Annotated in this window: 46 protein-coding genes and 1 tRNA gene (2 of these 47 only partly in view); 30 read left to right on the top strand and 17 right to left on the bottom strand. The window is 62.0% G+C overall.

The window, feature by feature from the left end:
* Nucleotides 1–191, bottom strand: partial view of a glycosyltransferase family 2 protein gene (locus EKH55_RS01360; RefSeq protein WP_069459466.1) — the beginning only. The gene continues 802 nt to the left of window position 1, outside the view; 191 of the gene's 993 nt are visible here — the first part of the coding sequence; it begins with the start codon at nucleotides 189–191; its stop codon lies beyond the left edge, outside the window.
* A 370-nt stretch (nucleotides 192–561) separates the two neighbouring features.
* Here EKH55_RS01360 and folD point away from each other — a divergent pair, with 370 nt between their 5' ends.
* Complete coding sequence (folD, locus tag EKH55_RS01365; RefSeq protein WP_151610838.1) at nucleotides 562–1461, top strand: bifunctional methylenetetrahydrofolate dehydrogenase/methenyltetrahydrofolate cyclohydrolase FolD; 900 nt, start codon at nucleotides 562–564, stop codon at nucleotides 1459–1461.
* Nucleotides 1462–1598: 137 nt separating this feature from the next.
* Here folD and EKH55_RS01370 read toward each other — a convergent pair whose 3' ends face one another.
* Nucleotides 1599–2630, bottom strand: a complete 1032-nt coding sequence (locus EKH55_RS01370; RefSeq protein ID WP_069459985.1) for a substrate-binding domain-containing protein — start codon at nucleotides 2628–2630, stop codon at nucleotides 1599–1601.
* A gap of 282 nt (nucleotides 2631–2912) precedes the next feature.
* Between EKH55_RS01370 and EKH55_RS01375 the strand changes: the two genes are divergently transcribed.
* The 6 genes from EKH55_RS01375 (at nucleotide 2913) to EKH55_RS01400 (ending at nucleotide 10114) form a co-directional block, all read left to right on the top strand.
* Nucleotides 2913–4271: an ABC transporter substrate-binding protein gene (locus tag EKH55_RS01375; protein WP_151610839.1), complete on the top strand. Its 1359-nt coding sequence runs from the start codon at nucleotides 2913–2915 to the stop codon at nucleotides 4269–4271.
* A 258-nt stretch (nucleotides 4272–4529) separates the two neighbouring features.
* Complete coding sequence (locus EKH55_RS01380) at nucleotides 4530–5537, top strand: carbohydrate ABC transporter permease (protein WP_069459464.1); 1008 nt, start codon at nucleotides 4530–4532, stop codon at nucleotides 5535–5537.
* A gap of 1 nt (nucleotide 5538) precedes the next feature.
* Complete coding sequence (locus EKH55_RS01385; protein WP_151610840.1) at nucleotides 5539–6684, top strand: ABC transporter permease subunit; 1146 nt, start codon at nucleotides 5539–5541, stop codon at nucleotides 6682–6684.
* Nucleotides 6685–6711: 27 nt separating this feature from the next.
* Nucleotides 6712–8367 (top strand): beta-galactosidase BglA, encoded by a 1656-nt coding sequence (gene bglA, locus EKH55_RS01390; RefSeq protein ID WP_069459462.1) that lies wholly within the window; start codon nucleotides 6712–6714, stop codon nucleotides 8365–8367.
* A 20-nt stretch (nucleotides 8368–8387) separates the two neighbouring features.
* Nucleotides 8388–9476 (top strand): ABC transporter ATP-binding protein, encoded by a 1089-nt coding sequence (locus EKH55_RS01395; RefSeq protein ID WP_069459461.1) that lies wholly within the window; start codon nucleotides 8388–8390, stop codon nucleotides 9474–9476.
* A 227-nt stretch (nucleotides 9477–9703) separates the two neighbouring features.
* Entirely contained in the window at nucleotides 9704–10114 is a 411-nt protein-coding gene (locus tag EKH55_RS01400; RefSeq protein ID WP_069459983.1) for a hypothetical protein, read from the top strand.
* Nucleotides 10115–10257: 143 nt separating this feature from the next.
* On the opposite strand, the gene edd is transcribed toward EKH55_RS01400, so the two are convergent.
* The 5 genes from edd to EKH55_RS01425 all read right to left on the bottom strand — a co-directional run bounded on the left by edd (nucleotide 10258) and on the right by EKH55_RS01425 (nucleotide 17330).
* Complete coding sequence (gene edd / locus EKH55_RS01405; RefSeq protein ID WP_069459460.1) at nucleotides 10258–12078, bottom strand: phosphogluconate dehydratase; 1821 nt, start codon at nucleotides 12076–12078, stop codon at nucleotides 10258–10260.
* 187 nt (nucleotides 12079–12265) lie between these two features.
* The gene (gene pgl, locus EKH55_RS01410; protein WP_069459459.1) at nucleotides 12266–12964 is read right to left on the bottom strand and encodes a 6-phosphogluconolactonase; all 699 of its coding nucleotides are present in this window, start codon (nucleotides 12962–12964) and stop codon (nucleotides 12266–12268) included.
* 9 nt (nucleotides 12965–12973) lie between these two features.
* On the bottom strand, nucleotides 12974–14449 hold the full coding sequence (gene zwf / locus EKH55_RS01415; RefSeq protein ID WP_069459458.1) for a glucose-6-phosphate dehydrogenase: 1476 nt from the start codon (nucleotides 14447–14449) through the stop codon (nucleotides 12974–12976).
* Between the two features lie 141 nt (nucleotides 14450–14590).
* The gene (locus tag EKH55_RS01420; RefSeq protein ID WP_151610841.1) at nucleotides 14591–15877 is read right to left on the bottom strand and encodes an NAD(P)/FAD-dependent oxidoreductase; all 1287 of its coding nucleotides are present in this window, start codon (nucleotides 15875–15877) and stop codon (nucleotides 14591–14593) included.
* A gap of 16 nt (nucleotides 15878–15893) precedes the next feature.
* The gene (locus tag EKH55_RS01425) at nucleotides 15894–17330 is read right to left on the bottom strand and encodes a glutamine synthetase family protein (RefSeq protein ID WP_069459456.1); all 1437 of its coding nucleotides are present in this window, start codon (nucleotides 17328–17330) and stop codon (nucleotides 15894–15896) included.
* 214 nt (nucleotides 17331–17544) lie between these two features.
* Between EKH55_RS01425 and EKH55_RS01430 the strand changes: the two genes are divergently transcribed.
* The 3 genes from EKH55_RS01430 to EKH55_RS01435 all read left to right on the top strand — a co-directional run bounded on the left by EKH55_RS01430 (nucleotide 17545) and on the right by EKH55_RS01435 (nucleotide 21920).
* Nucleotides 17545–18729: a BaiN/RdsA family NAD(P)/FAD-dependent oxidoreductase gene (locus tag EKH55_RS01430; RefSeq protein ID WP_069459982.1), complete on the top strand. Its 1185-nt coding sequence runs from the start codon at nucleotides 17545–17547 to the stop codon at nucleotides 18727–18729.
* Between the two features lie 192 nt (nucleotides 18730–18921).
* A complete protein-coding gene (locus tag EKH55_RS29275; RefSeq protein ID WP_165614727.1) occupies nucleotides 18922–19062 on the top strand; it encodes a hypothetical protein in 141 nt (46 codons plus the stop codon).
* Nucleotides 19063–19394: 332 nt separating this feature from the next.
* Nucleotides 19395–21920, top strand: coding sequence for a methyl-accepting chemotaxis protein (locus EKH55_RS01435; RefSeq protein ID WP_151610842.1), 2526 nt, complete (start codon nucleotides 19395–19397; stop codon nucleotides 21918–21920).
* Nucleotides 21921–22019: 99 nt separating this feature from the next.
* On the opposite strand, the gene EKH55_RS01440 is transcribed toward EKH55_RS01435, so the two are convergent.
* On the bottom strand, nucleotides 22020–22262 hold the full coding sequence (locus EKH55_RS01440) for a hypothetical protein (RefSeq protein ID WP_151610843.1): 243 nt from the start codon (nucleotides 22260–22262) through the stop codon (nucleotides 22020–22022).
* 88 nt (nucleotides 22263–22350) lie between these two features.
* Between EKH55_RS01440 and EKH55_RS01445 the strand changes: the two genes are divergently transcribed.
* Nucleotides 22351–23226 carry a LysR family transcriptional regulator gene (locus EKH55_RS01445; RefSeq protein ID WP_151610844.1) on the top strand — a complete coding sequence of 292 codons (876 nt, stop codon included), beginning with the start codon at nucleotides 22351–22353 and terminating at the stop codon, nucleotides 23224–23226.
* A 187-nt stretch (nucleotides 23227–23413) separates the two neighbouring features.
* Here the strand turns inward: EKH55_RS01445 and EKH55_RS01450 are convergent, their stop codons facing one another.
* On the bottom strand, nucleotides 23414–23653 hold the full coding sequence (locus tag EKH55_RS01450; RefSeq protein WP_069459452.1) for an SMc00767 family acetate metabolism repressor: 240 nt from the start codon (nucleotides 23651–23653) through the stop codon (nucleotides 23414–23416).
* 120 nt (nucleotides 23654–23773) lie between these two features.
* Nucleotides 23774–25063: an isocitrate lyase gene (gene aceA, locus EKH55_RS01455; RefSeq protein ID WP_151610845.1), complete on the bottom strand. Its 1290-nt coding sequence runs from the start codon at nucleotides 25061–25063 to the stop codon at nucleotides 23774–23776.
* 228 nt (nucleotides 25064–25291) lie between these two features.
* On the opposite strand from aceA, the gene EKH55_RS01460 reads away from it, so the two are divergent.
* The 5 genes from EKH55_RS01460 to EKH55_RS01480 all read left to right on the top strand — a co-directional run bounded on the left by EKH55_RS01460 (nucleotide 25292) and on the right by EKH55_RS01480 (nucleotide 31093).
* Nucleotides 25292–26701: a helix-turn-helix domain-containing protein gene (locus EKH55_RS01460; protein WP_151610846.1), complete on the top strand. Its 1410-nt coding sequence runs from the start codon at nucleotides 25292–25294 to the stop codon at nucleotides 26699–26701.
* 275 nt (nucleotides 26702–26976) lie between these two features.
* Complete coding sequence (locus EKH55_RS01465; protein WP_069459449.1) at nucleotides 26977–28071, top strand: polyamine ABC transporter substrate-binding protein; 1095 nt, start codon at nucleotides 26977–26979, stop codon at nucleotides 28069–28071.
* Between the two features lie 138 nt (nucleotides 28072–28209).
* Nucleotides 28210–29352, top strand: coding sequence for an ABC transporter ATP-binding protein (locus EKH55_RS01470; protein WP_069459448.1), 1143 nt, complete (start codon nucleotides 28210–28212; stop codon nucleotides 29350–29352).
* A gap of 4 nt (nucleotides 29353–29356) precedes the next feature.
* Nucleotides 29357–30268, top strand: a complete 912-nt coding sequence (locus EKH55_RS01475; protein WP_069459447.1) for an ABC transporter permease subunit — start codon at nucleotides 29357–29359, stop codon at nucleotides 30266–30268.
* Nucleotides 30269–30271: 3 nt separating this feature from the next.
* Nucleotides 30272–31093 carry an ABC transporter permease subunit gene (locus tag EKH55_RS01480; protein ID WP_151610847.1) on the top strand — a complete coding sequence of 274 codons (822 nt, stop codon included), beginning with the start codon at nucleotides 30272–30274 and terminating at the stop codon, nucleotides 31091–31093.
* Between the two features lie 10 nt (nucleotides 31094–31103).
* Here EKH55_RS01480 and EKH55_RS01485 read toward each other — a convergent pair whose 3' ends face one another.
* Nucleotides 31104–32927 (bottom strand): AsmA family protein, encoded by a 1824-nt coding sequence (locus tag EKH55_RS01485; RefSeq protein WP_192803731.1) that lies wholly within the window; start codon nucleotides 32925–32927, stop codon nucleotides 31104–31106.
* A gap of 173 nt (nucleotides 32928–33100) precedes the next feature.
* Here EKH55_RS01485 and EKH55_RS01490 point away from each other — a divergent pair, with 173 nt between their 5' ends.
* A complete protein-coding gene (locus tag EKH55_RS01490) occupies nucleotides 33101–35053 on the top strand; it encodes an acetoacetate--CoA ligase (protein WP_151610849.1) in 1953 nt (650 codons plus the stop codon).
* Nucleotides 35054–35552: 499 nt separating this feature from the next.
* Here EKH55_RS01490 and EKH55_RS01495 read toward each other — a convergent pair whose 3' ends face one another.
* Together EKH55_RS01495 and EKH55_RS01500 are read right to left on the bottom strand one after the other, a co-directional pair.
* A complete protein-coding gene (locus tag EKH55_RS01495; RefSeq protein ID WP_151611925.1) occupies nucleotides 35553–37235 on the bottom strand; it encodes an ABC transporter permease in 1683 nt (560 codons plus the stop codon).
* Between the two features lie 201 nt (nucleotides 37236–37436).
* Nucleotides 37437–40778, bottom strand: a complete 3342-nt coding sequence (locus EKH55_RS01500) for a PAS domain S-box protein (protein ID WP_151610850.1) — start codon at nucleotides 40776–40778, stop codon at nucleotides 37437–37439.
* Between the two features lie 209 nt (nucleotides 40779–40987).
* Between EKH55_RS01500 and EKH55_RS01505 the strand changes: the two genes are divergently transcribed.
* Nucleotides 40988–41437 carry a phasin gene (locus tag EKH55_RS01505; RefSeq protein WP_069459442.1) on the top strand — a complete coding sequence of 150 codons (450 nt, stop codon included), beginning with the start codon at nucleotides 40988–40990 and terminating at the stop codon, nucleotides 41435–41437.
* A 150-nt stretch (nucleotides 41438–41587) separates the two neighbouring features.
* Nucleotides 41588–41664: transfer RNA gene (locus EKH55_RS01510), tRNA-His, on the top strand.
* Between the two features lie 14 nt (nucleotides 41665–41678).
* On the opposite strand, the gene EKH55_RS01515 is transcribed toward EKH55_RS01510, so the two are convergent.
* A complete protein-coding gene (locus EKH55_RS01515; protein WP_151610851.1) occupies nucleotides 41679–42560 on the bottom strand; it encodes a LysR family transcriptional regulator in 882 nt (293 codons plus the stop codon).
* Nucleotides 42561–42673: 113 nt separating this feature from the next.
* On the opposite strand from EKH55_RS01515, the gene EKH55_RS01520 reads away from it, so the two are divergent.
* From EKH55_RS01520 to EKH55_RS01530, 3 genes are all read left to right on the top strand, one after another.
* A complete protein-coding gene (locus EKH55_RS01520) occupies nucleotides 42674–44170 on the top strand; it encodes a CoA-acylating methylmalonate-semialdehyde dehydrogenase (protein ID WP_069459440.1) in 1497 nt (498 codons plus the stop codon).
* Between the two features lie 227 nt (nucleotides 44171–44397).
* Nucleotides 44398–45516 (top strand): YjgN family protein, encoded by a 1119-nt coding sequence (locus EKH55_RS01525; protein WP_151610852.1) that lies wholly within the window; start codon nucleotides 44398–44400, stop codon nucleotides 45514–45516.
* The gene (locus EKH55_RS01530; RefSeq protein WP_069459438.1) at nucleotides 45506–46558 is read left to right on the top strand and encodes a M48 family metallopeptidase; all 1053 of its coding nucleotides are present in this window, start codon (nucleotides 45506–45508) and stop codon (nucleotides 46556–46558) included. Before EKH55_RS01525 ends, EKH55_RS01530 begins: the two co-directional genes overlap by 11 nt.
* Nucleotides 46559–46808: 250 nt before the next feature.
* On the opposite strand, the gene EKH55_RS01535 is transcribed toward EKH55_RS01530, so the two are convergent.
* Together EKH55_RS01535 and EKH55_RS01540 are read right to left on the bottom strand one after the other, a co-directional pair.
* Nucleotides 46809–47282: an acyl-CoA thioesterase gene (locus EKH55_RS01535; protein ID WP_069459437.1), complete on the bottom strand. Its 474-nt coding sequence runs from the start codon at nucleotides 47280–47282 to the stop codon at nucleotides 46809–46811.
* A 351-nt stretch (nucleotides 47283–47633) separates the two neighbouring features.
* Nucleotides 47634–48677, bottom strand: a complete 1044-nt coding sequence (locus EKH55_RS01540; protein ID WP_069459436.1) for a Fe(3+) ABC transporter substrate-binding protein — start codon at nucleotides 48675–48677, stop codon at nucleotides 47634–47636.
* A 187-nt stretch (nucleotides 48678–48864) separates the two neighbouring features.
* Between EKH55_RS01540 and rirA the strand changes: the two genes are divergently transcribed.
* From rirA to EKH55_RS01580, 8 genes are all read left to right on the top strand, one after another.
* Nucleotides 48865–49329 carry an iron-responsive transcriptional regulator RirA gene (gene rirA, locus EKH55_RS01545; protein WP_069459435.1) on the top strand — a complete coding sequence of 155 codons (465 nt, stop codon included), beginning with the start codon at nucleotides 48865–48867 and terminating at the stop codon, nucleotides 49327–49329.
* A gap of 366 nt (nucleotides 49330–49695) precedes the next feature.
* Nucleotides 49696–51291 carry an ABC transporter substrate-binding protein gene (locus EKH55_RS01550; protein ID WP_069459980.1) on the top strand — a complete coding sequence of 532 codons (1596 nt, stop codon included), beginning with the start codon at nucleotides 49696–49698 and terminating at the stop codon, nucleotides 51289–51291.
* 109 nt (nucleotides 51292–51400) lie between these two features.
* On the top strand, nucleotides 51401–52405 hold the full coding sequence (locus EKH55_RS01555; protein WP_069459434.1) for an ABC transporter permease subunit: 1005 nt from the start codon (nucleotides 51401–51403) through the stop codon (nucleotides 52403–52405).
* Nucleotides 52406–52415: 10 nt separating this feature from the next.
* Complete coding sequence (locus tag EKH55_RS01560) at nucleotides 52416–53324, top strand: ABC transporter permease subunit (protein ID WP_069459433.1); 909 nt, start codon at nucleotides 52416–52418, stop codon at nucleotides 53322–53324.
* A 1-nt stretch (nucleotide 53325) separates the two neighbouring features.
* Nucleotides 53326–54180, top strand: a complete 855-nt coding sequence (locus EKH55_RS01565) for an ABC transporter ATP-binding protein (protein ID WP_083265366.1) — start codon at nucleotides 53326–53328, stop codon at nucleotides 54178–54180.
* Nucleotides 54177–55004 (top strand): dipeptide ABC transporter ATP-binding protein, encoded by an 828-nt coding sequence (locus EKH55_RS01570; RefSeq protein WP_151610853.1) that lies wholly within the window; start codon nucleotides 54177–54179, stop codon nucleotides 55002–55004. Before EKH55_RS01565 ends, EKH55_RS01570 begins: the two co-directional genes overlap by 4 nt.
* Before the next feature lie 253 nt (nucleotides 55005–55257).
* Nucleotides 55258–55602: a RidA family protein gene (locus EKH55_RS01575; RefSeq protein WP_069459431.1), complete on the top strand. Its 345-nt coding sequence runs from the start codon at nucleotides 55258–55260 to the stop codon at nucleotides 55600–55602.
* A gap of 390 nt (nucleotides 55603–55992) precedes the next feature.
* Nucleotides 55993–57135, top strand: coding sequence for an AI-2E family transporter (locus tag EKH55_RS01580; protein WP_425353240.1), 1143 nt, complete (start codon nucleotides 55993–55995; stop codon nucleotides 57133–57135).
* 101 nt (nucleotides 57136–57236) lie between these two features.
* Here EKH55_RS01580 and EKH55_RS01585 read toward each other — a convergent pair whose 3' ends face one another.
* Nucleotides 57237–57671 carry the 3' portion of a response regulator gene (locus EKH55_RS01585; RefSeq protein ID WP_151610854.1) on the bottom strand. Its footprint extends 363 nt past the window's final position, so 435 of the gene's 798 nt are visible here — the last part of the coding sequence; its start codon lies beyond the right edge, outside the window; it ends in the stop codon at nucleotides 57237–57239.

The raw sequence follows: 57671 nt of genomic DNA on the forward strand, positions 1-57671 counted from the left end.
CGTTCCCCGCCCTCTTCGACGACCAGCGTCGCCAAAGGGACGTCGGGGCGCTGCGAAACGATCGTCTTCAGCGTTTTGACGAGGTGTTCGGGATTGCGGAACGTCGGGACCACCACGACGAGATCGACATCGGCCCTGTCTTCGAGCTCGCTTTGGAAATGGATAGAAATATCCTGCCCGTTCGGCGCCATTGAAAAACCCGTACGCAAACCTCAGGGGAAATATTAAAGCAGCCTTCCTAAACGCATGCTGAATAAAACAATTCTACCACCGAAGCGGTTTGCGCGTAATGCCAAGTGAGCCGTCGGCCGAGCGTTCGGCGACCACGCCACTGCTTGCTCTTCGAAGTGCTGCAGTGATCCTTCCACTTCTCGCACGCGGTTCCACTGCTCTCTTTCACGGATGCAAGGAAATGCGGGCGTCGCCGCGCGAGCAGACCGTCGTTCCCGTCTAGGCCCTTGCATTTATCCATTTGGGACAGCATAGGGCGCAGGCAGGCAATTGCGCCCCGGTGCGCTGACTAGAGTGTGCCGGCAATAGGGACTAACCGGGAGATATGCCGTGACGACTGTGATTGATGGCAAGGCCGTTGCCGCTTCGGTCATCGAAACCGTGAAATCCGCCACCAAGGCTCTCGAGGCCGAGACAGGTGTTCGGGCAGGGCTCGCGGTCGTCATCGTCGGAGACGATCCGGCAAGCCACGCCTATGTGTCTGCAAAGAGCAAGATGGCCAAGGAATGCGGCTTCCTATCGGTCCAGCATACCTTGCCGACGGAGACAACGCAGGAGGAACTCGCAGCGCTGGTCGCCGAACTCAACTCTGATCCGTCGATTCATGGCATTCTTGTACAGTTGCCGCTGCCGAAGCACCTGCATTCGGAGTCGATCATCCAGTCGATCCTTCCGGAAAAGGACGTCGACGGCCTGCATGTCGTCAATGCCGGTAAGGTCGCCACCGGCGATCTCGAAGGAGGGCTTGTCTCCTGTACGCCGGCCGGCGCCATGGTCTTCGTGCGCCGCACCCACGGAGAGGACCTCTCCGGCCTCAACGCAGTCGTCATCGGGCGCTCTAACCTGTTCGGGAAACCGATGTCGGCGCTGCTTCTCGCCGCCAATGCCACGGTCACGACCGCGCACTCGCGCACCGGGGACCTGCCGGCCGTCTGCCGCAATGCCGATATCCTGGTGGCGGCGGTCGGTCGCCCTGAAATGGTCAAGGCTAACTGGGTAAAGCCCGGCGCAATGGTCATCGATATCGGCATCAACCGCGTGCCCGCACCGGAGCGCGGCGAGGGCAAGACGAAGCTCGTCGGCGACGTGGCCTTCGACGAGTGTGCCGAGGTCGCAAGCGTGATCACGCCGGTGCCGGGTGGCGTCGGACCGATGACGATCGCCATGCTGATGGCGAATACGATCATCGCTGCGTATCGCAAGGCCGGCCGCAAACCGCCGAAATTCTGAGCGTCACCCGCCGCGAAAGCAAGCCTGCAGCCGCGCATCCGTGTCGGACGCGCGGCGCTGCAGCACTTTGATGTGCAGGTCCTATATCGACTCGATTTCGGGAGGCGTGCAATCGAAGGGGGCGGTTGTCGTGAGGGCTATCGCCCCGGCGCCGAACCCGTCGAGGCGCGTACGACCAGCTCGGCGCGCCAGAGTTCCTGCTGCGGATAATCGCCGCGATTAAGTATACCGGCGATCAGGCGCGTGGCAATGCGTGCGCCGGCGGCCCTGAGCGAAGAGCGCGTCGTCGTCAGCGGCACGCTGAAATTCTCCGGCTTCAACATCGGCAGCACGTCGTCATGGGCAATGACCGAAATGTCGCGGCCGATGACGAGGCCCGCCTGATTGATCGCCCTCACGGCACCGAGGGCCAGAACGGTACTGGAGCAGAGGACGGCCGTCGGAGGGTCCGGCCGCTGCAGGAAGGATTGCATGCTCCTGTAGCCGTACTCGTCCGTCATGACCGAATGGTGGACGAGCGCCTCGTCATGATGGAGGCCCCATTCTTCGAGCGCCAGCATCAGCCCCTTTTTACGACGGAGGGAAAAGGCGAGATACTCCGGGCCGTTGATCAATGCGATCCGATGATGGCCGAGCTGGAGCAGGAGCTTGGCCGCGTCGTAGAACGCGCGCGTATTGTCGACATCGAGAAAGGGATAGTCGCGTGGTCCGCCCATCGAACGGCCGTGCACGACGAAGGGGATGGAGAGCGATTTCAGTATCGGAATGCGCGGATCGTTCCGGCGCATATAGGCGAGGAAAACCGCGTCGACATTGCCGCTCGCGGCAAGCCGCCGAAACGTTGCTTCCTCGTCGTCGGGGGCGCTCGGGTTGAGCACGAAATGGAAATCGTGCTTCAGTGCCTCCTCGGCGAGGCCCGCCAGGAACTCCCCGAAATGAATGTCGGAATCAATGCCGGATGCAATCGGCATCACGAGGCCGATCGAATAGGCTTTTCCCGTGGCGAGCCGCTGGGCCGCCCGGTTCGGACGATAGCCGGTGGTGCGCACTGCGTCGAGCACCCGCCGGCGCGTTTCCGCATTGACTTCCGGATAGCCGTTGAGCGCCCGGCTGACCGTCGTCTGGGACAGGCCGAGTAGCTCCGCCAGCTGTTTCAGATTGACCGCCATGGTCGGACTCCTCCAAAGCGCTTTGGATACGTGTGTTATTTTTGTCGTATTCACCAGCGCTTTTTCTATGTGTACCATTCGGACCATGGCGGAAGAAAGCAGAAAATCCTTGTTTTGCATTGCAAAATTCGCGTCGCAACGCAAAACACGCTTCGTGGAGGAAATCTCTTGACTCTTTGCCGGTTGCAATGGAGTGTTGGCGAACTCAAAGCGCTTTGAATTTGGCGCGTTGACGATCCGGCCGGCGGCGAACCGTCGGGCTTTTTTCGGGAGGACTTGAACGTGAAGACATCATTGCTGATGGGAGTGGCGGCGCTCGCGCTGCTTGCGGGTGGTGCCAGTGCTGCCGACCTGAAGTTTCAGCCGGGGGAGGATTCGAAATTCAACTGGGCGAGCTTTGAGGAATTCAAGAGCGCGCATGACGTGAAGGGTCAGACGCTGACGATCTTTGGTCCCTGGCGCGGAGAGGACGAGGCGCTGTTCAAGAGCGTCTACGCCTATTTCGCCGAAGCCACCGGCGTTGAGGTCAAGTATTCGTCCTCCGAGAACTACGAACAGCAGATCGTCATCGACACCCAAGCCGGCAGCCCGCCGGATGTGGCAATCCTTCCGCAGCCGGGCCTGATTGCCGACCTTGCCTCCAAGGGCTACCTGACGCCGCTTGGCGACGAGACCAAGCAATGGCTGCTCGACAACTATTCCGCCGGCCAGTCCTGGGTTGATCTCGCGACCTATAACGGCAAGGACGGCGCGCCGGCCCTTTTCGGCTTTCCCTATAAGATCGACGTCAAGTCTCTCGTCTGGTACGTGCCGGAGAACTTCGAGGATGCCGGCTATGAAGTGCCGAAGACGATGGAGGAACTCAAGGAGCTGACCGAGAAGATCGCCGCTGATGGCGAGAAGCCCTGGTGCATCGGGCTCGGATCCGGGGGCGCGACGGGATGGCCGGCTACCGACTGGGTCGAGGACCTGATGCTGCGCACGCAGCCTCCGGAAGTCTACGACAAGTGGGTCACCAACGAAATTCCCTTTACCGATCCGGCCGTCGTCGGCGCGCTCGAAGAGTTCGGTTGGTTCGCACGCAACGACGCGTTCGTCGACGGCGGCGCCGCAGCCGTCGCGTCGACGGATTTCCGCGACAGCCCGAAAGGACTCTTTGCGTCGCCTCCGAAGTGCTACCTGCACCACCAGGCCTCGTTCATTCCGTCCTTTTTCCCGGAGGGCACGGTGGTGGGCGAGGATGCCGACTTCTTCTACATGCCTCCCTATGAGAGCAAGAAGGAACTCGGCAATCCGGTGCTCGGCGCCGGCACGCTGGCAATGATCACCAAGGACACGCCGGCCGCACGCGCTTTCATCGACTTCCTCAAGACCCCGATCGCGCACGAAGTGTGGATGGCGCAGACGAGCTTCCTGACGCCCTACAAGGGCGTCAATGTCGACGTCTATGGCAATCCGCCGCTCAAGAAGCAGGGCGAAATCCTGCTGAGCGCCACCACCTTCCGTTTCGACGGTTCCGACCTGATGCCAGGCAAGATCGGAGCAGGCGCCTTCTGGACCGGCATGGTCGACTTCGTCGGCGGCAAGTCCGCGGACGATGTTGCAGCCGACGTGCAGAAGGCCTGGGACGCCATTAAATAGGGTCGAAGCAAGCGGCGGACGACGGAGCGCGTCGTCCGCCATCCGGCCAACTCGGATTGTCCGTGGGGCGGGCAGTCGGAAACTACAGCGCCGCGCGTCATATCCGACGCACAACGGCCGCCGTAGCACCTTGAATTACCGCATGTCTTTGTCCTTAAATCGAGGGCGACCTGAGGAGACGTGCAAATTGAACGGTAGGGCCGCCAAGGTGATGTGCCGGGCGCCGGTTCCGCTCGCATGTGAGGGGAGGGATGTGTCATGCAGCTGATTGCTGCAATCGTCACGATGATAGCGGGCGTTCTGGCCTGTGCCGCCTATTTCTGGTCCACCAACTTCGTTCTCGACTGGATTTTTCCGTCAAAGGGCCTATCGGGGGCTGCCGCGTCGCGCAATCTGCGCATCACCAATGCCATCCGGCCCTGGCTGTTCCTGGCGCCGGCCCTATTCGCGCTGACGATCTATCTGATCTACCCGGTCGTTCAGTCCGTCTATCTGAGCTTTCACGGTCGCGCCGGACAGAATTTCGTCGGGCTGCGCAACTACGTCTGGATGCTCAATGACGGCGAGTTCCGCCAGTCGATCTTCAACAATTTCCTCTGGCTGCTCGTCGTGCCGGCGCTGTCGACCTTCTTTGGCCTCATCATCGCGGCCCTTACGGACCGCATCTGGTGGGGCAATATCGCCAAGACGCTGATCTTCATGCCGATGGCGATCTCCTTCGTGGGGGCCGCCGTCATCTGGAAGTTCATCTATGACTACCGGTCCGCGGGCTCCGAGCAGATCGGCCTCCTGAACGCCATCGTCGTTGCCCTCGGAGGCGAGCCGCAGGCCTGGATCACGCTGCCGTTCTGGAACAATTTCTTCCTGATGGTCATCCTCATCTGGATCCAGACCGGCTTTGCCATGGTCATCCTGTCGGCGGCACTGCGCGGTATTCCGGAGGAGACGATCGAGGCCGCGGTGATCGATGGTGCCAATGGCTGGCAGATCTTCTTCAAGATCATGGTTCCCCAGATCTGGGGGACGATCGCCGTCGTCTGGACCACCATCACCATCCTCGTTCTCAAAGTCTTCGATATCGTGCTGGCGATGACGAACGGGCAATGGCAGAGCCAGGTGCTCGCCAACCTGATGTTCGACTGGATGTTCCGCGGCGGCGGCGATTTCGGCCGCGGCGCCTCGATCGCCGTCGTCATCATGATCCTCGTCATTCCGATCATGATCTGGAACATCCGCAATGCGGCCAAGGAAACGGGAGGACACTGACATGACCGCGTCAAAACGCTCCCCGCTCACCTGGGTCGTCCATCTTTCCGTGCTGCTGCTGGTACTTCTCTGGACACTCCCGACCGCCGGCCTTCTGATCTCGTCGCTGCGCGACAAGGACCAATTGGCCGTTTCAGGCTGGTGGACGGCGCTTTCCACGTCGTCGCGCAACGATGTCGCGCGCGCACCGTCGCCCGAAAGCCAGGTCGAACGGGACGGCACCTTCGTCATTGCCGGCAATCTGCTGCAAGGCCAGGGCGGCGAGATTTCCGCCTTCGGCTTCTCCAGCCGCGAACCCACCGCATTCAAGTCGGGGGAGACGGCGGAACTCAATGACGGCGAGAGGCTGACCGTCCAGGCGGACGGCAGCTTTGAAATCGTCTCCAACACCCGTATGGAAGGGTCGCGTGGTCAGCGCATATTCTTCACCGCCTCAACGCCACCACGCTTCACGCTCGAAAACTACGGCGAAGTCCTGAGTGCGGCCGGAATCGGCAGGTCCTTCATCAATTCGCTGACGGTTGCGGTTCCCTCCACCGTCATTCCGATCCTGATCGCTGCCTTCGCGGCCTATGCGCTCGCCTGGATGACCTTTCCCGGTCGGGCGATCCTGATCGCCGTCGTCGTCGGACTTCTGGTCGTGCCGCTGCAGATGTCGCTCATTCCGCTTCTGAGGCTCTATAACGACGTCGGCGCCTTCCTCGGCCTCCCGGCCAAGACCTATATGGGCATATGGCTCGCCCATACCGGTTTCGGCCTGCCGCTTGCGATCTATCTCCTGCGCAACTACATGGCCGGCCTCCCGCGAGAGATCATGGAATCGGCGCGGGTCGATGGCGCCAGCGACTTCGACATCTTCGTCAAAATCATCCTGCCACTGTCGTTCCCAGCGCTTGCCTCCTTTGCGATTTTCCAGTTCCTCTGGACCTGGAACGATCTTCTCGTCGCCATCGTCTTCCTGGGTGCCGGCAATGACCAGCTCGTTCTGACAGGACGTCTCGTCAACCTCCTCGGGTCGCGCGGCGGCAACTGGGAAATTCTCACCGCTTCCGCCTTCATCACCATCGTCGTTCCGCTGATCGTGTTTTTCGCGCTGCAACGCTACCTCGTTCGTGGGTTGCTGGCGGGCTCGGTCAAGGGCGGCTGACTTCAAGGACAAGGACCCATAGAACGCATGAACATCAATGCAACGGCGAACTCCACCTTGCAGCCCGACAAGGACTGGTGGCGCGGCGCAGTGATCTATCAGATCTATCCGCGCTCGTTCCAGGACACAAATGGTGACGGCATCGGCGATCTCAGGGGTATCACCGCCCGGCTCCCGCATGTGGCGGCGCTTGGCGCCGACGCCATATGGATATCGCCCTTCTTCACCTCGCCGATGCGGGACTTCGGTTACGACGTCTCCAACTACACGGATGTCGATCCGCTCTTCGGCACGCTCCAGGATTTCGACGAGGTGATCGCCGAGGCGCACCGACTCGGCATCCGGGTGATGATCGACCTCGTCCTGTCGCATACGTCGGACGTGCACCCGTGGTTTATGGAGAGCCGCTCGAGCCGCACCAATGCCAAGGCTGACTGGTATGTCTGGGCGGATTCCAAGCCGGACGGAACGCCGCCCAACAACTGGCTGTCGATCTTCGGCGGCTCCGCCTGGGCCTGGGATCCGACGAGACAGCAATATTACCTGCACAATTTCCTGACCGCACAGCCTGATCTGAACCTGCACAATCCGGAGGTGCAGGAGGCGCTGCTCGCCGTCGAACGCTTCTGGCTCGAGCGTGGCGTCGACGGCTTCCGTCTCGACACAATCAACTTCTACTTTCATGACAAGGAGTTGCGCGATAATCCGGCACTGGCGCCGGCGCGCCGCAATGCCTCCACAGCGCCGGCGGTCAATCCGTACAACTATCAGGAACATATCTACGACAAGAACCGGCCGGAGAACCTGGAGTTCTTGAAGCGCTTCCGCGCGGTGATGGACGAGTTCCCGGCGATTGCCGCCGTCGGCGAGGTGGGCGACAGCCAGCGCGGTCTTGAGATCGCCGGCGAATACACATCCGGAGGCGACAAGGTGCATATGTGCTATGCCTTCGAGTTTCTGTCGCCGGATCCGCTGACGCCCGCGCGGATCGCCGAGGTGCTCGAGCAGTTCCACGAAGTGGCGCCGGAAGGGTGGGCCTGCTGGGCCTTTTCCAACCACGATGTCGTGCGTCATGTCAGCCGCTGGGGTACCAGCGTCAGAGACCACGTTGCTCATGCCAAGCTGCTTTCGAGCGTGCTCATGTCGCTGCGCGGCTCCGTCTGCATCTATCAGGGCGAGGAACTGGCTCTCTTCGAAGCGGATCTTGCCTATGAGGATCTGCGAGATCCCTACGGCATCCAGTTCTGGCCGGACTTCAAGGGGCGCGACGGCTGCCGGACGCCGATGGTCTGGGAGAGCCGCCTGGACGGGGGCTTCAGCGAAGGGAGGCCCTGGCTGCCGATTCCGGCAAACCACCTGTCGCATGCCGTCGCCATGCAGGAGGGGGATCCGGATTCGGTGCTTGAGCATTACCGCCGTTTCCTGCAGTTCAGGAAAGCGCATCCGGCCTTCGCCAAGGGCGAGATCGAAATTGTAGAGACGCGCGGGCCGCTCCTCGGCATTGTGAGGACCCATGGCGACGAGCGGCTCTTCTGCCTGTTCAACATGAGCGGAGAGGCCGTGGCCGGCCACAAGCCGGGCGGCACGTTGGAACTGCTCGAAGGTCACGGCTTCGTTTCAGATATAAAGGACAACAAGATCAATCTTCCGGCCTGGAGCGCGTTTTTCGCGCGCCTGGCCTAGAAATCCGAGGGGAGGGTGCGATGACGGGCCTGTTGTTAAAAGATATCCGCAAATCCTATGGAGCGGTCGATGTCATTCACGGCATCAATCTCGACATCAAGGAGGGCGAGTTTGTTGTTTTCGTTGGCCCTTCCGGCTGCGGAAAGTCGACATTGCTCAGAATGATCGCCGGCCTCGAGGAGATCACCGGCGGCGACATGTACATCGAAAACGAGCGCGTCAACGACGTGCCGCCCTCGAAACGTGGCATCGCCATGGTGTTCCAGTCCTATGCGCTCTATCCGCATATGACCGTCTACGACAACATGGCATTCGGCATGCGGATCGCCAAGGAATCGAAGGAGGAGATCGATCGGCGCGTCCGCAATGCTGCGGAAATCCTCCAACTCACCAACTATCTCGACCGGCTGCCGAAGGCACTCTCCGGCGGTCAGCGGCAGCGCGTGGCGATCGGTCGGGCGATCTGCCGCAACCCCAAGGTCTTCCTCTTCGACGAACCGCTCTCCAACCTCGACGCGGCGCTCCGCGTCGCGACCCGCATCGAAATCGCCAAGCTCCACGAACGCATGGCGGACACGACGATGATCTACGTCACCCACGACCAGGTGGAGGCGATGACGCTCGCGGATCGCATCGTGGTTCTTTCTCTGGGGCATATCGAGCAGGTGGGCGCTCCGCTCGAGCTCTACGAGCGGCCGGCGAACCTCTTCGTTGCCCGCTTCATCGGCTCACCGGCCATGAACGTCTTCCCCTCGACAATCAAGGCGGCAGGCGCCCAGACGACGGTGACGCTCGTGGGCGGGAAGTCCGTGACGCTCGACATCGCGACCGATGCGTCGGAGAACGGAAAGACGGCGAGCTTCGGCGTGCGCCCGGAGGACCTGCAGGTCACCGAGGGCGAGGATTTCCTGTTCGAGGGAACGGTTTCGATCGTCGAGGCGCTCGGCGAAGTGACGCTGCTCTACATCGAAGGGCTGGTCGAGAGCGAACCGATCATCGCCAAATTGCCGGGCATCCTGAAGGTCGGCCGCGGCGACAGGGTGCGCTTCACCGCCGACAAAGCCAAGCTGCATCTCTTCGACGCGAACGGGCGCAGCTACCGGGTCTAGCGCATCGCCCCGAAATATCGTGACGTAATTTCGGAAGCTTCGATGCGCAGATCCAAAGAGTTGCGGCGCCGCGGCAGGGCGGAGGAAATTGCCCTTCAGGCGAATGAGGGGCAATTCCGGGGAAGTTTTTCGCTTTTCCAGCTCTTTCCACAGCCCCATTAATGCAAACGCTCTATTAAATTTCATGGGGTAGCCTGGCCGAAAATGAAACACGAAAGGTGATTTCGATGCGCAGCGAGGCCCCTGTGGTGCACCAGCACTTCCTCAACAAGGAAGAGTCCTTCATGTATGATCGGGAAACGAACTTCCCGATGGAAGACACGCGCAACGAGGCCCGGATCGAATACACAGAGAAGGGGATGCAGCACCTGTCTTCGCGCCGTTGCGAGATCATCAAGCTGTCGAAGAGCAGCGCGGTGATCGGCATCCTCACGCAGTTCCAATTGCCCCAGAACTTCTATCTGGACATCCCGAGTGCCCGCATCCCGCTGATCGGCTGTCTCCTGAAGCGCGTCCATGCCAACAACATCATCGAAGCGCGGTTCCTGCGGCTGTTGAGCGACCGCGACCTCAATCGGATCTTCGTCTACAGCACCCATCCGAACCACCGCAACCGCACGCTCGACATCTACGGCTGACGGCTGCGGCCGGAGCAACATGCTCACATGCCACACGACGAAGGATGAGACCGCGTCGCGCCACGGAGGTCATCCAAGCTTACAGCGCCGCGCGTCTTATCAGGGCGCTGCGGTCGCTGTGAACGCCGAGCTCGTAACCCTTGTCACTGGAACAGTACGCTGGCGCCGTGGTCGGCCGTTCCGGCAATCTGGCGGAACGGAGCGAAAAGCTCGCGGCCCATGCCGTATTCGTTCTCGGACAGATCGATATGCGCCGGCACGCGCGTTTTTAGCGCGATGTCTTCGATCAGCACTTCAATCGTTCCCTTGACGGCGTCGATGCGGATGATGTCGCCCTCCTGAACGCGGGCGATGGGTCCGCCATCCTTTGCTTCCGGGGTGACATGGATCGCCGCCGGCACCTTGCCCGAGGCGCCAGACATGCGGCCGTCGGTGACGATCGCCACCTTCTGGCCGCGGTCCTGCAGGATGCCGAGCACCGTCGTCAGCTTGTGCAGTTCCGGCATGCCGTTCGCCTTCGGTCCCTGGAAGCGCACGACGGCGACGAAATCGCCCTCCAGCTTGCCTGCCTTGAAGGCTGCGTTCAGTTCCGCCTGATCGTTGAAGATCCTGGCCGGGGCCTCGATGATATGGCGCTCCGGCTTAACGGCCGAGATCTTGATGACGGCCTTGCCGAGATTGCCGGTCAGCATCTTGAGTCCGCCGGTATGCTGAAACGGCTGGTCAATGCTCGCGAGCACCCTGGGGTCGGCGCTTTCCCGGGGCGCCGGCTCGCGCCTGACGCTGCCGTTCTCGCCGAGCTTCACGTCGATTGCATAGGCCTGAAGCCCTTGGCCGTGGACGGTCCTGACATCGTCATGCAGCAGACCGTGCTTCAGCAACTGGCTGATCAGGAAGCCCATGCCGCCAGCGGCGTGGAAGTGGTTTACGTCCGCAAGGCCGTTCGGATAGACGCGGGCTAGCAGCGGCACGATATCGGAGAGCTCGGAGATGTCCTGCCAGGTGAGCACGATGCCGGCGGCGCGCGCCATGGCGACGAGATGCAGGGTATGGTTGGTCGAGCCTCCGGTCGCGTGCAGGCCGACGACGCCGTTGACGATCGACCGTTCGTCGATCATCTCGCCGGCCGGCGTGAATTCGTTGCCGAGCGCGGTGATCGCCAATGCGCGCTTCGCCGCCTCCTTGGTCAGCGCATCGCGCAGGGGCGTGCCGGGATTGATGAAGGAAGCGCCCGGCAGATGGAAGCCCATAATTTCCATCAGCATCTGGTTGGAATTGGCGGTGCCGTAGAAGGTACAGGTGCCGGGGCCGTGATAGGACTTCGACTCGGCTTCGAGCAATTCGTCGCGGCCGACCTTGCCCTCGGCAAAGAGCTGTCGGATGCGAGCCTTCTCGTCGTTCGGCAGGCCCGAAGTCATCGGTCCGGCTGGAATGAAGACAGCCGGCAGGTGACCGAAAGTCAGTGCCGCGATTACCAGGCCCGGCACGATCTTGTCGCAGACGCCGAGATAGACGGCCGCGTCGAACATGTTGTGCGACAGGCCGACGCCCGCGGCCATGGCGATGACGTCACGGGAGAAAAGCGACAGCTCCATGCCGGGCTGGCCCTGCGTGACACCGTCGCACATGGCCGGCACGCCGCCGGCAACTTGCGCTACGCCGCCGGCCTCGCGCGCGGCTTCACGGACCAGGGCCGGGTAGGTCTCGAAGGGCTGATGCGCCGAGAGCATGTCGTTGTAGGAAGTGATGATGCCGAGGTTCGGAACGCGGTCGCCGGCGAGCGCCTCCTTCTCAGCGGGGGAACAGACGGCGAAGCCATGCGCGAGGTTGCCGCAGCCGAGCACGCTGCGGTGCGGTCCGTTCGCGGCGGCGCTGCGAACGCGATCGAGATAGGGTTCGCGAGTGGCTTTGGAGCGTTCGATGACGCGGGCGGTAATGGCGGCAATGCTGGAATGGGCGGACATATCACATCCTGTTCCGGAGTCTCGGGACTCCTCTTCATCCTGTCATCGACTTTACAGCGGCAGATGCTCCTGGGACGCGCAAATGTCGCCGTAAACCCTGAAATGCCGGCCCCCTGATTCAGCAGGAATCAGGAGCCTTGCAAACTGGACGTCGCGAATCGGGGCTGCGACGCCCGCACCGAGCGCGTCAGGGCGCCCAGTAAACCTGCAGCGGCGAGGCCGCACGCCGGAGCACGGCGCGGATCGGCATCTCCGCCTCCTCGCCCGGCATTTCGGCCCGGGCAAGAACCTCTTTCTTGGCGTCACCTTCGATATGCAGCACCAAATATCCGGCGTCCTGTAGGCTGGAGAACGTAAGGGTCAGGCGGGTCTCGCCGGCGCCGTCGGCCTCCATGGTAATCACGCCGCGCGGTGTCGCGGGATCGAGCGCCTCCTCAAGGCGCGTTCCTCCGGGAAAGAACGATGCGGTATGCCCGTCCGTTCCCATCCCGAGCACGACGACATCGAAGGGAGCATTGATATCCGCAGTGGCCGCGCTTGCCTTGGCGGCCGCCTCCTCGGCGCTTGACGAATTGTGGTAGAGCGGCACGAAGCGCGCTTCGACGGCCCAGTTCTTGAGCAGGTTGGCGGCGACCAGCCCATGATTGGAGCGGTCGCTTTCCGGCGGAACGAAGCGCTCGTCGACAAGGGTGACACTCACTTTTGCCCAATCGAGTTTACGTTTCGACAGAGCCTGGAAGAATGCCTTGGGCGTAGAGCCGCCCGATACGGCGATGCTGGCGCCGCCGCGGCTATTGACGGCCGCCCCAAGCCTGGCGCCGACGGCATCCGCCAGCGCCTCTGCCAGCATTTCACCGTTGTCGTATCTGTGCAGGATAGCGCTCATCGACCGGTCCTAGATCGTATCATTCCAGGTGCGGCCGTCGCGCTCGATCAGCGCAATCGACTGGCTCGGTCCCCAGGTGCCCGCCGTGTAGCCCTGCACCTGTTGCCCCGTCGTTTCCCAGGCCTTCAGGATCGGGTCGATCCATTGCCATGCCGCCTCCACCTCGTCGCGGCGCACGAAGAGCGTCTGGTTGTTGCGGATGACGTCGAGCAGCAGCCGCTCATAGGCATCGGCGTTACGCACATCGAAGGCTTCGGCAAAGCTCATGTCGAGCGGCACGTTCCTGAGCCGCATGCCGCCGGGACCGGGATCCTTGATCATCAGCGATTGCTTTACGCCCTCGTTCGGCTGCAGACGGATCATCAACTGGTTGGCGGAGATGCGGCCAGCGCTTTGGTCGAAGATCGAGTGCGGAATCTGCTTGAATGTAATGACGATCTCCGACATGCGGCCCGCCATGCGCTTGCCGGTGCGGATGTAGAAGGGTACGCCTGCCCAGCGCCAATTGCTGATCTCGGCCTTGATCGCGACGAATGTCTCTGTGTTGGAAATGCCGCCTTCCAACTCCTCGAGATAGCCCTTCACCGGGCCGCCGGCCGATGCGCCGGCACGATATTGGCCGCGTACGGTCACCTGCTCGACACTGGCGCCGGTGATCGGCTTCAGCGCGCGCAGCACCTTCAGTTTCTCGTCGCGCACCGCCTCAGCATCCATCGAAGTGGGGACTTCCATCGCCACGAAGCAGACGAGCTGGAGAATGTGATTCTGCACCATGTCGCGCAGCGCGCCGGCCTTGTCGTAATAGCCGGCGCGATTTTCGAGGCCGACCGATTCCGAGACGGTGATCTGCACATGATCGATATGGGCCGAGTTCCACAAGGGCTCGTAGAGCGCATTGGCGAAACGCAGCGCCATCAGATTCTGCACCGTCTCCTTGCCGAGATAGTGATCGATGCGGAAGATCTGTTCCTCGCGGAAAACCTTGCCGATCGTGTCGTTCAGTTCGTTCGCCGAGGCGAGGTCGCGTCCGATCGGCTTCTCGACGACGATGCGGGTGTTCTTGGTGATCAGCTTGTGATCGCGGATTCGCTCGGAAATATCGCCAAAGATTGCGGGGCCGACGGCGAGATAGAAGGCGCGGATGCGGTCCCGGCCCTCATCGAGAATCTTCTTGAGGTCGTCCCAGCCCTGCTCCGACTTGGCATCGACCGAAACGTAGAAGATGCGGCCCGTGAACTTGGCCACTTCCACTTCATCGAACTCGCCCGGCTTCAGATGTTCCTTCAGCGCGTCGGTTGCGAATCTGCGATACTCGTCATGGGAAAGGGCCGCGCGCGAGGCGCCGATGATGCGGGTAGGCTCCGTCAGTTGGCCCTCCATCTGACGGTGGTAAAGTGCCGGCAGCAGCTTGCGCTCGGCAAGATCGCCGGTTCCCCCGAAGACGACATAATCAAACGGTTCGACGGGAATGATCTGGCTGCTCATGGGATAACTCGATCTCGTTGAGGTCAGGACAGGTATAATCTAATCGATTTAAAAGCGCTAGGGTGCAACGCAATAAAACTTCGCACTGCATTTTCTGCCGCTCTTCTCCTGTGCCCGGATTACGGTCTACCGATCAATTCTTCAAAGCCGGTCACGCAGGGCGTACCAGCTGAGGGCCAGGAACAGGAGGGCTGACCGGAATCGGGTTCCGCCCGGAAAAGCCGGTATTTTCAAATCCTTGAGGAGATCGAGCGGGGTGTCTCTTCCGAGCGTCAGGTCCGCATAAAGCTTGCCGCAAAAGTTGGAGAGCATAACGCCGTGACCAGAATAGCCGCCGATCGTCACGACACCCGGCATGACCTCGCGGCAGAAGGGCTGTCGCGGCATGGTGATGCCGACAGTGCCGCCCCAGGCATGGGTGATCTCGATATCGGCGAGCGCCGGGTAGATCTCCCGAATCTGGCGTCGGATATGGCTCGAAATGTCGCGCGGATTGTCGGCCGTGTAGGCTTCCCGGCCGCCGAACAGCAGCCGTCCGTCCTTCGACTTGCGGAAATAACGCACGACGAAGCGCGAATCGTCGACGGATTCGCCGCCCGGAAGAATGCCGGGGCGCCCCGTAAGGACGGTCGTTGCGCCGATGAAGGAGCGGATCGGCATGATATGACTCGCCGTCACCGGCTCGAGATTGCCGATATGGGCGTTACAGGCGATCAGCGCCCGGTCCGCCGTGATGGTGCCCCGCTCCGTCTCGATCCGGACCGCGCCGCCTTTCCCATCGATCTTCAGAGCTTTCGTCTGCTCGAAGATATTGGCGCCGGCAAGGGCTGCCTGTTTCGCCAGTCCGACCAGGAGCTTCATCGGATGGATGTGGCCGGTACCGGCGTCGCGAATGCCGAAGCGGTAATGTGACGAGCCGAGGCGGCCCGCGGTTTCCTCGCGATCCATGAAAGAGAGATGCGGATAGCCGAAGCGTTCGGCCATTACCTCGACATGGCGGCGGTACTCCTTTTCGAGACTCTCCTTGTGGCTGACCGAGAGCTGGCCGGGTACGAACTCCATGTCGATCGCGTGTTCCCGTGCGAAATCCAGCAGGTATCGTTTGGCGTTTTCCGCCATGTCGAAGAGCAGCTGTGCCCGTTCGCGGCCGACGACCTCCTCGAGATCCTCCGCCCAGGCGCGCTGGCCAGTGCCGAACTGGCCGCCATTGCGACCCGAAGCGCCATCGCCGAAGCGACAGGCGTCGATCAAGGTGACGTCGACACCCTCTTTCGCAAGGTTGTAGGCCGCTTGCAGGCCGGTATAGCCGCCGCCGATGACCGCGACGTCGGCTTTGCGCGAGCCGGCCATCGGCGGATAGAAAGGCCGTTCGGGCACGCTTGCCTCATACCAGGAGATTCCGGGCGAGATCGGGCTTTGCCAACTCATGGGGAGGCCTTCCGGGTCAGACGTTCAGGAGCAGGAATTCACGTTCCCAAGGGCTGATGACCTGCATGAAGGTCTCGAATTCGCCGCGCTTCACGCCGGCATAGATGGCGATGAATTCGGCACTGAAGACGTCGGCGAGCGAGGGTGCGGATTCGAGCAGCGACACCGCCTCGAGCAGCCCGCGCGGCAGGTCGATCTCTCCCTCGTTGGCGGTGTCCTCCGTGGGTGGCGTCGGCTCAAGGTTCTCGACGATGCCGAGATAGCCGCAGCCGAGCGAGGCAGCGAGCGCCAGATAGGGATTGGCATCGGAACTCGGCAGGCGGTTCTCGATGCGACGGGCGGCCGGATCCGAAACCGGAATGCGGAAGGCCGTCGTCCGGTTGTCGTAGCCCCAGGCAGTGTTCACCGGCGCCGCCATGTCCGGGGTCAGACGCCTGTAGGAGTTCACATAGGGAGCCATCATCGACAATGTCCTCGGCACATAATGCTGCATGCCGCCGACAAAGGCGAAGAATTCCTTGGAGGGCGAGCCGTCCGGGTTGGAGAAGATGTTGCGCCCGGTGGCGATTTCGACCACCGACTGGTGGATGTGCATGGCCGAGCCCGGCTGACCCTGCATCGGCTTGGCCATGAAGGTGGCATAGATGCCGTGCTTCAGCGCCGCTTCGCGGATCGTGCGCTTGAACAGGAAGACCTGGTCGGCAAGTTCGATCGGGTCACCATGCCTGAGATTGATCTCGAGCTGAGCCGGTCCCTCTTCATGGATGAGCGTATCGATCTCGAGGCCTTGCTTTTCCGAAAAATGGTAGATGTCGTCGATCAGTTCGTCGAACTCGTTGATCCCGGCGATCGAATAGCCCTGGCCGCCGAGAATGGAACGGCCGGAGCGGCCCTTCGGAGGGCGCAGCGGATAGTCCGGATCGTCGTTCTGAGCGACGAGGTAGAATTCGATCTCGGGGGCGACGACCGCTCTCCAGCCCCTCTTGCGGTAAAGCTCGACGACGCGCTTCAGGACATTGCGCGGCGTATAGCTGATCTGTTCGCCCTGCGAGCCGACGATGTCGCAGATCACCTGCGCCGTCGGATCTGTTTCCCAGGGAACGATGGAAAGCGTCGAAAGATCCGGCACCAGCTTGATGTCGCTATCGCGCGAATCGTAGCGGAATTGGCCGGTCTCATCGGGATATTCGCCGGAAATCGTGTGGCGGTAGATCGCCGAAGGCAGTGCAAGCGAGGTATTGGAGGTAAACTTCGAGGTCGGCATCATCTTGCCGCGTGGCACGCCGGCAAGGTCGGGGGTGATGCATTCGATGTCTTCGATGCGACGGATCTTGAGCCACTCGACCGCGTCCCGCCAGGTCTTCACGCCGCGGGCTGAATTCAGGTCAAGAGGTATCTTCGAACTTTCGCTGACCTTTGCTGTCTGCTGGGCAACACTTCTCTTGGAAGACATAAATCACCGGATTTGGCTTCGGATAGCGCATCATAGCCGCAGTTTGCCGATTGGCTACTGCATGTTTTCTCAAATCGAAATTGAATGGCGGCAGAGCCTGCGGCACCCGAAATTGCGTCAGCGAATTTTGCCCGCCCCGAGCTCCCCGAAGGCGTTGGGAATTGACATTTGGCGGGCCGCCGGGAAGGAAGGCGGAAACGTGGAGAGCTATTGCGTGGCCGAGAAGCAGGACGTGGTGATCATTGGAGCCGGCGCCGCCGGCATGATGTGCGCGATCGAGGCGGCAAAGCGCGGACGGCGCGTTCTCGTGCTCGACCACGGGAAGGCTCCGGGCGAGAAGATACGGATCTCCGGCGGCGGCCGCTGCAACTTCACCAATATTCATGCAGGGCCGAAGAACTTCCTTTCCGACAATCCGCATTTTTGCAAGTCGGCGCTCGCGCGCTATCGCCCGCAGGATTTCGTGGCGCTCGTCGAACGGCACGGAATTGCCTGGCACGAGAAGACGCTGGGACAGCTCTTCTGCGATCATTCGGCCAGGAACATCGTCCGCATGCTGCTTGCCGAGATGAAGCAGGCAGGTGCGGCGTTGAGGCTCGAAACGGCGATCTCCGCCGTCGAGCGGATCGTCTCGGGCTTTCGGGTGACCACGAGCACCGGGACGGTCGAAACGGATTCGCTGGTTGTCGCGAGCGGCGGAAAGTCCATCCCGAAGATGGGCGCGACGGGTCTGGCCTATCGTATCGCCGAGCAGTTCGGGCTGCCTGTCGTCGAGACGCGGCCGGCGCTGGTGCCCCTGACGCTCGACCAAGCGCACCTCGAAAAGCTTGGGGTTCTCGCCGGCGTCGCAGCCGATGCCGAGGTGCGTTTCGGTCAGGCCGCCTTTCGCGAGGCGGTACTCGTCACGCACCGGGGTTTGAGCGGACCAGCCATCCTGCAGATTTCCTCCTATTGGCGGGAAGGCGCGGAAATCGTCCTCAAGCTGATGCCAGAGGTCAATATTGCCGGGATCCTCAAGGCAATGCGTCGCACGAACGGGCGGCAGGCGCCGCAAACGGCGCTCGCCGAGATCCTGCCGCGGCGCCTCGCGCACTTCTTTGCCGAGGAGGCAAGGCTCACCGGGCGGCTGCTTGCCGATCTCTCCGACCGGGCGATCGAGGCGCTGGCGACCTCCATCCAGGCATGGACGTTGAAGCCCGCCGGGTCCGAGGGTTACCGCACCGCCGAAGTGACGCTCGGTGGTATCGATACCCGTGCGCTCGATTCAAAGTCGATGCAGGCACGAGACGTGCCCGGGCTCTACTTCATCGGCGAATGCGTGGACGTGACCGGCTGGCTTGGCGGCTATAATTTTCAATGGGCCTGGGCATCCGGCTTTGCTGCTGGTCAAGCGGTGTAACGACCGCTACAAAAGGGTGATTTGCTTCTTCAGCCATTGTTAATGGAAATGGCCGAACCTCGTTTTCATGGTTGCAAAGACCGCACTGGCGGAATGGCTCGCAAACTGAACGTTCCTCAGCAGCAGGATGCTTGCACCATGCAGCGCATGGCAGGCCGGGGCCTGCCAGCCAAGTGTCGAGGACAGGATGCCATGGACAAGCAACGCCGCCGCTCCCGCGCCATCGCTATTGCCCGGACCGGGGAAAGCCGCTCCGAAGCGGAACTGATCGCCTTCGCTGCGTTTCTCACTCTCTTCGCGATCGCAGTCGTCGCCGGTTTTCTCTCGTTCTGACGCGCGCGTTCCTGCCGTGCAGGCGCACTGACGGCGCTCACGACCATCGGCCACCAATCTGGGGCTCGCTGCGCTTATAGGAATTTTAATGGTTGCGCCCGAATATGGGCGCAACGTGAGTCCGCAGGGTCCCTGCTGCCGACAGGCAGTGCGGCCCCGCAATGATTGCCGGCGGGCTGGCGGCGTGCGCCGCAATGACCTTCAAAATACATCAGCCTGTTTCCGCATCGGGTGACATCCAAGCTGCAGTCTCAACGGTGCTGGCGCGAGCCGGGTCGGGGGCTTTAGGTCGCTGGGGGAGGCGAAACGCAGGCAGGGAGCCGAGGTATTTCATGCTCATTGACAGGATTCTTGCCCGTTTCAAGATTCAGACGAAGGTTCTGTTCTTCATCCTGCCTTTCGTCGTCAGCATCTCCGCCGTCGGCCTCACCGGCCTCTATGCCTCGGGACTGCTGCAGGGACGCATGGAAATCTCGAACAGCGTCCTGCAGACCTTGAGCGGCTTCAAGGATGTCTACGCGGGAATGAACCAGTTCCTGCATGAGACAACCGAGGAGAGCCGCCAGGCGGTGAAGGAGACGATTGCCGCGCAGAAGAATGTGCTGGCTGCGACGGCCGCCCATGTGGCGGGGGCAAGCGGCGAACGGGAACTCGCTGATGCGACGGCCGCTACGAGCGAGATCGAGACCCGTATCGATGGCCTTTGGACCTTGCACGAGAGCGAGCAGCAGCTCCGCCTGGCGACGCGGACCAATCTGGAAAAGCTGGCCGCCGAGCAGATGAAGATCAGCGAACAGACCAATGAACTGCAATATGCGGTGCGCAAGGACGAGAATGCGGCGAAAACCATGCTGCGCAACGCCGAAAAGCTCCTGCGCGCGAGCCGCTTCTATAGCGAATTCGCCACCGAAGTCAGCGGCGCGATAACCGTCGAGGACAAGCTGAAGGTCGCCCAAGAACGCTTTCCGATGATCGGCCGTACGCAGCGCGACATCTTCGCGCTTCTGCCGAAGGAGGAGAAATCTCTCTCCGAGACGGTCAATTCGGCTTCAGGGGCGATCGGTGCTATCATCAGAGCGCCCGCCGGGCCCGAAACACTTGCTGGTCTCTCCAAATATATCGACCGCTTCCGCAACGCGAGCTTCCGGCTCGAAGCCGCTGCCGTCGGCAAGATGCGCGAGGCGACGCAGATATTCAGTCAGCTAGACGGCAAGATTGCCAGCACTGAATCGATCTTGACGGCGATGCGCCGGCTATCCACATCGCTTACGGACATTCAGATATCTGCGGCCGCATTCCTCGGCAAGACGAGCGAGGAGAACCGCAAGGCGCTCTTGGACAAGTTCCTGGCCGTGCAGACGAACTTGACGACTTTGCGCGGCATCTCAAAGGACGCGAGTTCGTTCGACGCCTTGGCAGATGCAATCGTTCCGCTCATCAATGCAATGAAGAGGGATGGTGTCGAACTGGTCGAGATAACCGGCAAGCGGAACACCGAGTTCAACGCGGCCGGCGCATCGATCGATGAGATCTGGAATGACCTGACCGGCTTTGCCGAGCAGCAAAAGGTTGCCGCCGGCACGGAACGCAAGGAAGCCAATCAGATTTCCGTTGGAGCCACCATTGCCGGCGTCGTGATAGCGCTGCTAGCTGGCGTTGCCCTGACGTTGACGCTGAAGCGGCCGATCGGCCAGATCACGGCGGCCATGCGACGCCTTGCCGACGGCCGGCTCGATACGGCGATCGACGGCGATGGTCGACGCGACGAGATCGGCGACATGGCGCGTGCCCTTGGGGTCTTCAAAGAGAATGCCCTGTCGAAGGTCCGCATCGAGGCCGAGAGCGTCGAACAGCGCGCCCGCGCCGAGGCCGAGCGCAGCCGCAACGACGCGGAGAAGCGGGAACTCGACCGCCAGATCGACCTGGCGGTCAATGAACTCGCGGCGGGCCTCGGGCGCCTGGCGCAAGGCGATCTCTCGCAGCAGATTGAGGTACCCTTCAACGGCCGGCTCGAGCAGTTGCGGATTGATTTCAACGGATCACTCATCCGGCTGCAGGACACGTTGGCGCAGATTCGCGCCAATGCCCAGGCAATCCAGCAGAGCGGAGCCGGCATGCACCATTCGGCCGATTCGCTCTCGAAACGCACGGAGGCGCAGGCGGCCTCTCTCGAGCAGACCGCCGCGGCCGTCGACCAGATCACCGTGACCGTGCGCTCTTCCGCCGAGCGTGCGCACGAGGCGAACCAGGCCGTGTCGCAGACCAAGAAAAGTGCCGACAGTTCGGCAACCGTCGTCACGAATGCGATCGCCGCCATGGGTCGCATCGAAGACGCCTCGCGCAAGATCGAGCAGATCATCGAAGTGATTGACGACATCGCCTTCCAGACCAATCTCCTGGCGCTCAATGCCGGCATCGAGGCGGCGCGTGCGGGCGAAGCGGGCAAGGGCTTTGCAGTCGTTGCGCAGGAGGTGCGCGAACTGGCGCAGCGCTCGGCTGAGGCGGCGCACGAGATCAAGGACCTCATCAACAAGTCGACCCAGGAGGTCAATTCCGGCTCGCTGCTCGTCAAGGAGACGGGAGCCGTGCTTGCTTCGATCAGCGCCGAGATCGTAACCGTCAGTCAGCACGTAGAGATGATCGCTACCGCCAGCCGCGACCAAGCGACGGCGCTGAACGAGGTCAACGACTCCGTCAACCAGATGGACCAGATGACCCAGCAGAATGCCCTGATGGTGGAGGAAGCGACCGCGACCAGCCGGGCCTTGGCCAGCCAAGCCGATACGCTGATGATGCTGGTCGAGCAGTTTCGGTTGGAGCGGGAGAGCGGAGCGGGCGAGGTTTATCGCGCCGCCTGATTTGAGCCGCCTTACCAAATAGCAGACTGGACGCCGCGCATTTGCAAATGCGCGGCGTCAACTATTTGGTTATGGATTGGAAGCAGAGTGGCAGTCCCTTCAGTCAAGGCACCTGCTGTATCGCTCCGCCGCGCAGGGTTTTCCCTCGATTTCTACAGCGCCGTGCGCGCCGCCGCTGTTCTTGCGGAATATCCTCCGGCGGCGTCTGCGGAACAGTGCCGAAAGCATGTTCTCCGCGAAAGTCTCCTTGCACGCGGGCGACTGGATATCAAAGCGTTGATCGAGGCGGCGCCGGTTTCTCGACGCCATGTCGAATAGAAAAGCCATTGCCATCATGTCCATGGTGATGCTCCTTGTCTGCAAGCATCCCTTCTTTTATGCATCTCGGACTGTTTTACATACAGTCGAATTCCGCTTATGTTTTTCACTGATGAAAAACATGGATTGGGACATCTACCGCTGTTTCATGACCGTGGTGCGCGGCGGCGGTTTGACGGGAGCGGCGCAGGCGATGGGCCTGAGCGCCGCAACCATCGGCCGCCGCATGCTGGAACTGGAGGAGCGCACCGGCCGGGCGCTCTTCGTCCGCAGCCAGACGGGTTACACACTGACTTCCGACGGCCGCGTTCTGTTCGAGCAACTGCGCGAGATGGAAGCGGCGGCCCGCAAGGTGGAGAATTGGCAGGAGCAGGGCGACGGGGCCGTAACCATCCGCGTCGCGGCGGGGACATGGGTCTCGTGGCTGGTCGCGGAGAATTTTCCGGCGATCTGTACCGAGCGCGATTCCTTCAATATTGCGCTTTCGACAGGCGAAGCGCGGGTGAGCCTCGCCTATCGCGAGAGCGACATCGGCATTCGCGCCTTCGAGCCGGAGGAAGCCTATCTCGCGTCACGGCTAATCGGCGAAGTCGCCTATGCCGCCTATCGGCAGAGAAACGCGCCGGGCACCGTGGAACGCTGGCTGGCCGTCGGCGAAGAGGAAGCGCGTTCGGCCTATTTGCGTTGGCCGCACGAACAGGCGACAGGCCGGATCGTCGCGACGGTAACGCGCCCGCGTTCCCTGCTCGACCTTGCCCGCGCCGGGGCGGGGACGGCGGTGCTGCCCTGTTTCGTCGGCGATCTCGATCCGCTGCTGCAGCGGGCGGGCGAGGAGATCGCGTTGCTCCGACACCGGCAGTGGATCGTAATGAACAACGAGGATCGCCACAGGCGGGACATTCGAGCTGTCGTGGACCGAATGACGCGGCTCTTGCGCAGCCACGCTGATCTTTTTGCCGGAAAACGGCCGCGGCGGAACGCCGCCTGAGCCGCAGCATCGCTTGGATGTTGATGGGGATCGGCCGGCCTGGCGCCGGCCGATCCCCGGGGATTGCATCAGCGCCGCGCGCCGGTCCGGGAGGGTTCCACCACGGATACTGGAACCAGCATCGGCCGGAAGTGCGTCCACAGCCCGGCGCCGAGCAGGATGGCGGTCGCCGCGGAAACCGCGATCATCACGCCCGCCCTTGGGTGACGATGACGGGGATCAGCAGATCGCCCCAGTTGCCGTCGCCGCCGTGATGGCGTGCCGAGCGTACGAGTTCGACCGAGACGCCTGCGTCGACCGCCTTCATGACGGCTTGGTTAAGCCGATGCAGATCATTGGCGACCATGCGGATTGCGGCCTGCTGTTCTGTTGTCATGGCCGATGATTGTTCCTCGGCCCGTTCCTTGACGCGTGTCTGGACTGTCATTGGAGTTCTCCTCTTAGGGGTTGGAACCGGATGCGGGGGGCATTTCGGTGCCGTCCCGCTTCGGTTCGATGCATCCTGCGAGGCGCGCGAGGGGCAGGGAATGCGCGCGCCTCGCCTCCGTCATTCTGCCGCCGGGCGGAACTGGTCGTGCTCGGTCGATTCCTTCATGGCGGTTGTCGACGATTGGCCGCCGGTGATCGCCAGCGACACCGCGTCGAAATAGCCGGTGCCGACTTCGCGCTGATGCTTGGTCGCGGTGTAGCCGTTGACCTCGGCCGCGAATTCCGCCTCCTGCAATTCCGAATAGGCGGCCATCTGCCGTTCCTTGTAGCCGCGGGCGAGTTCGAACATGCCGTAGTTCAGCTGATGGAAGCCGGCGAGCGTGATGAACTGGAACTTGTAGCCCATTGCGCCGAGCTCCCGCTGGAACTTGGCGATCGTCGCATCGTCCAGGTTCTTCTTCCAATTGAACGACGGCGAGCAATTATAGGCAAGCAGCTTACCCGGATGCGCCTTGTGCACGCCCTCGGCGAATTTGCGCGCCTGCTCGAGATCCGGCTTCGAGGTCTCGCACCAGATGAGGTCGCAATGCGGCGCATAGGCGATCGCCCGCGCGATGCAGGACTCAAGTCCGTTCTTCACCTGATAGAAGCCCTCGACCGTGCGGCCGGCGTCGTAATCGACGAAGGGCCGGTCACGCTCGTCGATATCCGAAGTGAGCAGCTTTGCCGCTTCCGCGTCCGTGCGGGCGATGACCAGCGTCGGCACGCCCATGACATCGGCAGCAAGCCGGGCGGCATTCAGATTGCGGATATGCGCCGCGGTCGGGATCAGCACTTTGCCGCCGAGATGGCCGCATTTCTTCTCGGACGCGAGCTGGTCCTCATAGTGGACGCCTGCCGCACCCGCTTCGATGAATGCCTTCATGATCTCGAAGGCATTGAGCGGCCCGCCGAAGCCTGCCTCCGCATCGGCGACGATCGGGGCGAACCAGGTGTCGACCGAAAGTCCCTTGCCTTCGGCGGTCTCGATCTGGTCGGCGCGCTGCAGCGTCCGGTTGATGCGTTTTGCGAGTTCCGGCGCAGCATTGGCCGGATAGAGCGACTGGTCCGGATACATGGCAGAGGCGGTGTTGGAATCGGCAGCGACTTGCCAGCCGGAGAGGTAGATCGCCTTCAGTCCGGCGCGGACCATCTGCATGGCCTGGTTGCCCGAAAGCGCGCCGAGAGCATTGACGAAATCTTCCTCGTGGATGAGCTTCCAAAGGCGGTTCGCGCCCATTTCGGCAAGCGAATACCGAAGCTCGACCGAGCCGCGGAGCCGCTGCACGTCTTGCGCCGAATAGGGGCGTTCAACACCGTCGAAACGTCCTTGCGGTGCACTCGGAACGAGTTTGTAAAAATCAGTCATTCTTGCCTCCTGATGAAATCGATAGCTCTTCGACTTTAGTCTCACGGCGCTTCCACTCCGTAAGTTCATATGACAGTTTTTACATTGCGCTGCGGAATGACGCCACGAAAATCGAGAGACTTGCGGATTCAAAAGGGTTACTTTGTCTTGAGTTTGACAGTGAGCTGAAGTAAAAATGTAAAAAATGTAAAAGAGCGTCTGCCTGCCGACTTGTCAATGGAGTTACAAATGGCCGAGAACAAGATCTTTGCGGGGCCACGCGTCAGGCGAATTCGCAACGGCATGCAGTTGACGCAAACGGCGATGGCGGAAGCGCTCGGCATCTCCCCCTCCTATCTGAACCTGATCGAGCGCAATCAGCGGCCGCTGACGGTGCAGCTTCTGTTGAGGCTGGCTTCGGTTTACAAGGTCGATCTCGACGAGTTGCAGGGCGAGGCCGGCGGGAGCCTGCAGCAATTGCGCGAGGTTTTCGCCGATCCGTTGCTGACCGGCGAACTCCCCGGAGACCAGGAACTGATCGAGGTCACCGAGGCGGCTCCGAATGTCGCGGGCGGCGTCGTCAAGCTCTATCGCGCCTATCGCGAACAGGCCTCGCGGCTCAAGGACCTGGCGGCAGTGCTGGCCGGGCAGGGCCACATGGCGGCAGTCTCGGACACGCGGCTGCCGATCGACGAGGTCAGAGAGGCGTTCGAGGCACGGCCCAATCATTTCGCGCGGATCGAGGAGGCGGTAGAAGCATTCCATGCGACCCTCTCGGCGGGCGACGATCTGGCCGGGGCGCTGAAGGCCTGGTTGAAGAAGGAGCACGGCCTGGCCGTGCGCACGCTGCCGCTGCATGTCATGCCGAACCTGCGCCGCCGCTTCGACCGCCACTCGATGCGGCTCTTTATCTCCGAACGCCTGTCACCTTTCGACCAGGCGCGTGAGGTCGCCATGGAGGTGGCATCGATCGCCTGCCATGAGGCGATCGTGGCGGAGCTTGAACAGTTCCGCCTGGCGACCGCCGAGGCCCGGCGCATCGGTCGCTTCGAACTCGCGCGCTATGCCGCCCACGCGTTGATGATGCCTTACGCCGCCTTTCACGCTGCGGCGCTTCGCGCGAAATATGACATCGACATCCTGAGAGCCCGCTTCCAGGTCTCCTTCGAGCAGGCCGCCAACCGCCTGACCATGCTGCAGCGGCCCGGTGCGGCCGGTGTGCCTTTCTTCCTGATGGAGATGGACAATGCCGGCCACCGTTTGCGCCGGGCGGGAGCGCAGGGTTTCCCCCATGCCCGCTTCGGCGGCGCCTGTCCCAAGCTAAATGTCCATGCCGCCTTCGCCGTCCCCGGCCAGATTCTCGTCGACCGCGTTGAAATGCCCGACGGCGGTGCCTTCCTGGTGATTGCCCGCACGGTAGACGGTCCGCAGGCGAGCTATGAGGAGCGGGTCAGGCGCACCGCTCTACTGATCGGCTGCGAGGCCGGGTTTGCCGATGACACCGTCTATGGTGCTGCGCGCATGCCCGCAATCGCCGTGGGGCCGGCCTGTCGCCTTTGTGAGCGGCAGGGATGTCTCGCCCGAGCCGAGCCGCCCGTGACGCGACCGCTTGGCCTTGACGAAATGACGGCGGGTTTGAGTGTCTTCGATTTTCAGTAGGCGCTGGGCCGTTTCGGCGGCAGCAGGGCTTTGCCGCGCCGACGAAACCGCGCCCCGTCCCGGCGGCAGCGGCGTGGGCGGCATCGTCTGTTAAGTGCTCGATTTTGCTCATGCTTGGCGAAACGCGAGCGCGCCGCAATACTCGCCTTTTCCGGCGCGAAAGCGCTTGAGGTTATTGCGAAACATGCCTAACCTCGGCACCGCAACGAACAACGGACGGGGCATGACCGCACGGGTAAAGATTTGCCCCGACCTGACAACAAGAGGGGAGTTTCATGTCCAAACTCATCGTCGCAACTTTGGCAGCCGCTTTGTTGGCGGGCTCGGCGACGCTTGCATCGGCACAGGAGCGGGTCGTCAACGTCTATAACTGGTCGGACTATATCGACGACAGCATCCTCGAGGACTTCACGAAGGAGACCGGGATCAAGGTCGTCTATGACGTCTTCGACTCCAACGAAATCCTCGAAACGAAGCTGCTTGCCGGCGGCTCCGGCTACGACGTCGTGGTGCCGTCCGCATACTTCCTGCAGCGCCAGATCGCTGCGGGCGTGTTCCAAAAGCTCGACAAGTCGAAGCTGCCGAACCTGTCGAACATGTGGGACATGATCATGGAGCGTACAGCCAAGTACGATCCAGGCAACGAATATGCCGTCGACTACATGTGGGGCACCACCGGAATCGGCTACAATGTCGACAAGATGAAGGAAATCCTTGGTGCTGACGAGAAGCCGAACTGGGACGTCATCTTCGACCCGGAGGTCGCCGCCAAGTTCAAGGACTGCGGTATCCACCTGCTCGATTCGCCGACCGACATCATACCTTCGGCACTCGCCTATCTTGGCCTTGATCCGGACAGCCATGAACAGGCCGATCTCGAAAAGGCGGCCGAGGTACTGATGAAGGTCCGCCCCTATATCCGCAAGTTCCATTCGGCGGAATATATCAATGCGCTGGCCAATGGCGACATTTGCCTGGCAGTCGGCTTCTCCGGTGACATCTTCCAGGCGCGCGATCGCGCGGCCGAGGCGAATGCCGGCGTGAGCGTCGACTATTCGATCCCCGAGCAGGGAGCGCAGATGTGGTTCGACATGCTGGCGATCCCCGCCGATGCGCCGCATGTCGACGAGGCCCACGAGTTCATTAACTATCTGATGAAGCCCGAGGTCATCGCCAAGGCCTCGAACTACGTCTTCTATGCCAATGGCAACAAGGCGTCGCAGCAGTTCCTCGACAAGGACGTGCTCGAGGACACCGCCATCTACCCGTCGGACGCGGTCATGCAGAAGCTTTTCACGGTGACGCCGTTCGAGCCACGGGAGCAGAGAGTGCTCACGCGACTCTGGACGAAGATCGTGACCGGCCAATAGGCGTGGAAGGAATTGCCCGGACCTCGATCCGGGCGATTTTTTGTGGGCCGATCAAACATGTATGGTGTTTCGGCCCACCAGAGAAATGGGCGTCGGTTGCCGTGCCGGGTCCATCGGCTGTGGCATCGGGGATAGATGATGAAGTCTCTCGGCAGTATACGGCGGGCCTTCGCCCCCTGGACGGATCCGGCGTCCAAACCATTCATTTCGTTCAGGAACGTAACCAAGAGATTCGGCGATTTCACCGCCGTCGACGATCTTTCGCTGAACATCTACACGCGCGAGTTCTTCGCGTTGCTTGGCGCCTCGGGTTGCGGAAAGTCGACACTCTTGCGCATGCTTGCCGGGTTCGAGCAGCCAACTTCGGGCGAGATCATCCTCGATGGCCAGAACCTCGCGGGCATCCCGCCCTACCGGCGGCCCGTCAACATGATGTTTCAGTCCTATGCGCTGTTTCCGCACATGACGGTGGAGAACAACATCGCTTTCGGCCTGAAGCAGGACGGCATGCCGAAGGCGGACATGGCCGAGCGCGTCCAGCAGATGCTGAAGCTCGTGAAGCTTGAGAAATTTGCCAAACGCAAGCCGCACCAGCTTTCCGGCGGGCAGCGCCAGCGGGTGGCGCTCGCCCGCTCGCTTGCCAAGCGGCCGAAGGTGCTGCTGCTCGACGAGCCGCTCGGTGCCCTCGATAAGAAGCTGCGCGAGGAGACCCAGTTCGAGCTGATGGATTTGCAGCAGGAACTCGGCCTCACCTTCGTAGTCGTCACCCATGACCAGGAGGAGGCCATGACCATGGCCGATCGTATCGCCGTCATGAGCCATGGCACGGTCGTCCAGGTGGCGACGCCTGCGGAGATTTATGAGGCGCCGAACTCGCGGTTCGTCGCCGACTTCATCGGCGATGTGAACATTTTCGACGGCGCCCTCACGGGAGCCGAGGCGGGCTTTGTCCAGCTCGAAACGACCGGCGGCATTCCGATCCGGATGATGTCACCGGACGGGTTCGCGAAGGGCACGCGGGTGGCCGTCGCCATTCGTCCGGAGAAGATCAGAATCGGCCGCCAGACGCCCGCCCATGCACCCATGAATACGGCCGCGGGTGAAATCTGGGATATCGGCTATCTCGGCGACATGACCGTCTTTCACATCCGGCTGAAGAACGGACAGGTCATCAAGGCTTCGACGCTCAACGCCGTGCGCGCAGTCGAGGATCCGCTCGGCTACGACCAGGAGGTCTGGATCTCGTTCGGTGACGACGCCGGCGTCGTGCTGAAGGATTGAAGCCATGGCGAAAATTGCCTCGAGCCTGGTCAGCCGCCTGGTAATCATCATTCCCTATGCCTGGTTGTTGTTCTTCTTTCTCATCCCTTTCTTCATCGTCTTTCGCATCTCGCTGTCGCAGACCGCGATCGCCATGCCTCCCTACACGCCAGTCTTCAATCTTGCCGAAGGGCTGTCGGGCATTCTCGAAAGCATGCGCGAGTTCTCGGCGGATAATTATGTCTGGCTGACGGAGGACGCTCTCTACTTCAATGCCTATGTATCGAGCATCGTCATTGCCACCGTCTCCACTGTGCTCACGTTGCTGATCGGCTATCCGATCGCTTACGGCATGGCGAAGGCGCCGCGATCGATGCGACCGATGCTCTTGATGATGGTGATCCTGCCGTTCTGGACGAGCTTTCTTATCCGCGTCTATGCCTGGATCGCGATATTGAAGCCCGAGGGACTGCTGAACCAGTTCCTGATCGCAACCGGCCTCATCGACCAGCCGCTGATCATCCTCAACACCAACGCCGCAGTCTATATCGGCATTGTCTATTCCTATCTGCCCTTCATGGTTCTGCCGATCTACTCGGCGCTCGAGAAGATGGATCACGCGTTGATCGAAGCGGCCCAGGATCTCGGCTGCACGCCGACCGCCGCATTCTGGCGTGTGACCTTTCCGCTATCCCTGCCAGGGGTCATCGCGGGCTGCCTGCTGGTCTTCATCCCGGCCGTCGGCGAGTTTGTCATTCCGGACCTGCTCGGCGGATCGGAAACGCTGATGATCGGCAAGACGCTCTGGAACGAATTCAATGCCAACCGCGATTGGCCGGTATCGTCCGCCGTGGCGACGATCCTGCTCCTGATCCTGGTCATTCCGATTGTCTATTTCCAGAATGTCCAGTCCCGGGCCGACGGCGAGGAGAGGTGAACGATGGTCAGGTGGTCCCGCTTCAACATCGCCTCAGTCGTTCTCGGCTTCGGTTTCCTCTACTTGCCGATCGTCCTCCTGGTAATTTTCTCTTTCAACGAGTCGAGGCTCGTCACGGTATGGGCCGGCTTTTCCACCAAGTGGTACACGCAGCTCTGGTACAACAGGGGACTTCTGGATGCCGCCTGGGTCACCATCCGGGTGGCGCTGCTATCGGCGACCGTCGCAACGGTTCTCGGCACGATGGCGGCTCTGACGCTGGTGCGCTATTTGCGCTTCCGTGGGCGCGTGCTCTTTTCCGGCATGGTCTATGCGCCGCTGGTGATGCCGGAGGTGATCACCGGCCTGTCGCTGCTCTTGCTTTTCGTGGCGATCGGGCTAGACCGGGGTTTCTGGACGATCACGCTTGCGCACATCACTTTTACAATGTGCTTCGTTGCCGTTGTCGTTCAGTCGCGGCTGTTGAGCTTCGACCGGTCGATCGAGGAGGCGGCGCTGGATCTCGGGGCCACCCCGATCAGGGCATTTTTTGCCATCACCCTGCCGGTCATTGCGCCGGCGGTCTTTTCCGGTTGGGTGCTGGCCTTCACCCTTTCGCTCGACGACCTCGTTATTGCGAGCTTCACGACGGGACCGGGCGCCACGACCCTGCCGATGAAGATCTACAGCCAGGTGCGCCTCGGCGTGACGCCGGAGATAAACGCCATCTGCACGATCCTCATTGGCATCGTCGCCCTCGGTGTGGTCATTGCCTCGGCTGTCACGAGGCGCCGGGAAATTCAGCGGGAGAGGGATGAGCGCGCAGCCTTCGCGGTGAGCGGCTGATTGAGGGCGTTCAATTCGGCCCGACGAGGACCGAGAGGGGCGTGACCACGGCGTTCGGCCATGACCCGCCGACGAAGAAGCGCAGAGGCTGATCGTCGGCGGCGCTGGCGTCTTCGAGTGCTCCGGCAAAAGCCAGGCTGCCGTTGCGATAGGGTATCATGCCGGTCACGGACATTGTGCCGGATGGGCTGACGAAGCGCGCCCGATCGAGACGTGCCGTGCCGTCGGCGAAAGTCGCTTCGAAATCGGCGGTCTGGAAGTCGAACGTGGCGTCGCTTGCCTGTGACAGCGAGAAAAATTCGCCCTTGCGGACGAGGTCGGTAAAGGCATGCACGTCGAAGCCGACCAGACTGCCGTTCCTGAGCCTGTAGGTGAGGCGACCCGAGAGGTCTCCGGTCGCGGTTTCCCAGAAGGCTCGCTCGGAAGCGACATCCAGGTTCAGGATCCCATTGCCCACGGGTATTGGACCTTTCAGGCCGAAGTCGGCGAACACGGCGGCGAAGTCGGCATTCTTGAGCGTGACCTGCAGCCGACCGCCATGTTCCAAGCCCTTCGTGGAGAGCTGCACGCGGCCCGACAGACGGCCGCCAGCATAGGTGCTGTCGCCTATGTCGAGCGAAGCCCGGCCGCCGTCGACCATCACACCGGTGGCGACATCTTCCAAATGCAGCGGTCCGAGGAGCACGTCCTGGGCTGAAATGCGAAGGTCCGTGCGCCAGCCATTGATATAGATTTCCGCCATCTGCCACAGCCGGTCGCTTCGCTCGGGCCGAGCGGGCATGGAGGCCGGCAGACCGTTGAAGTCGATGCGATCGAAGGCGAGGGTTCCTGCGATGTGCGGCGACCCGCCGCCCGGAAGTGCGACGTCGAGGACGCCTGTGGCGGCCGCGTCACCCATCGTCAGTTGCAGTTCGTCCAGCTTGATCGATTTTCCGCCCGTCGTCACCTTGGCATCGATGCTGAAACCGGCCGGCGGCAGCACCATGTCCGCCGATCCGCGATACCAGGCCACGAGTGTCCCAAGCGAGGGCGCGGAAAGTTGCAGGTGGCCGGAGGCAAACGGCGTGAGGGAAAGATGACCGATGCCTTCGAATGACAGGGTGAGTTGTGCCGACGTGATCGACGTTTTGACGGGCGTATTTCGCCTGGCAAAAAGGTCGAGCGGACGGTCGCAGACGAATGCCCAGGCGACCTGCTGTCCGCCAAGCATCGTCGAGAATTGTGCGCTTAGCCGATCGCCATAGGAAGGCCACTTGACCGTGCCGGCGATGCCGGAAAGATCGATGCCGTCGCCGTTGCCGGAAAACGCGTCCGATATGCGCAGCCGCCCGTTTTCGACGGCGATGTCGCCGAAAGGGCTGTCATCCTCCTGCGTTGCGGCCTCTGGGGCGATCAGCCAATGCGGCCGTTGCCAATTGAGCGTGCCGTCTGCGCGGCGCTCGATCGTGATGAGCGGCGCGACAAGCGTGATGTCGTCGAGCGCAGACTCGCCGCGAAGCGCCGAGATCAGGCTGAATGAGGCTGTGATGCGGTCGATTTGCGCAAGCAGGTGCGGCTCCGGCCCGCGCGACACGATCTTCACGGAAGGCAGCGTCACCAAGGGCTCCGGCCAGAACCGGATTTCCGGCTCGCCGCCGATCGTGGTCTTGCCGCCCGACCAGCCGTCGAGCATCCGCTCCATCGTCGCGCGCGCGTCCGTGTTCGACACGAGCAGGGGGACCGCCGCGTTATAGCCTATGGCGAGAGCAACTCCGGCCGCGGCCGACCAGGCGATATGACGGCCGCGCAGCCGATGCCTCAAGGCGCCCGATGCCCTCAGGATATGTCTTTTCATGTTGCTCCGTTTGCCGTCGCCCCGCATGACACCGTCTGGATAGGCCGATGATTTGCATAAAGCAAATGCGCCCGGCCGAAAAATGTCGTCGTCGTCGCCTCGGGGACCGGGGCATGCTGTTTATCTTGCATTGCAGCATGATATAGAAGCAGAAACAGGGAGAGGAGGAATACATGAACACAGATCGTCCTTTGTGGGTCCCGGATGCCGAGACGCTCGAGCGAAGCCCGATGGCTGAGTTCATCGCCTGGTGCGGCCGGCGCTTCGGCCGGACGTTCTCCGATTACGACGCCTTTCACGACTGGTCCGTAGCTGAGCGCGGCTATTTCTGGAGCGGCCTATGGGAGCACTGCGGCGTCCTCGGCGAGCGCGGCGAGACGGCGCTCGCCAATGGCGATCAGATGCTGGAGGCGCGCTTTTTTCCCGATGCAGAACTCAATTTCGCCGAAAACCTGCTGCGCGGCAGCGGCAACGATGATGCCCTGATTTTCCGCGGCGAGGATAAGGTCCGCTACCGGCTCTCCTGGGACGAACTGCTGCGTCTGGTATCGCGGCTGCAGCAGGCGTTCAAGGCGCAAGGCATCGGGGTCGGCGACCGCGTCGCCGCGATGATGCCGAACCTGCCGGAGACGATCGCGCTGATGCTGGCCACGGCCTCCGTCGGCGCCATCTGGTCGTCCTGTTCGCCCGATTTCGGCGAGCAGGGCGTGCTCGACCGCTTCGGCCAGATCGGTCCGAAGCTGTTCATCGCCTGCGACGGCTACTGGTACAACGGCAAACGCCAGGACGTCGACGCCAAGGTGCGCGCCATTGCAAAGAGCCTCGGCGTGCCGACGCTGATCGTTCCCTATGCGGGCGACAGCGCCGCGCTGGCCTCATCAATCACGGGCGGCATCGCCCTTGCGGATTTCATTGCCGGCCTCGAGGCAAAACCGCTCGCCTTCGAGCGATTGCCCTTTGCCCATCCGCTCTACATCCTTTTCTCCTCCGGCACCACCGGCGTGCCGAAATGCATCGTGCATTCCGCCGGCGGAACGCTGCTCCAACACCTCAAGGAACATCGCTTCCATTGCGGACTTGTGCCCGGCGAGAGACTCTTCTACTTCACCACCTGCGGATGGATGATGTGGAACTGGCTGGCGTCCGGTCTGGCAGTCGGCGCGACCCTCTGCCTTTATGATGGTTCGCCCTTCTATCCGGACGGCAACGTGCTCTTCGACTATGCGGCCGAGGAGCGCTTTGCCGTCTTCGGCACGTCGGCGAAGTACATCGACGCGGTTCGTAAAGGCGGCTTCAAGCCGGTGGAAACCCACGATCTGTCCACCCTGCGCCTCATCACCTCGACCGGCTCGCCGCTGTCACCCGAGGGGTTCTCCTTCGTCTATGAAGGCGTCAAGTCCGATGTCCAGCTCGCCTCCATTTCCGGCGGCACCGATATCGTTTCCTGCTTCGTCCTTGGTAACCCGTTGAAGCCCGTCTGGCGCGGCGAAATCCAGGGCCCCGGCCTCGGCCTCGCGGTCGACGTCTGGAACGATGAGGGCAAGCCGGTCCGCGGAGAGAAGGGCGAACTCGTCTGCGCCAAGGCATTCCCGTCGATGCCCGTGAAGTTCTGGAACGACCCAGACGGCGCCAAGTACCGGGCGGCCTATTTCGAGCGGTTCGAAAATGTCTGGTGCCATGGCGACTTTGCAGAATGGACCCCACATGGCGGCATCATCATTCACGGTCGATCGGACGCGACGCTCAACCCGGGCGGCGTGCGCATCGGTACGGCGGAGATCTATAACCAGGTCGAACTGATGCCGGAAGTCGCCGAGGCGCTCTGCATTGGCCAGGATTGGCAGGACGACGTACGCGTCATCCTTTTCGTTCGCTTGGCGCCGGGTGTCGAACTGACCGATGAACTGACGCAGGCGATCAAGAACCGCATCCGCAGGGGCGCTTCGCCGCGGCACGTGCCGGCGAAGGTCATTGCCGTCGCCGATATTCCGCGCACCAAATCCGGCAAAATCGTCGAACTGGCCGTCCGCGACGTTGTGCATGGCCGTCCCGTCAAGAACAAGGAGGCGCTGGCGAATCCCGAGGCCCTCGATCTCTTCGCGGGACTGGATGCTTTGAGGAGCTAAGCCGGTGACCGTGATTTTTCTATCGGCAGTTGATTATGGCTTGACGATGATTTTTTGGTTGCGCCGAGCCGGCACAATGGTGGTCTATTCCGATACGGCATGCGCGCCGAAACGTGACGGACGACCGTTAACTTTCTTGCGCCTGCGAAATTAACCAACAGCGTTGAGTTGCATATCATTCCCTAAAATTTTCGGATCGGGAAGTAAGGTTCTGTTAGGATTTGGCAGCGCAAGGTCTCGTTAACTTGAGGCCGACCGACCCCGGGCACGGTACCGCAGCAGAGATGCTGCCGCCGACATGACGTCGCGAGTTCTCGAGCATTTGTTGGTTAGCATCGACTTGAGGGGCGGCTCGGAGCTGCCTCTTTTTTTGTCTGCGGCAGGCTGCCGCCTTCCTGCTCAGTCGCGCGTCTTTTCTGACAGGCAAGGAGCCACTGTAACTCTTTGAATCTGCGCTTCACGCTTTCCGAAGATCGGGTACGATTTTCGAACCGATGCGCTACGACCGATTTTCCAGAGAACGCGAAACGAGAATGACCGGGATCATGCCGGCAATGACGATGATGATCGCCGCGACGGAGGCGTCTTCCACCCTTGCACGCGAAGCGTCCTCGTAAACGAGTGTGGCGAGCGTGTTGAAGTTGAAGGGGCGCAGCATGATGGTGGCCGAGAGCTCCTTCATCGTCTCGATGAAGACGAGAAGGGCGGCGGTTAGAACCGCCGGCCGCATCATGGGCAATAGCACGGTGCGGAGCGTCTGGGCGCTGGTCCGGCCGAGCGCGCGTGCGGCCATGTCGAGATGTGGCGAGAGCTTGTGAAAACCGGCCTCGAGCGTGCCCTCGGCCATGGTGAGGAAGCGCACCGTGCAGGCGTAGATGATCGCAAAGCCGGTCCCGCTCATGATCAGGCCGGTGGAAACGTCGAAATACGTGCGCATCCGGGCATCCAAGGCGTTATCGATTGCGGCGAGCGGGAAGAGGACACCGATCGCAAGCACCGTTCCCGGTACTCCATAGCCAAAGGAGGCAAGCCGCCCCGCGACGTCCGTGATCGGCGAGCGTCCCGTGCGGGCGGCGTAGGCGAGTACGAAGCCGAGGAACACCGACGCGAGCGCCGTCAGGCCGGAAACCAGGACACTGTGCAGGAAGGCGTCCAGGAGCCGTGGCGCGAGGAACTGGTCGAGACGCCTCAAAGCAAAGTTGCCGAGGACGAGGAAGGGAACTCCAAAACCTGAGAGCACGGGAAGGAGGCAGGCGGCGGTAGCCGCCCACTTCTTCCAGCCGGCCAGCTTGACCCGCACCACGTCGTGGACGGCTGCCGTCGTCTTGTGGCTTGCAAAGCGCTGCCTGCGCCGCGCCGCGCGCTCGATCATCATCAGCCCGATGACGAAGACGAGCATGATGCAGGCGATCTGCGCCGCACCGGCGAGGCTGCCGCGGTTGAGCCAGGTGTCGTAGATGGAGAAGGTGAGCGTCTGAACGCCGAGGAATTCGACCGCGCCGATGTCGTTCAGCGTTTCCATGGCCACCAGGGTGAGGCCGATCATGATCGCCGGCCGTGCCATGGGAGCCTGCACAAGCAGGAAGACCCTCACCGGGCCTGCGCCGAGGGTGCGCGCGACATCCGCAGCCGCGCGACCCTGCATCAGGAACATGGAGCGGCAGGCGAGATAGATATAGGGGTAAAGGACCGAACTCATCACCAGCACGGCGCCGCCGAGCGAGCGAACGTCGGGGAACCAGTAGTCACGGCTCGACTGGAAGCCGAAGAGCGCCCGCACCAGCCCCTGAACCGGACCGGTGAAAGTCAGGAATTCACCGAAGGCGTAAGCCGCCAGATAGGCGGGGATCGCAAGCGGCAGCACGAGGGCGGCGGAGAGCATGCGGCGCATCGGAAAGTCGCAGGTGGCCGCCAGCCACGCGGTCAGAATGCCGATGATTGCCGTGAACGCGCCGGTCAGCGCCACAAGCAGGAGCGTTCGCGTGACGGCGCGCGGGACGACATTCTCCACCAGGTGCGGCCAGTCCGCATTGCCGCCGGAGACTGCAAGCCATGCGATAGCAAGAATCGGCATCAGCACGACGGCCGAAGAAAGCCCCGCCCAGCTCGCGAGCATCCGATGGGTAAGGCCGGTGCCGGAGTTGGCATGCCGTCGTCTGAGGCTTTTGGCGATGAAGTGCAATCGATCCATTCCAAGGCGATATTGCCCGACGCGCCGGAAACCGGTTCTCGCGGGTCAAGTTTTCGTTACAGCATTAGCGCATCGGCCCGGGAATCGGAACCGATTTTCGGAAGGTCCGGTTGCGCAGATTCCAAGAGGTGCAGCGACCTGAGCGCGTCTGCAAGAACGTGCGGCGGTGGAGAGCCTGAAAGGCTCCGCGCGTCAGTTCGCCAGGACGCGTTGCGAGGGGAAGGCGATCTCCACCAGAGTGCCCTCGTTCGGGGCGGAATTGATCGAGAACTGGGCGCGGTTGGCCTCCGCCATGGCCTTGGTCAGCGGCAGGCCGAGCCCCGTGCCGTCGCCTCGCTTGCGCCCACCGGTCGTGACCTGCCTGAACGGCTTCATCGCCTGGTCGAGTTCGTTGCGCGTCATGCCGACGCCGGTGTCGCGGATCCGCAGGATGACGCTGCCGTTTGCCTCGTAGGCGGTCGACACCACGATCTGTCCGCCGGACGGGGTGAATCGGATAGCATTCGCCAGTATGTTGAGCGCGATCTGTTTGATCGACCGGCCGTCGGCGACGACCTCCGGCACGGAGGTCGAGAGCGATGTGCGGACGATCACGCGCTGGCTGTTGGCCTGCGGTTGAACCAGCGAAACCGCCTCGGACACCGCCTCGTTGAGATCCACGGCGCTGAAATCGAGCTCCATTTCGCCCGCTTCGATTTTAGAGATATCGAGCAGGTCGTTGACGATGTCGAGCACATGGCGTCCCGAGCGGCCGATATCGCCGGCATATTCGATATAGCGCGGATGACCGATCGGACCGAAATGCTCGCTCGCCATCATGTCGGAAAAGCCGATGATGGCGTTGAGCGGTGTGCGGATCTCGTGACTGACGCGAGCCAGGAACTCCGTCTTGTGGGCATTCGCCGTCTCCGCCGCCCGTTTGGCATTGCGCAATTCATCCTCGGTGCGTTTCCACTGGGTGATGTCGCGGATGACAGCGCAATAGCCGTTCGAGGAGGAGAGGCGGCCGATCGTCATGAACAGCGGGATGAAGCCGCCACCTGCTTCGCGTCCGATCACCTCGCGGCCATCATTGAGAACGCTCGCGACGCCGTGGCCGGAAAGCCCCTGGAGATAGTCGATCACCGCTCTCTGGCTCTCATGAGCGAAAAGGGCGGCAAAGGGTTTACCGCGCATTGCGTCCTCGTCATAGTTGAAGAGCGCGCTCGCCGACCTGTTCATCGTGCGGATGTCGCCGTCCTGGCCGAGGACCACGACGCCGTCGGTGGCGGTCTCCAGGATCGAGCGAAGCTCGTCGATTTCGGTCCGCAGCTGCGCTTCCGTTTCCGCGAACCTGACGGCGTCCTGCGGCTCGCTCGCATCCGCACGCGCTGCGGTCGGACTGATGGCGAGCATGAGCGCGCTTCGTCCTTCCCAGCGGATCGAATGCAGATGGGCGGTGACAGGTGTGAACTCGCCGCTTTCGCGGACGAGCGTCATTGTGCCGTCCGGCTTGGACGCCTGGGACTCGTCGCCAGTGGTAAAGAGCGCCGCAAGGCCCCCTTCGCGGGCAAAGGCCCCGAGATCCGCGTAGCCGGTGAGCCGCAGGAATTCCGGATTGGCGTGCAGCAGATCGTCGCCGTGATGGACGAGAAGCGCGACAGGCAGGCGGTCGAGGATCTCGCTGCTCATGGCAAGGCCCGTGCGCGCCGGAACGGCTTCGTCGCCGGCTGGCGCGCGAGACCCTTCGCTGCCGGTCGCCGGTTCGGGCGGCTTGCTCTCGATTGCCGGAGCGGATGGCGTCTCTTCGGCGAAGGGCGCTTGTGCTGCCGTTGGCGTTTCGCCTGCGGCATCCGCCGCCGCCGGCGCGCCGAAACGGGTGCCGAGCTGCCGCGCAATCTCGCGGAAGGCGGCCTGTTCGCCGCGGGTCAAGGTTCCCGAGCCAGCCGGCCGGCGCAGGTCGAGATCGATGATCTTGTCCGAAGATGGCCGTTCCGGCGGATCGACAACGCGAAGCGCGGGCCGCTCGCCGCCAAAGGCGTCCTCTGCCGCAGCCGTTTGTTGATCGGAGCTCGTTTCGGAATCCGAACCGGTACCGATCGCGGGCTCTGCCTCGGTTTCGGTTTCCGGCTTCGGACCAGCGGCTGCCTCTGGCTGCCCGTCCGCAGCCTCTGAGGGGGTGTTCTCCTGGTGCAGCGTGCCTCCAAGCGAAAGACCGCTCGCCTTTTCATCCACCACCGCATCGGCGCCCCGCACGATGCCGAAGCCGCGGAAACCGTCGAATTCGCGTGTTCGGGAGTAGGTGGGGAGGGCGGCGAGATCGACCGGCACCTTGAGCCTCGTCCCCTCCACCGGCCAGAGGATCGTCTTGCCCGACCAGGTATCGCGGCGATGCAGAAGCTCGTTGATCTTGTTGTCGGGGTCGAGGTCGTAGCGGGAGGCAAGCTCTTCGAAGGTCAGACCCACGACGTCGGCAGCGTTCGGCCCGACCGCGGAGGCGAATTCCTCGGAAATCTCGCTGAAACGCCCTTCCGCATCGATCTTCCAGACGAAACGGACGGCGCGCCCGCCCGGATCGAAGCTGAATTCAGTCGTCGGCGCTGCGCCTTCACGCGCGTCCCTTGCCGCCTCATCCGGCTCTGTGGCTTGCTCGCTCGGCGCGTTCGCCTCGTTCAGAGACTCTGGCAGCGCTTCTCCTCGCGCCTCGGCGAAGGCAGCGTCGCCGACCTCCCGCGCCATCGCCGCGGTGGAGGCCGCGCCCGAAGCCGGGTCCTCCGTCATTTGCGCCGGCTGCTCCGGCACGGCCGCCTGCGTCTCGGTCGTCGAGGCAGCCGCTTCCTCCTTCGCCGGCTCGGTCGTGTTCTCGATCGCTGCGGCGGTCGCTTCCTCGATAACGGCTTCCACGGCGAAGAGGAGATGGAGAGCCGGGTAGTCGGAAATCTTGCCGATGGCGGCCGGCAACTGCCCCTTATCGGTGGCGACCGGACGCTTGATCAGCCTGTCCTTGTCGCGCGCGACTGCTGTCACGAGTGTCCGCCGTACCGGCGCCGGCAGTCCCAATCGCTCGAAGCCCGAGGACTGGGCAATGATCTCTCCCTCGTCGTCGAGCACGGCCATGTGCGTGTCCGGTCCGTCGAGGCCAGCGATCATCGCAGCGGCGCGCTCCTCGGTCGAGAGCGCCTTGCCGTTGTGCGGGGTTGTGAAGAGGACGGCCTCCTCGTCCGGCCCGATGCGGATCAGTTCCACTGTCGCATTGAGGGGAAGTCTGCGGAAGCCGGAGGACATCCGGATGAGGAGCTGCCGACGGTCGCCGACCGTGACGAGCTGGGCCGCGGCGGTGCGCAACTGGCGCAGAGAAAGATCGCCCGGGTCGAGCGCGCTGTCGATGAAGTCGTAGACCGAGGCCATGCCGAACAGCCTGGCGCCTTGATCGTTGGCCCAAAGCACCCGCGCGAGATTCTTGGAAAATAGGACAGATGCATTCCCGTGGGCAAAATGCTCCCGCACCCGTGCATGCACGGCAATGTCGATGAAGGGGTATCGTCTCGCGGGCATTGGCAGGCCTATTGACTGGTCGCGTGCGCGTTAACACTCTATTAATATCCGGCCCTATCGCGAGGGTCCAGCAGTGCCCCCTGATCCGCAGCGAGTTTCACGACGCAAGGTTAATGGGCGCCATCTTGTGCATCGCACAAAAAATGTTGCATCGCACAAAACTTTCGGTTATAAGATGTCCAACACCCACACACCAAGGAGCAAATGCCATGGCCACTGCCAAGAAGACCGAAGATGCCTTTGCGATGTCCTTCGACCCGTCGAAGTTCGTCGGGAGCTTCCGTGAATTTGCCGAAAAGGGCGCCGTCCAGTCGAAAGAGGCGTACGCCAAGATGAAGACTGCAGCCGAAGAGGCAACGAAGACGGTCGAAGCAACGTTCGAAAACGCTCAGTCGGGCTCTGTCGAACTCGGCCTCAAGGCCATCGACGCGTTGCGCACCAATGCTGAAACCTCGCTTTCGCACATGGAAGCACTACTCGGCGTGAAGTCGATCTCGGAACTCGTCGAACTGCAGACGGCCTTCATCCGCAAGCAGGCCGAGCTCGCCGTCGAGCAGGCCAAGTCGATGCAGGAAGCCACTCGCAAGGTCGCTGAGAATGTTGCCAAGCCCGGCAAGCAAGCCGCCGAAAAGGCGATGTCCAGCTTCAAGGGCGCTTGATCGTCACTCCCGTTTCGATCGATACCATTGCAAGAGACCGGGTGGCTTGCCATCCGGTCTTTTTGCTGGATAATCCGAACATAAGGCTTGCAAATCGATGTGAGTGACCGTATGTGAGCCGCCAAGCGACTTGAGGGTCGCTGCCCGAGTGCGGTTGTAGCTCAGTTGGTTAGAGCGCAGGTTTGTGGCACCTGAGGTCGGTGGTTCGAGACCACCCAACCGTACCACTCTTTTCATCCTTTCACGCGAAGATCTGATGCTCGGCCGTCACCAGTTCCTGCAGGAACGAGACGACCGTGCGCACGCGCACCAGATCGCGCGCGCTTTCGTGATAGGTCGTCCAGTAGGCGCGGCGGATCGTCGTCCCTGGCAGAAGGCGGACCAGTTCCGGATATTGCCGGGCAATGTAGTTGTGCAGGATGCCGATGCCGGCGCTGGAGCGGACGGCCTCGGTCTGTCCGGTGGCGCTGGAGATTTCGAAGGAGGCGTCCCAGCTGCGCATGATCTCGGCGGAGAAATTGAGCGAGGGCGTGAAGATCAGGTCCTCCACATAGCCGATGCGGCGGTGGTTCTTGAGATCGTCGACCGCCTTCGGCGTGCCGTATCGGCCAAGATAATCCGCCGATGCGAAGAGACCCAGTGTATAATCGGTGAGTTTGGACGATACGAGACGCCCCTGTTCCGGCCGCTCAATGGTAATGGCGATATCGGCCTCGCGCTGCGACAGGGAGAAGGAGCGCGGTACCGGCACAAGCTGCAACTTGAGCTCGGGATAGCGTGCGGTCAGGCGACCGAGGCGCGGTGCCAGGAAGGAAACGCCGAAACCGTCTGGAGCGCCGATGCGCACCGTGCCGGCGATGGCCGTGTCGATCCGCCCGATCTGTGACTGGGCCGCCAGCATTTCCGTTTCCATGCGCTCGGCGGCCGCGAGAAAGACTTCGCCCTCGGCGGTCAGTTCGCAGCCGCTCGGGCGCCGCACGAGAAGCCGCGTCTTCAGGGTTTCTTCAAGTGCGGTGACGCGCCGGCTGAGCGTGGCATGGTTGAGCCCGAGGCGCTTTGAAGCGGCGAGAATCTGGCCCGTCCGCGCTACGGCGAGAAACACTCTGACGTCGTCCCAGTCCATGCCGTCGCTCCAGGTGCTTTGATTTTTGCACAACGGTTCCTGAATATCGGAAATTGAATTGTTGAAATCGTAGTGCGATCATGCGCTCCAGATCAAGACCAGGAGGAACCCCCATGTATGAAATCGGACATTTCATCGACGGCAAGCGCGTCCCCGGCACGAGCGGCCGCGTAAGCAACATCTTCAATCCGGCGACGGGCGAAGTTCAGGGCACCGTGGCGCTCGCGAGCGACGCCGAGCTTGCCGCTGCGGTGGAAAGCGCCAAGGCGGCTCAGCCGAAGTGGGCGGCTACCAACCCGCAGCGTCGTGCGCGCATCTTCATCAAGTTCGTGCAACTCTTGAACGAGCATATGAACGAATTGGCCGAGTTGCTCTCCCGCGAGCACGGCAAGACCATCGAAGACGCCAAGGGTGACGTCGTTCGCGGCCTTGAGGTCTGCGAATTCGTCATCGGCATACCGCATCTGCAGAAGAGCGAATTCACCGAAGGCGCCGGCCCCGGCATTGACATGTATTCGATCCGTCAGCCGGTCGGCGTCGGCGCCGGCATCACGCCGTTCAACTTTCCGGCGATGATCCCCATGTGGATGTTCGCTCCGGCGATCGCCTGCGGCAACGCCTTCATCCTGAAGCCGTCCGAACGCGATCCGTCCGTGCCAATCCGCCTCGCCGAACTGATGATCGAAGCCGGCCTGCCGGCGGGCGTGCTCAACGTCGTCAATGGCGACAAGGGCGCGGTCGACGCGATCCTGACGAATCCGGACATCGGCGCCGTCTCCTTCGTCGGCTCGACGCCGATCGCCCGCTATGTCTACGGCACCGCGGCGATGAACGGCAAGCGCGCGCAGTGCTTCGGCGGCGCCAAGAACCATATGATCATCATGCCTGATGCCGATCTTGACCAGGCCGCCAATGCGCTGATCGGCGCCGGCTACGGCTCCGCCGGCGAGCGCTGCATGGCGATCTCGGTTGCCGTTCCGGTCGGCGAGGAGACCGCGAACCGCCTCGTCGACAAGCTGGTGCCGATGGTTGAAAGCCTGCGCATCGGCCCCTATACGGACGAAAAGGCCGATATGGGCCCGGTCGTCACCAAGGAGGCGGAGGCGCGCATCCGGAGCCTGATCGACAGCGGCATCGAGCAGGGCGCCAAGCTCGTCGTCGACGGCCGCGACTTCAAGCTGCAGGGCTATGAAAACGGCCATTTCGTCGGCGGCTGCCTGTTCGATCACGTCACGCCGGACATGGACATCTACAAGACGGAAATCTTCGGCCCCGTGCTGTCGGTCGTGCGTGCCAAGAACTACGAGGACGCCCTGTCGCTGCCGATGAAGCATGAATACGGCAATGGTGTCGCGATCTACACCCGCGATGGCGATGCGGCGCGCGACTTCGCCTCCCGCATCAATATCGGCATGGTTGGTGTCAACGTTCCGATCCCGGTGCCGCTCGCCTACCACTCCTTCGGCGGCTGGAAGTCCTCGTCCTTCGGCGATCTCAACCAGCACGGCACGGACTCGATCAAGTTCTGGACCCGGACGAAGACCATCACCTCGCGCTGGCCCTCGGGCATCAAGGACGGCGCCGAGTTCTCGATCCCGACGATGCGATAACCACTACAGCGTTTCTCAGACGCAAGGTCGATGCGCTAGATCTCCTCCCTCTGCTGAGCCTCCTTCGGGAGGCTCTTTTTTGTTGCATTGCGCGCGGCTATACAACTAACTAACCCCGATAAGCCGGGTGATCGTGTGACGATTCGCACTGTGGTGGACGAACCATACGGCTGATCGCCTGGGGGGTGCTCACGCAGGGCCGGCCTGTCTGATCGAGGGGATACGTCATGGTGTTGGTCGAACCATTGCCCGCGCAGAGCGTCGGGCAGGGCAGTTTCGGGCGCGCGGCCGAGGGGAACGTTCAACGTCTCTCCTTCACGGGTAGCGCCGGTGAATATTTCGGGATCTGGATCGTCAATATCCTGCTGACGATCGTCACCCTCGGCATCTATTCGGCTTGGGCCAAGGTGCGCCGCAATCGCTATTTCTATGGCAACACCGTACTGCTCGGCCGCGGCTTCGACTATCACGCCAGGGGTGGCCAGATCCTGCTCGGCCGCCTGATCGTCTTTGCCTATCTGGTTTTCTACAATGTCATGCTGACCTTCGTTCCCTTTGTCGGCATCGGCCTCGGCGTGGCTCTCCTGTTCCTGGTTCCGTGGCTGCTTGCGCGAGGCCTGCGCTTCAGCGCCAGGGTGACGAGCTACCGCAATGTCCGTTTCGATTTCCTCGGACGCGCCGGCGGCGCGTTTCTTGCCTTCGTAGTCGGACCGGTCATGGCGGCGATCACCCTCGGCATTCTGGCGCCGCTCGCCAGCCGCTGGACCTATCGTTACATCGGTAACAACCTGCGCTACGGGGACAAGGGCTTTTCGACCGCTCCCTCCCTCGGCTCGATCTACAGAACCTGGGGCATCTCCGCAGCGGTGATCGTTCTCGGGCTGCTGATCGTCGCCTTCATCGCCTTTCTCAACCTGGCGGTCGTTGCCGCAGCGGTCGGGAATCCCGATGTGCTTCCGCCGGAAATGCAGGTGTCGCTCGGCCTGCTCGCAGCGCTCGCCTATATCATGGTTCTGGCGATCTTCGGCACGGCGGCGCTCATCTATCGCGCCGGCGTCCGCAATGTCGCCTGGTCCGCCACCAGTTTCGATGGCAAGCACCGGCTCTTGAGCGACCTCTCGCGTCCGCGCTATGCTTGGATCGCCGTCTCGAACTTCGTTGTCACGCTCGTTACCCTCGGCCTCATGCGGCCTTGGGCCGCCGTTCGAATGGCGCGCTACGTGAACGAGCATACGGGCGTCCGCTTCGAAGGGAATGTCGGCGAGGTCTTCTCGTCGAGTGCAGCACAGGGTTCGGCGGTCGGCGCCGAGTTCATGGATATAGAAGGCTTCGACTTTGGCTTCTGAGACGGCGGCGATTGCCGAGGGCGAGTGGCATCCGGCGGGATCGAGCCGCTCCGTGCCCTGCCGCCTGGTCGAAGATGGCGAGCGCCTCGTCGTCTGCGACCAGACGCAATCCGAACTTGCAGGCGGCAGCTTGTCCTCGCTGGAGATTTCCGCCCGCGTCGGCCGCATTCCGCGGCGGATCACCTTTCCCGACGGGTCTCTCTTCGAAACGGGCGAAAACGATGCGGTCGACCGGTTTCTCGCTCGAGCGGGCCGAGGCCGGCAGGGCATCATCCATTGGCTGGAGCAGTTCCATCCGCGGCTGATCGCTTTCGTCGCCACAACCATCCTGCTCGGTGCGCTGGTCTACCGCATTGCGTTGCCTGCGCTCGTGGAGGTGGCCGTCGCCGTCACGCCTCCGATCGTGCCGCAGATCATGTCGGCCAGCACGCTGGAGACTATGGACCGGACGGTCCTTGGCCCTTCGAAGCTCAATGAGGCGCTACGCGGCCGAGTTCTCGACGGGTTCCGGCGCATTGCGGCGCTTTCCCAGGGCGGTGAGGCGGCTTACGCGCTCAACTTCCGCGAAGGCGGACCCGTCGGCCCCAATGCCTTTGCGCTGCCCGACGGCACGCTGATCCTCACCGACGAACTGGTGGAGCTTGCAGGCGGCGACATAGAGATGATCGTTGGGGTGCTGGCGCACGAAATCGGCCATGTCGAGCACAAGCACAGCCTCCGGCAGTTCTATCGTGCCGCGGGCGTTGCCGGTCTCGTCATGTTGATTGCGGGCGACATAGGTTCCGGCGCAGAGGACGTCCTGGTGCAGGGGAGCGGCCTGCTCGCGCTCTCCTACTCGCGCGCCGCCGAGGCGGAGGCGGACCGCCATTCCGTGGCGTTGATGATTAGGGCAGGCTTCGATCCGACCGCGATCGCCCGCTTCTTCGAACTGCTGGAGACGAAGCTTCACGACCGCTCCGAAACAAGCATTTTCTCCACCCATCCTGGCACGTCGGAGCGCCGCAAGGCCATCCTGGAGATCGCCGCAGAGCGGAAGGACTGACGGCATCTACTCTTCGCCGGCATCGCCCTACGGCACACTTTGCGCGCTTTTTCAGGCGCGCAAAGGGCGCTGTGATTCCTGGAATCTGCGCATCGGGCTGCGCACCACGCTTTCCGAAAATCGGCGACGTTTTCGGGCCGATGCGCTACTACAGCGCCGCGCGTCTCTCAGACGCGCAAAGGTCGCTGTAACTCTTTGAATCTGCGCATCGAGCTTTCCGAAAATCCGGTACGATTTTCGGGCCGATGTGCTAGGAACCTGCCGCCCGGAAGCGCTCCTCGAACTCCCGACGCAGCTCCCGCCTGACCTCGGCAGCGCGGTGGCGGCGCTCCCTTGTGCCCGGCTCAGGGGCGTAGGGCGGCACGCTCGTCGGACGCCCGTCGGCATCGACGGCGACCATCGTGAAATAGCAGGAATTCGTATGCCGTCTCTCGCCGGTGCGGATATTCTCGGCCTCGACCCGGATGCCGACCTCCATCGACGTCCGGCCGGCATAGTTGATGGAGGCGCGAAAGTGGACCAGTTCGCCGACATGGATCGGCTGGCGGAAGACGACTTGATCGACCGAAAGGGTCACGGCGTACTGTTTCGAGTAGCGCGAAGCGCAGGAAAACGCGACCCGGTCGAGCAGGTTGAGGAGTGCCCCGCCATGAACCTTGCCGCTGAAGTTCGCCATGTCGGGCGTCATCAGCACGACCATTTCAAGCTGGCTCGAGTCATGCATCTTGTCCAATTTTCCCTCCGGATCCCGGCGGCGCCGCCGTTGTTTCTCAGCTTTGAAGAGAATCGCCGCTTCGTGTCTATCGGTCAATTGCAGAGGTGTCGTGCCCCTAGCGCATCGGCCCGAAAATCGTACCCGATTTTCGGAAAGCTCGATGCGCAGGTTCAAAGCGTTACAGCGACCTTTGCGCGTCTGAAAAGACGCGCGGCGCTGTAAACGAAGAACAGCGGGCTTTCGCCCGCTGCTCTATGGCGCCGTGCGTCCTTTAGGACTCACAAAGAATGCTGGACTTCGAATCTGCGCATCGACCCCGAAAGCCGAGCCCGATTTCCGGGGTCGATGCGAGAATGTGCCTCAATCTTGCGGACCTTCGTTGTAGCCCACCTTGTCGACCAGTTCCGAGGCCTTCTTGCGGTTTGCTGCGATCTCGGCGAGTGGCAGCGTATCGGGCTTGATCGGTCCGAAGGATTTGACCACTTCGGACGGTTCGACGCCCGGCATGACCGGATATTCGAAGACCTGCTCGGCATAGATCTTCTGCGCTTCGCCTGAAGAGAGGTATTCCATCAGCTTGATCGCATTGTCCTTGTTCGGTGCGTTCTTGGCGAGCGCCATGCCGGAAATGTTCACATGCGTTCCGCGGTCCTGGGCATTCGGGAACAGGACCTTGATGGCGGATGCCCACTCCTTCTGCTCTGGCTCCCGTTCGTTGGTCATCATCAGGCCGACATAGTAGCTGTTGCCGAGCGCCAGGTCGCACTCGCCTGCAAAGATGGCCTTCGCCTGGCTGCGGTCACTGCCGTCCGGCTTCCTGGCCAGGTTGTTCTTGAGGCCGGTCAGCCATGTTTCCGCCTCGGCCTCGCCGTGATGCGCGATCATGGAGGCGAACAGGCCGATATTGTAGGAATGCTGGCCATCGCGGGTGCAGATTTTTCCCTTCCATTTCGGGTCTGCCAGCTCCTCATAGGTGATGTCGTCCTGGGCCACGCGGTCCCTGGAGGCGTAGACGACGCGGCCGCGGGTCGTCAGGCCGAACCAGTTGCCGTCCGGGTCGCGGAAATGCTCCGGGATGTCTTCGTTGATCGTTTCGTTGACGACCGGCTGCGTCACGCCGCCTTCCTCGGCTTCGGTTAGACGGCTGATGTCGACCGTGAGGATGACATCAGCCGGCGAGTTCGCGCCTTCCGCCTGGATGCGCTCGACGAGGCCCTTGTCGAGAAAGAGGACATTGGTCGCAATGCCGGTTTCCTTGGTAAACGCGTCCAGGAGCGGCTGAATCAGGTCCGGCTGCCGATAGGAATAGATGTTGACCTCGCCCTCGGCACGGGCCGTGACCGAGCATGCCAGGAAGGTCGCCGCCATCGACAGAATGCCGATCAGCGCTTTAGAGACGTGCATGGTGTTTCTCCATTTCTTGCTTAAACTTAACCAAGCCGATCATATTTGTTTACCGCGCCGGTGAAGGCAGTCAACCGGGAAAGGGTGAAGTTGACTGCGTTCGTATGTTTTTCCCTTTTTGGAATTGTTCCAAACTGCAATCCGTCCTATATGATGGGGAACCGAATTCTCGATTCCGGAGTGGACGATGCGTCTGACGAAGCAAACGAACTACGCGGTTCGCATGTTGATGTACTGCGCTGCGAACAGCGACAAGCTCAGCCGCATTCCCGAGATCGCCAAGGCCTACGGCGTTTCCGAGCTGTTCCTGTTCAAGATTCTGCAGCCGCTGACGAAGGCGGGCCTGGTTGAAACCGTGCGCGGGCGCAATGGCGGCGTAAGGCTGCCGAGGCCGGCGTCGGAGATCAGCCTCTTCGACGTCGTCAAGGTTACCGAGGACAGCTTCGCGATGGCGGAATGCTTCGAGGCTGGTGAAATCGAGTGTCCGCTCGTCGACAGCTGCGGCCTCAACGCCGCTTTGCGTAAAGCGCTGAATGCCTTCTTCGAAGTGCTTGAGGGCTATACGATCGACGACCTGGTCAAGGCCCGGCCGCAGATCCACTTCCTGCTGGGCATCGAGGAGCCGGCACGCCCCCAGACCTCGGCAGCCTAAGGCTTTCCGAGTGAATGAGGGCGGCTTTCGCGCCCTCTTGGCAAACGTGCGTCCTTCAGGAGGCACGCAGCGGGTTGTTGAATCCCTGCAGATTTCCGTGACCCCGTGGGGAACCCGCGTGGCAGAGAGTGCCCGTAGCGGCGCGCCTGCGCGTCGGCGCAGGCAACCTGTGCGAGCGGCCGCATTCAGAAATCGCATATTGCCGGCCATCTCTATTTGTGGAACAATTTTTCGCCTAGACAAATTTCTGGGGCGACTTATTGCATTGCGACGGCAAATATCGTTCCATCCGTTCTTGACCGGATGGAAAATTTCTTGCCGCGTCGGAAATACGAGAACAAAAAAGCAAAACTGGGAAGCAAGCTCATGAAAAAGCTCACGACTCTCTTCGCAGCGACGGCGCTTGCCACGCTGATGGCCGGTTCCGCCTGGTCGAAAACGTTCGTCTATTGCTCGGAAGGCTCGCCGGAGGGTTTTGACCCCGGCCTCTACACGGCCGGTACGACGTTCGATGCCGCGGCGCATACAGTTTACAACCGCCTGTTGGAATTCAAGAAGGGCACCACGGAGACCGAGCCCGGACTCGCCGAGAGCTGGACGATTTCCGATGACGGCCTCGAATACACCTTCAAGCTTCGCCCCGGCGTGAAGTTTCAGACGACCGAATTCTTCACGCCGACCCGTGACCTGAATGCCGACGACGTGATTTTCTCGCTCGAGCGCCAGTGGAAATCCGACCACCCGTGGCACGGCTATGTATCCGGCGCATCCTGGGAATACTTCTCTGGCATGGGCATGCCGGACCTGATCGAAGCGATCGAGAGGGTCGACGACATGACCGTCAAGATCAAGCTGAAGCGCAAGGAAGCGCCGTTCCTCGCCAATCTTGCCATGCCCTTCGCCTCGATCATGTCGAAGGAATATGCCGACAAGCTCGAAGCCGACGGCAAGATGAACCAGCTCAACCAGATGCCCTTGGGCACCGGCCCCTTTGCTTTCGTCGGCTACCAGCAGGATGCGGTCATCCGTTACAAGGCCCATCCGGACTATTGGGACGGCAAGCAGAAGATCGATGATCTGGTCTTCTCGATCACCACCGACGCGGCTGTTCGCTATCAGAAGCTGAAGGCAGGCGAGTGTCACCTGATGCCCTATCCGAATGCGGCCGACGTCGAATCCATGAAGGCCGACCCGAACCTGAAGGTCATGGAGCAGGCCGGCCTCAACGTCGCCTATCTCGCCTATAACACGACCCAGGCACCGTTCGACAAGGTCGAGGTTCGCAAGGCGCTGAACAAGGCGATCAACAAGCAGGCGATCGTCGATGCCGTCTTCCAGGGCCAGGCAACGCCGGCGACGAACCCGATCCCGCCGACCATGTGGTCCTATAACGACAATATCGAGGACGATACCTACGAGCCGGAAGTCGCGAAGAAAATGCTGGAGGATGCCGGCGTCACCAACCTGTCGATGAAAGTCTGGGCGATGCCGGTTGCGCGGCCGTACATGTTGAACGCGCGCCGTGCCGCCGAACTGATGCAGGCCGACTTTGCCAAGATCGGCGTCAACGTCGAGATCGTCACCTACGAATGGGCCGAGTATCTCGAGAAGTCGAAGGACAAGAATCGTGACGGCGCGGTGATCCTGGGCTGGACGGGCGACAACGGCGACCCGGACAACTTCCTCGACACGCTGCTTGGTTGCGATGCGGTCGGAGGCAATAACCGCGCGCAATGGTGCAATCAGGAATTCGACGACCTGGTGACGAAGGCGAAGGAGGCCTCCAGCATCGCGGAGCGCACCAAACTCTATGAAGACGCCCAGGTCGTGTTCAAGCGCGAAGCCCCTTGGGCAACGCTCGACCATTCGCTGTCGATCGTGCCGATGCGCAAGAATGTCGAAGGCTTCGTACAGAGCCCGCTGGGCGACTTTGCTTTCGACGGCGTTGATATTGTAGAGTAATCTTAACAACCGAACCGAAGGGGGCGTTTGCCGCCGGGCGAACGCCCCTCTTCCTTTTTGCCCGGTGGCGCCGCTAGCGAGGCCGCGCACCATGGCATGAGGTTTGACTATGTTCCGATTCTTGCTGGGGCGACTGGCGGTGCTGATTCCGACGTTCATCGGCGTCTCCATCATCGCCTTCTCCTTCATCCGTCTCCTTCCCGGCGACCCTGTGGCGCTGCTTTCGGGAGAGCGGGTCATGTCGCCGGAGCGGCATGCCGAAATATCCCACCAACTCGGCTTCGATCGGCCGATCGTCGTGCAGTATCTCGATTATCTTTGGGGTGTTGTGCGCGGCGATTTCGGCGTGTCGATCGTCACCAAGAGGCCGGTAATCGACCAGTTCTTCGAACTTTTCCCCGCGACGGTCGAACTGTCGATCTGCGCGATCGTCTTTGCCATCGTTCTCGGCATTCCCGCGGGCGTGATCGCCGCCATCAAGCGCGGCTCGGTCATCGATCAGATCATCATGGGCACGGCGCTGGTTGGATTCTCGATGCCGATCTTCTGGTGGGGCCTGCTGCTGATCATCGTCGTTTCCGGCATTTTGCAGTGGACTCCGGTTTCCGGCCGTATATCGCTCATGTTCTTCTTTCCGTCGGTCACCGGTTTCATGCTGATCGACTCCCTCTTGTCGGGGCAGGAGGGCGCGTTCCAGTCCGCCTTCAATCACCTGATTTTGCCGACGATCGTGCTCGGTACCATTCCGCTTGCCGTCATCGCCCGCCAGACGCGCTCGGCGATGCTGGAGGTGCTTTCCGAGGACTATGTGCGCACCGCCCGCGCGAAAGGGCTCTCCACCTTCCGGGTCGTCGGTATCCACGCGCTGCGCAATGCCATGATTCCGGTCGTCACCACGATCGGCCTCCAGGTCGGCGTCATGCTGGCGGGCGCCATCCTGACGGAAACGATCTTCTCCTGGCCGGGAATCGGCAAATGGATGGTCGATTCCGTATTCCGGCGCGACTATGCCGTCATTCAGGGCGGGCTCTTGATCATCGCTGGCGTCATCATGCTGGTGAACCTCGCCGTGGATCTGCTCTACGGCCTTATCAACCCGCGCATCCGGCATTGAGGAGGACGATATGACCGAAGTCACTATCGATACGTCGATATCGACCGATCCCTCCCGCCGGGCGAGGCTCGCCGAGTTCTGGTTCTATTTCTCGGAAAACCGGGGTGCCGTTATCGGATTGGTGTTTTTCCTGTTCCTGGTGGTGCTCGCCCTGGCCGCGCCGCTCGTCGCGCCGCATGACCCGACCATCCAGTTCCGCCAGTCCGTTCTGCTCCCGCCTTTTTGGGAGGAGGGGGGCCGGCTCGAGTTCCTTCTCGGCACCGATGCCGTCGGCCGGGACATGCTCTCGCGCCTCATCTACGGCACCCGCTTCTCGCTGTTCGTCGGCGTCATCGTGACGACCCTCTCCTTGACGGGCGGTATCCTGGTCGGCGTCGTCGCCGGCTATTTCCGCGGCTGGGTCGACACCTTCATCATGCGGATCATGGACATCATCCTGGCCTTCCCGTCGCTGCTGCTCGCGCTCGTTCTCGTGGCGGTACTCGGGCCGGGCCTCACCAATGCCATGATCGCCATCGCCCTCGTCTTCCAGCCGCATTTCGTCCGCCTGACGCGTGCGGCGGTAATGGCTGAGAAAACCCGCGACTATGTCGTCGCGGCAAAGGTCGCCGGCGCAGGGCACCTCAGGCTGATGTTCAAGACGATCCTGCCCAATTGCATGGCGCCGCTGATCGTCCAGGCGACGCTGTCGTTCTCGAGTGCAATCCTCGATGCCGCGGCGCTCGGCTTCCTCGGCATGGGCGCGCAGCCGCCGATGCCGGAATGGGGAACCATGCTCGCGGAGGCGCGCGAATTCATCCTGCGCGCCTGGTGGGTGGTCACGCTTCCCGGTCTCGCGATCCTGTTGACCGTGCTGGCAATCAATCTGATGGGCGACGGCCTGCGTGATGCGCTCGACCCGAAGCTGAAGAGGTCCTGACATGGCGCTACTCGAAATTGAAAACCTCGTCGTCGAATTCCAGACGGCTTCGGGCCTGTTCCGGGCGGTCGACGGCGTGTCGCTCAAGGTCCACGAGCGCGAGGTGCTGGCGATCGTCGGAGAATCCGGGTCGGGCAAATCCGTCTCCATGCTTGCTGCAATGGGTCTCCTGCCTTGGACCGCGAATGTCACGGCGGACAAGCTCACCTTCGACGGACGGGATCTTCTGACCATGTCGGCCGCCGAGCGGCGCAAGATCATCGGCAAGGAGATCGCGATGATCTTCCAGGAGCCGATTGCGAGCCTCAATCCGTGCTTCACGGTCGGTTTCCAGATCGAGGAAGTGCTGCGCATCCATATGCGGCTCGACCGGGCGGCGCGGCGCAAACGGGCAATCGAGCTCTTCGAAGCCGTCGGCATCCCCGATCCGGCCGAGCGCCTCGGCCATTTCCCACACCAGATGTCGGGCGGCCAGTGCCAGCGCGTGATGATCGCGATCGCGCTTGCCTGCAATCCGAAACTCCTGATCGCCGACGAGCCGACGACGGCGCTGGACGTGACGATCCAGAAGCAAATTCTCGATCTTTTGATGAGGTTGCAGGCAAAGCATGGCATGGGTCTCATCATGATCACCCACAATATGGGAGTCGTGGCGGAGACGGCGGATCGCGTCGTCGTACAGTACAAGGGCCGCAAGATCGAAGAGGCGGACGTGCTGTCGCTGTTCGAAGCGCCGAAGAGCAATTACACGCGCGCGCTGCTTGCGGCGCTCCCGGAAAACGCGACCGGCGACCGGCTGCCGACGATCTCCGAACTGTTCAACGATCAGCAGATCCTCGAGGGAGCCGCGCGATGACCCCTGTTCTCGAAGCCCGGAATCTCGCGCGCGACTATCATGTGCCCGGCAGCCTTTTCCGCAAGGCGCGCACCGTTCACGCGCTGAAGGGCGTCAGCTTCACGCTTGATGAAGGCAAGACGCTTGCGATCGTCGGCGAAAGCGGCTGCGGCAAGTCGACGCTCGGGCGCATCCTCACGCTGATCGATCCGGCAACGGCCGGTGAGCTGCTGATCGACGGTCGCAAGGTCGACATCGCCCGGGAGGGGCTGACGTCGGAGATGCGCCGCAAGGTGCAGATCATTTTCCAGAACCCGTATGGCTCCTTGAATCCGCGCCAGAAGATCGGCGATATCCTGACCGAGCCGCTCGTCATCAATACCAAGGTGCCGGCAAACGAGCGCCGCGACCGGGCGATGGCCATGCTCAAGAAGGTCGGTCTCGAGGAGAAGCACTATAATCGCTATCCGCACATGTTCTCCGGCGGGCAGCGGCAACGCGTCGCGATCGCCCGCGCTCTCATGCTCAACCCGAAACTTCTGGTACTGGACGAACCGGTGTCGGCGCTAGATCTTTCCGTCCAGGCGCAGGTCCTGAACCTGCTCGCGGACCTGCAGGATGAATTCCAGCTCACCTATGTCTTCATCAGCCATGACCTGTCGGTGGTGCGCTACATCGCCGATGACGTGATGGTGATGTATTTCGGTGAGGCGGTGGAATATGGCAGCCGCGACGCGGTGTTTTCCGACCCGCAGCATAGCTATACGAAGACATTGTTTGCGGCCACGCCGCGCGCCGACGTGGCCAGCATCAAGGCGCGGCTGGCACGCAAGAATGCGGCCTGAGCCACGTCTCTTTTCGACGGAAGGAGACAACTTCTTGGAGTTCTCCTCCCGATCATGTAGAGCTTCGCCGCCCCGACCGCATGTCCTGCTGAATCGACCGCCAGTTGAGGAAGAGGACATGTCGGGATTGTAGCTGCTGCCGCACCTTTGCGCCTCCGATTGACGCTACGGCGCCGCAGTGAAAAGGCCCTGCGGCGGTCAGCCATTCCCGGCCGGCATATTCCTGCCCGGCCCCAACATCAGGATGAGGATTATGGAAATCAAGCGCTTCGAAACCGGCCCGCGGATGAGCCAGGCCGTTGTACACAATAATACGGTCTACCTGGCCGGTCAGGTCGGCAACGCCGGTGACGACGTCGCCACCCAGACGAAGCAGGCGCTCGCCGAAGTCGATCGCCTGCTCGCGCTTGCCGGCACGGACAAGACGCGCATCCTTTCGGCAACGGTCTGGCTCGCCGATATGGCCGACTTTGCCAAGATGAACTCCGTCTGGGATGTATGGGTCCCGCAGGGTCACACGCCAGCCCGCGCCACCGGCGAAGCAAAGCTTGCGACGCCTGAATATCTCGTCGAGGTGATCGTCACGGCGGCGCTGTAAGACCTGCTGCCATTGAACTAGTCATTGCGGGTACGCCGCCGGTTGCCACGCCGGCGGCGTCTTGCTTTTGCGGCTGCATGTCTTTGTCCTTACGGCGTCGCGCGTCTTTTCGAATCCGCGCAATTCCGAAAATCGATGCGCGAGACCGAGGTGGATTTGAGGGGACGTCGCTTAACAGGAACGATTTTCCGATCGATGCGTTTCTCAGCAACCCCGCATGTGACCGGTGCCTTGCGTACTCTATGGCTTACGCGATGCGGGATGGTGATGGGGTTGGACCACTTACCGTGATGCGTTGCAGTTCCTGAAGGGACAGCTTGAAACAACGGCTTGTCCTGCAAGAGTTACGCATTCGGTTCTCTCGGAGAGACTTCGTTGAAGAAGGTACCGGTGGACACGGAAAAAGACGCAATGGCGCTTGACGCACGCCGGCGCGACGCCCGGAACGTTGTAGCCGACGAGGTTGCTGCGGGCGAGGCCCGGACGGCACTTGCGCCCGGCCATGGGGGCATGGACCCGCTGGTTGTCTGCAGCATAGTGGGCCTGTTCGTCATCGCTTGTGCGTCCGCCCTTTCCGCGCTGGCGGCGGTGCTGGTGCCGATAGCCTTTGCGATCATCGTCGGCATCGTACTGGGCAGGGCGGCGGATGGATTGACCCGCTTCGGCTTGCCGCCGCTTCTCGGCGGCCTGCTTTTGGCGCTCTGCTTCGTCGTCGGATTGTTCTTCCTGGTGAACGCCCTTCTCGTGGCCGTCACGGAGGTAGCGAGCGAAGCCCCGCGACTGGCGGAGAACATCATCGAACGGGTCTTGCCGTTCTTCAATCGCTTTAGCTGGCTGCGGCTGGCGCTCGCCCGAGGGGCAAGCGAGGAGGCGCTCGCCGATGCCGCGGTGGAAAATGCGGGTCCGCTTCTCGGCACCGTCGCCACCAGCCTCACGCCGGCGCTCATTCAAACCCTGGTATTCCTGGCGGCGCTCGTCCTGTTCCTGCTTGGCCGGATCCATCTGCGCAGCACGATCATTCTGGCGGTCCCGAGCCGCGACGGGCGTCTAGGCGCAATCCGGATTATGAATGCGATCGAGGAGGCCCTTACGCGGTACTTCGCGACCACGAGCCTGATCTATATGGCGCTTGGCGTGTTCACGATGGTGATTGCCCTGGTCGGGGGCCTGCCTATGGCGCCGCTCTGGGGCCTCTTCGCCTTCGTCTCGAGCTACATTCCCTATCTCGGGGTGACCTTGATGACACTTTCCCTGCTGGTCGGCGGCTTGATGATCCACGACGCGCTGATCGTTGCCCTGGCGCCGGTGATCGCCTTCACCGTCATTCACCTGACGATGGAGAACCTGATCGTGCCGGCAATCCTCGGCCAACGCTTCGAAATGAACCCGTTCCTCATTTTCATCGCGATCATCTTCTGGACATGGATGTGGGGTGCGGTCGGGGCCATTCTCGCCATGCCGCTTGCGCTGATTGGGATGACGATCTTCGAGCAGGTCCGCGACACGTCTAGCGAGCCTCAACTGCCGGGGTAATGCTACTGCATGTCTCCGTAATCTGACCTTGCTTCCTGCGCGTCTGATAGGATGCGCGGCGCTGTCGGTCGCGAGAATGCAGCCGCCGCGTTTCGTGGCTATCAGCGATGCCCCGCATGGGCCTGTTCGTCGAAAAACAGCGCCTGGCTGATCAGCGCCTTCACCATTTCCGGATTGAACGGCTTGGTTACCAGGAAGGCAGGCTCAGGTTTGTTGCCGGTCAGAAGCCGTTCCGGGAAGGCGGTGATGAAGATCACCGGGACGGCCGCTTCCGTGAGAATTTCGTTGACCGCGTCAATCCCGGAGCTGCCGTCGGCAAGCTGAATGTCCGCAAGCACCATCTTGGGGGATGTCTTGTGATAGAGGTCGAGCGCCTCCTTATGCGTGCGGGCAATTCCCGTCACCCGATGTCCGAGGCTTTCGACCATATCCTCGATATCCATCGCGATGAGCGGCTCGTCCTCGATGATCAGGACATCTGTTGCGACCTGCTGCGAGATTTCTTCCGACGCACTGGAAAGCAGCGTGGAAAATCC

This window comes from Sinorhizobium alkalisoli (assembly GCF_008932245.1).
Classification (GTDB): domain Bacteria; phylum Pseudomonadota; class Alphaproteobacteria; order Rhizobiales; family Rhizobiaceae; genus Sinorhizobium; species Sinorhizobium alkalisoli.

Bases quoted from the DNA above. Each gene is read 5' to 3' on its own strand.
- EKH55_RS01425 (WP_069459456.1), bottom strand. From the start codon at position 17,330: ATGTCTTCCAAGAGAAGTGTTGCCCAGCAGACAGCAAAGGTCAGCGAA.
- EKH55_RS01490 (WP_151610849.1), top strand. From the start codon at position 33,101: ATGAACACAGATCGTCCTTTGTGGGTCCCGGATGCCGAGACGCTCGAG.
- EKH55_RS01480 (WP_151610847.1), top strand. From the start codon at position 30,272: ATGGTCAGGTGGTCCCGCTTCAACATCGCCTCAGTCGTTCTCGGCTTC.
- EKH55_RS01500 (WP_151610850.1), bottom strand. From the start codon at position 40,778: ATGCCCGCGAGACGATACCCCTTCATCGACATTGCCGTGCATGCACGG.
- EKH55_RS01465 (WP_069459449.1), top strand. From the start codon at position 26,977: ATGTCCAAACTCATCGTCGCAACTTTGGCAGCCGCTTTGTTGGCGGGC.
- EKH55_RS01450 (WP_069459452.1), bottom strand. From the start codon at position 23,653: ATGACAGTCCAGACACGCGTCAAGGAACGGGCCGAGGAACAATCATCG.
- EKH55_RS01485 (WP_192803731.1), bottom strand. From the start codon at position 32,927: ATGAAAAGACATATCCTGAGGGCATCGGGCGCCTTGAGGCATCGGCTG.
- EKH55_RS01550 (WP_069459980.1), top strand. From the start codon at position 49,696: ATGAAAAAGCTCACGACTCTCTTCGCAGCGACGGCGCTTGCCACGCTG.
- EKH55_RS01445 (WP_151610844.1), top strand. From the start codon at position 22,351: ATGAAAAACATGGATTGGGACATCTACCGCTGTTTCATGACCGTGGTG.
- EKH55_RS01370 (WP_069459985.1), bottom strand. From the start codon at position 2,630: ATGGCGGTCAATCTGAAACAGCTGGCGGAGCTACTCGGCCTGTCCCAG.
- EKH55_RS01515 (WP_151610851.1), bottom strand. From the start codon at position 42,560: ATGGACTGGGACGACGTCAGAGTGTTTCTCGCCGTAGCGCGGACGGGC.
- bglA (WP_069459462.1), top strand. From the start codon at position 6,712: ATGAACATCAATGCAACGGCGAACTCCACCTTGCAGCCCGACAAGGAC.
- EKH55_RS01560 (WP_069459433.1), top strand. From the start codon at position 52,416: ATGACCGAAGTCACTATCGATACGTCGATATCGACCGATCCCTCCCGC.
- EKH55_RS01520 (WP_069459440.1), top strand. From the start codon at position 42,674: ATGTATGAAATCGGACATTTCATCGACGGCAAGCGCGTCCCCGGCACG.
- EKH55_RS01575 (WP_069459431.1), top strand. From the start codon at position 55,258: ATGGAAATCAAGCGCTTCGAAACCGGCCCGCGGATGAGCCAGGCCGTT.
- EKH55_RS29275 (WP_165614727.1), top strand. From the start codon at position 18,922: ATGGACAAGCAACGCCGCCGCTCCCGCGCCATCGCTATTGCCCGGACC.
- EKH55_RS01475 (WP_069459447.1), top strand. From the start codon at position 29,357: ATGGCGAAAATTGCCTCGAGCCTGGTCAGCCGCCTGGTAATCATCATT.
- EKH55_RS01505 (WP_069459442.1), top strand. From the start codon at position 40,988: ATGGCCACTGCCAAGAAGACCGAAGATGCCTTTGCGATGTCCTTCGAC.
- EKH55_RS01400 (WP_069459983.1), top strand. From the start codon at position 9,704: ATGCGCAGCGAGGCCCCTGTGGTGCACCAGCACTTCCTCAACAAGGAA.
- EKH55_RS01525 (WP_151610852.1), top strand. From the start codon at position 44,398: ATGGTGTTGGTCGAACCATTGCCCGCGCAGAGCGTCGGGCAGGGCAGT.
- EKH55_RS01420 (WP_151610841.1), bottom strand. From the start codon at position 15,877: ATGAGTTGGCAAAGCCCGATCTCGCCCGGAATCTCCTGGTATGAGGCA.
- EKH55_RS01460 (WP_151610846.1), top strand. From the start codon at position 25,292: ATGGCCGAGAACAAGATCTTTGCGGGGCCACGCGTCAGGCGAATTCGC.
- EKH55_RS01435 (WP_151610842.1), top strand. From the start codon at position 19,395: ATGCTCATTGACAGGATTCTTGCCCGTTTCAAGATTCAGACGAAGGTT.
- EKH55_RS01380 (WP_069459464.1), top strand. From the start codon at position 4,530: ATGCAGCTGATTGCTGCAATCGTCACGATGATAGCGGGCGTTCTGGCC.
- EKH55_RS01565 (WP_083265366.1), top strand. From the start codon at position 53,326: ATGGCGCTACTCGAAATTGAAAACCTCGTCGTCGAATTCCAGACGGCT.
- EKH55_RS01385 (WP_151610840.1), top strand. From the start codon at position 5,539: ATGACCGCGTCAAAACGCTCCCCGCTCACCTGGGTCGTCCATCTTTCC.
- aceA (WP_151610845.1), bottom strand. From the start codon at position 25,063: ATGACTGATTTTTACAAACTCGTTCCGAGTGCACCGCAAGGACGTTTC.
- EKH55_RS01440 (WP_151610843.1), bottom strand. From the start codon at position 22,262: ATGGACATGATGGCAATGGCTTTTCTATTCGACATGGCGTCGAGAAAC.
- EKH55_RS01395 (WP_069459461.1), top strand. From the start codon at position 8,388: ATGACGGGCCTGTTGTTAAAAGATATCCGCAAATCCTATGGAGCGGTC.
- rirA (WP_069459435.1), top strand. From the start codon at position 48,865: ATGCGTCTGACGAAGCAAACGAACTACGCGGTTCGCATGTTGATGTAC.
- pgl (WP_069459459.1), bottom strand. From the start codon at position 12,964: ATGAGCGCTATCCTGCACAGATACGACAACGGTGAAATGCTGGCAGAG.
- EKH55_RS01540 (WP_069459436.1), bottom strand. From the start codon at position 48,677: ATGCACGTCTCTAAAGCGCTGATCGGCATTCTGTCGATGGCGGCGACC.
- EKH55_RS01535 (WP_069459437.1), bottom strand. From the start codon at position 47,282: ATGCATGACTCGAGCCAGCTTGAAATGGTCGTGCTGATGACGCCCGAC.
- EKH55_RS01555 (WP_069459434.1), top strand. From the start codon at position 51,401: ATGTTCCGATTCTTGCTGGGGCGACTGGCGGTGCTGATTCCGACGTTC.
- EKH55_RS01470 (WP_069459448.1), top strand. From the start codon at position 28,210: ATGAAGTCTCTCGGCAGTATACGGCGGGCCTTCGCCCCCTGGACGGAT.
- EKH55_RS01570 (WP_151610853.1), top strand. From the start codon at position 54,177: ATGACCCCTGTTCTCGAAGCCCGGAATCTCGCGCGCGACTATCATGTG.
- edd (WP_069459460.1), bottom strand. From the start codon at position 12,078: ATGTCCGCCCATTCCAGCATTGCCGCCATTACCGCCCGCGTCATCGAA.
- zwf (WP_069459458.1), bottom strand. From the start codon at position 14,449: ATGAGCAGCCAGATCATTCCCGTCGAACCGTTTGATTATGTCGTCTTC.